Source organism: Streptomyces luteosporeus, assembly GCF_039532865.1.
In the GTDB taxonomy this organism is placed as follows: domain Bacteria; phylum Actinomycetota; class Actinomycetes; order Streptomycetales; family Streptomycetaceae; genus Streptomyces; species Streptomyces luteosporeus.
Map to the genome: position 1 here is coordinate 1 of NZ_BAAASL010000028.1, position 55,588 is coordinate 55,588.

Annotated in this window: 53 protein-coding genes and 1 riboswitch (1 of these 54 cut by a window edge); of the genes, 31 read left to right on the forward strand and 22 right to left on the reverse strand. The window is 74.2% G+C overall.

The window, feature by feature from the left end; all coding sequences use genetic code 11:
• Positions 1-530: cell division protein FtsL (gene ftsL, locus ABD361_RS27765; protein ID WP_344439277.1), on the reverse strand; the 530-nt coding region annotated here is incomplete at its 3' end.
• Positions 527-1,486 (reverse strand): 16S rRNA (cytosine(1402)-N(4))-methyltransferase RsmH, encoded by a 960-nt coding sequence (gene rsmH, locus ABD361_RS27770; protein WP_344439279.1) that lies wholly within the window; start codon positions 1,484-1,486, stop codon positions 527-529. The genes ftsL and rsmH, both read right to left, overlap by 4 nt.
• A gap of 294 nt (positions 1,487-1,780) precedes the next feature.
• Between rsmH and ABD361_RS27775 the strand changes: the two genes are divergently transcribed.
• From ABD361_RS27775 to ABD361_RS27790, 4 genes are all read left to right on the forward strand, one after another.
• On the forward strand, positions 1,781-2,338 hold the full coding sequence (locus ABD361_RS27775) for a beta-class carbonic anhydrase (protein WP_344439281.1): 558 nt from the start codon (positions 1,781-1,783) through the stop codon (positions 2,336-2,338).
• Positions 2,339-2,534: 196 nt separating this feature from the next.
• Positions 2,535-3,545 carry an AAA family ATPase gene (locus tag ABD361_RS27780; protein WP_344439283.1) on the forward strand — a complete coding sequence of 337 codons (1,011 nt, stop codon included), beginning with the start codon at positions 2,535-2,537 and terminating at the stop codon, positions 3,543-3,545.
• Positions 3,545-4,909, forward strand: a complete 1,365-nt coding sequence (locus tag ABD361_RS27785; RefSeq protein WP_344439285.1) for a DUF58 domain-containing protein — start codon at positions 3,545-3,547, stop codon at positions 4,907-4,909. The genes ABD361_RS27780 and ABD361_RS27785 overlap by 1 nt, the downstream gene beginning before the upstream one ends.
• Positions 4,906-7,266, forward strand: a complete 2,361-nt coding sequence (locus ABD361_RS27790; RefSeq protein WP_344439287.1) for a transglutaminase TgpA family protein — start codon at positions 4,906-4,908, stop codon at positions 7,264-7,266. Before ABD361_RS27785 ends, ABD361_RS27790 begins: the two co-directional genes overlap by 4 nt.
• 81 nt (positions 7,267-7,347) lie before the next feature.
• On the opposite strand, the gene ABD361_RS27795 is transcribed toward ABD361_RS27790, so the two are convergent.
• Positions 7,348-7,731 (reverse strand): DUF3040 domain-containing protein, encoded by a 384-nt coding sequence (locus ABD361_RS27795; protein ID WP_344439289.1) that lies wholly within the window; start codon positions 7,729-7,731, stop codon positions 7,348-7,350.
• 451 nt (positions 7,732-8,182) lie between these two features.
• Positions 8,183-8,938 (reverse strand): methyltransferase domain-containing protein, encoded by a 756-nt coding sequence (locus ABD361_RS27800; protein WP_344439291.1) that lies wholly within the window; start codon positions 8,936-8,938, stop codon positions 8,183-8,185.
• Positions 8,939-9,186: 248 nt separating this feature from the next.
• Between ABD361_RS27800 and ABD361_RS27805 the strand changes: the two genes are divergently transcribed.
• The 4 genes from ABD361_RS27805 to ABD361_RS27820 all read left to right on the forward strand — a co-directional run bounded on the left by ABD361_RS27805 (position 9,187) and on the right by ABD361_RS27820 (position 14,527).
• On the forward strand, positions 9,187-10,017 hold the full coding sequence (locus ABD361_RS27805) for an ATP-binding cassette domain-containing protein (protein WP_344439293.1): 831 nt from the start codon (positions 9,187-9,189) through the stop codon (positions 10,015-10,017).
• Positions 9,989-12,115 (forward strand): YhgE/Pip family protein, encoded by a 2,127-nt coding sequence (locus ABD361_RS27810; RefSeq protein ID WP_344439295.1) that lies wholly within the window; start codon positions 9,989-9,991, stop codon positions 12,113-12,115. Before ABD361_RS27805 ends, ABD361_RS27810 begins: the two co-directional genes overlap by 29 nt.
• Before the next feature lie 35 nt (positions 12,116-12,150).
• Complete coding sequence (locus ABD361_RS27815; protein ID WP_344439297.1) at positions 12,151-12,765, forward strand: TetR/AcrR family transcriptional regulator; 615 nt, start codon at positions 12,151-12,153, stop codon at positions 12,763-12,765.
• Positions 12,766-13,027: 262 nt separating this feature from the next.
• On the forward strand, positions 13,028-14,527 hold the full coding sequence (locus tag ABD361_RS27820; RefSeq protein WP_344439299.1) for a phytoene desaturase family protein: 1,500 nt from the start codon (positions 13,028-13,030) through the stop codon (positions 14,525-14,527).
• A 26-nt stretch (positions 14,528-14,553) separates the two neighbouring features.
• Here ABD361_RS27820 and ABD361_RS27825 read toward each other — a convergent pair whose 3' ends face one another.
• The 5 genes from ABD361_RS27825 to ABD361_RS27845 form a co-directional block, all read right to left on the reverse strand.
• Complete coding sequence (locus tag ABD361_RS27825) at positions 14,554-15,492, reverse strand: hypothetical protein (RefSeq protein WP_344439301.1); 939 nt, start codon at positions 15,490-15,492, stop codon at positions 14,554-14,556.
• Between the two features lie 41 nt (positions 15,493-15,533).
• Positions 15,534-16,451: a methylenetetrahydrofolate reductase [NAD(P)H] gene (metF, locus tag ABD361_RS27830; RefSeq protein ID WP_344439303.1), complete on the reverse strand. Its 918-nt coding sequence runs from the start codon at positions 16,449-16,451 to the stop codon at positions 15,534-15,536.
• A 119-nt stretch (positions 16,452-16,570) separates the two neighbouring features.
• On the reverse strand, positions 16,571-17,227 hold the full coding sequence (thiE, locus tag ABD361_RS27835; RefSeq protein WP_344439305.1) for a thiamine phosphate synthase: 657 nt from the start codon (positions 17,225-17,227) through the stop codon (positions 16,571-16,573).
• Between the two features lie 127 nt (positions 17,228-17,354).
• Positions 17,355-17,720 carry an Rv2175c family DNA-binding protein gene (locus ABD361_RS27840; RefSeq protein ID WP_344439307.1) on the reverse strand — a complete coding sequence of 122 codons (366 nt, stop codon included), beginning with the start codon at positions 17,718-17,720 and terminating at the stop codon, positions 17,355-17,357.
• 76 nt (positions 17,721-17,796) lie between these two features.
• Positions 17,797-19,047 (reverse strand): NAD(P)/FAD-dependent oxidoreductase, encoded by a 1,251-nt coding sequence (locus ABD361_RS27845; RefSeq protein WP_425583345.1) that lies wholly within the window; start codon positions 19,045-19,047, stop codon positions 17,797-17,799.
• Positions 19,048-19,178: 131 nt separating this feature from the next.
• A riboswitch (TPP riboswitch) is annotated at positions 19,179-19,290 on the forward strand.
• 57 nt (positions 19,291-19,347) lie between these two features.
• Here ABD361_RS27845 and thiO point away from each other — a divergent pair.
• The 3 genes from thiO to ABD361_RS27860 are packed head-to-tail and all read left to right on the forward strand — an operon-like array spanning position 19,348 to position 21,508.
• Complete coding sequence (thiO, locus tag ABD361_RS27850; RefSeq protein ID WP_344439309.1) at positions 19,348-20,499, forward strand: glycine oxidase ThiO; 1,152 nt, start codon at positions 19,348-19,350, stop codon at positions 20,497-20,499.
• Positions 20,496-20,705 carry a sulfur carrier protein ThiS gene (gene thiS / locus ABD361_RS27855; protein WP_344439311.1) on the forward strand — a complete coding sequence of 70 codons (210 nt, stop codon included), beginning with the start codon at positions 20,496-20,498 and terminating at the stop codon, positions 20,703-20,705. Before thiO ends, thiS begins: the two co-directional genes overlap by 4 nt.
• 5 nt (positions 20,706-20,710) lie before the next feature.
• A complete protein-coding gene (locus ABD361_RS27860) occupies positions 20,711-21,508 on the forward strand; it encodes a thiazole synthase (RefSeq protein ID WP_344439313.1) in 798 nt (265 codons plus the stop codon).
• Positions 21,509-21,514: 6 nt separating this feature from the next.
• On the opposite strand, the gene ABD361_RS27865 is transcribed toward ABD361_RS27860, so the two are convergent.
• Positions 21,515-21,985, reverse strand: coding sequence for an NUDIX domain-containing protein (locus ABD361_RS27865; protein WP_344439315.1), 471 nt, complete (start codon positions 21,983-21,985; stop codon positions 21,515-21,517).
• A gap of 72 nt (positions 21,986-22,057) precedes the next feature.
• Here ABD361_RS27865 and ABD361_RS27870 point away from each other — a divergent pair, with 72 nt between their 5' ends.
• From ABD361_RS27870 to ABD361_RS27900, 7 genes are all read left to right on the forward strand, one after another.
• A complete protein-coding gene (locus ABD361_RS27870; RefSeq protein ID WP_344439317.1) occupies positions 22,058-23,272 on the forward strand; it encodes a helix-turn-helix domain-containing protein in 1,215 nt (404 codons plus the stop codon).
• 153 nt (positions 23,273-23,425) lie between these two features.
• Positions 23,426-23,854, forward strand: a complete 429-nt coding sequence (locus ABD361_RS27875; RefSeq protein ID WP_344439440.1) for an ATP-binding protein — start codon at positions 23,426-23,428, stop codon at positions 23,852-23,854.
• A complete protein-coding gene (locus ABD361_RS27880) occupies positions 23,854-24,075 on the forward strand; it encodes a DUF7848 domain-containing protein (RefSeq protein WP_344439319.1) in 222 nt (73 codons plus the stop codon). The genes ABD361_RS27875 and ABD361_RS27880 overlap by 1 nt, the downstream gene beginning before the upstream one ends.
• Positions 24,076-24,098: 23 nt before the next feature.
• Complete coding sequence (locus tag ABD361_RS27885; RefSeq protein WP_344439321.1) at positions 24,099-24,233, forward strand: hypothetical protein; 135 nt, start codon at positions 24,099-24,101, stop codon at positions 24,231-24,233.
• A gap of 4 nt (positions 24,234-24,237) precedes the next feature.
• Entirely contained in the window at positions 24,238-24,426 is a 189-nt protein-coding gene (locus ABD361_RS27890) for a hypothetical protein (protein ID WP_344439323.1), read from the forward strand.
• Positions 24,427-24,541: 115 nt separating this feature from the next.
• On the forward strand, positions 24,542-26,527 hold the full coding sequence (gene pknB / locus ABD361_RS27895; protein ID WP_344439325.1) for a Stk1 family PASTA domain-containing Ser/Thr kinase: 1,986 nt from the start codon (positions 24,542-24,544) through the stop codon (positions 26,525-26,527).
• A 17-nt stretch (positions 26,528-26,544) separates the two neighbouring features.
• Positions 26,545-27,405, forward strand: coding sequence for a deoxyribonuclease IV (locus ABD361_RS27900; protein WP_344439442.1), 861 nt, complete (start codon positions 26,545-26,547; stop codon positions 27,403-27,405).
• Between the two features lie 15 nt (positions 27,406-27,420).
• Here ABD361_RS27900 and ABD361_RS27905 read toward each other — a convergent pair whose 3' ends face one another.
• Entirely contained in the window at positions 27,421-28,029 is a 609-nt protein-coding gene (locus tag ABD361_RS27905; RefSeq protein WP_344439327.1) for a hypothetical protein, read from the reverse strand.
• A complete protein-coding gene (locus ABD361_RS27910; RefSeq protein WP_425583346.1) occupies positions 28,022-28,801 on the reverse strand; it encodes an alpha/beta hydrolase in 780 nt (259 codons plus the stop codon). Before ABD361_RS27910 ends, ABD361_RS27905 begins: the two co-directional genes overlap by 8 nt.
• Before the next feature lie 139 nt (positions 28,802-28,940).
• On the opposite strand from ABD361_RS27910, the gene ABD361_RS27915 reads away from it, so the two are divergent.
• From ABD361_RS27915 to ABD361_RS27930, 4 genes are read left to right on the forward strand one after another with little or no spacing between them, the layout of a single operon-like run.
• On the forward strand, positions 28,941-29,705 hold the full coding sequence (locus ABD361_RS27915; RefSeq protein ID WP_344439444.1) for a lysophospholipid acyltransferase family protein: 765 nt from the start codon (positions 28,941-28,943) through the stop codon (positions 29,703-29,705).
• Between the two features lie 51 nt (positions 29,706-29,756).
• A complete protein-coding gene (gene macS, locus ABD361_RS27920) occupies positions 29,757-31,001 on the forward strand; it encodes a MacS family sensor histidine kinase (RefSeq protein ID WP_344439329.1) in 1,245 nt (414 codons plus the stop codon).
• The gene (locus ABD361_RS27925; protein WP_344439331.1) at positions 30,998-31,663 is read left to right on the forward strand and encodes a response regulator; all 666 of its coding nucleotides are present in this window, start codon (positions 30,998-31,000) and stop codon (positions 31,661-31,663) included. The genes macS and ABD361_RS27925 overlap by 4 nt, the downstream gene beginning before the upstream one ends.
• 52 nt (positions 31,664-31,715) lie before the next feature.
• Complete coding sequence (locus ABD361_RS27930; RefSeq protein ID WP_344439333.1) at positions 31,716-32,747, forward strand: 6-phosphofructokinase; 1,032 nt, start codon at positions 31,716-31,718, stop codon at positions 32,745-32,747.
• A gap of 82 nt (positions 32,748-32,829) precedes the next feature.
• On the opposite strand, the gene ABD361_RS27935 is transcribed toward ABD361_RS27930, so the two are convergent.
• Positions 32,830-33,147, reverse strand: a complete 318-nt coding sequence (locus tag ABD361_RS27935) for a hypothetical protein (protein WP_344439334.1) — start codon at positions 33,145-33,147, stop codon at positions 32,830-32,832.
• A gap of 379 nt (positions 33,148-33,526) precedes the next feature.
• Between ABD361_RS27935 and ABD361_RS27940 the strand changes: the two genes are divergently transcribed.
• From ABD361_RS27940 to ABD361_RS27955, 4 genes are all read left to right on the forward strand, one after another.
• Positions 33,527-34,651 (forward strand): carbohydrate binding domain-containing protein, encoded by a 1,125-nt coding sequence (locus tag ABD361_RS27940; RefSeq protein ID WP_344439335.1) that lies wholly within the window; start codon positions 33,527-33,529, stop codon positions 34,649-34,651.
• A 511-nt stretch (positions 34,652-35,162) separates the two neighbouring features.
• Positions 35,163-36,011 (forward strand): glycosyltransferase, encoded by an 849-nt coding sequence (locus ABD361_RS27945; protein WP_344439337.1) that lies wholly within the window; start codon positions 35,163-35,165, stop codon positions 36,009-36,011.
• A complete protein-coding gene (locus tag ABD361_RS27950) occupies positions 36,008-39,043 on the forward strand; it encodes a glycosyltransferase family 4 protein (protein WP_344439339.1) in 3,036 nt (1,011 codons plus the stop codon). Before ABD361_RS27945 ends, ABD361_RS27950 begins: the two co-directional genes overlap by 4 nt.
• 2 nt (positions 39,044-39,045) lie before the next feature.
• A complete protein-coding gene (locus ABD361_RS27955) occupies positions 39,046-41,610 on the forward strand; it encodes a glycosyltransferase (RefSeq protein WP_344439340.1) in 2,565 nt (854 codons plus the stop codon).
• Here the strand turns inward: ABD361_RS27955 and ABD361_RS27960 are convergent.
• A complete protein-coding gene (locus tag ABD361_RS27960; protein ID WP_344439341.1) occupies positions 41,574-43,493 on the reverse strand; it encodes an anthranilate synthase family protein in 1,920 nt (639 codons plus the stop codon). The two genes, ABD361_RS27955 and ABD361_RS27960, sit on opposite strands and share 37 nt — an antisense overlap.
• Before the next feature lie 334 nt (positions 43,494-43,827).
• Between ABD361_RS27960 and ABD361_RS27965 the strand changes: the two genes are divergently transcribed.
• Both ABD361_RS27965 and ABD361_RS27970 read left to right on the forward strand, forming a co-directional pair.
• The gene (locus tag ABD361_RS27965) at positions 43,828-45,177 is read left to right on the forward strand and encodes a class II 3-deoxy-7-phosphoheptulonate synthase (RefSeq protein ID WP_344439343.1); all 1,350 of its coding nucleotides are present in this window, start codon (positions 43,828-43,830) and stop codon (positions 45,175-45,177) included.
• Between the two features lie 146 nt (positions 45,178-45,323).
• Positions 45,324-45,560 carry a (2Fe-2S)-binding protein gene (locus ABD361_RS27970; RefSeq protein WP_344439344.1) on the forward strand — a complete coding sequence of 79 codons (237 nt, stop codon included), beginning with the start codon at positions 45,324-45,326 and terminating at the stop codon, positions 45,558-45,560.
• Positions 45,561-45,578: 18 nt separating this feature from the next.
• Here the strand turns inward: ABD361_RS27970 and bfr are convergent, their stop codons facing one another.
• The gene (bfr, locus tag ABD361_RS27975; protein ID WP_344439345.1) at positions 45,579-46,067 is read right to left on the reverse strand and encodes a bacterioferritin; all 489 of its coding nucleotides are present in this window, start codon (positions 46,065-46,067) and stop codon (positions 45,579-45,581) included.
• Between the two features lie 159 nt (positions 46,068-46,226).
• Here bfr and ABD361_RS27980 point away from each other — a divergent pair, with 159 nt between their 5' ends.
• Positions 46,227-46,883 (forward strand): sulfite oxidase-like oxidoreductase, encoded by a 657-nt coding sequence (locus ABD361_RS27980; protein WP_344439347.1) that lies wholly within the window; start codon positions 46,227-46,229, stop codon positions 46,881-46,883.
• Positions 46,884-46,887: 4 nt separating this feature from the next.
• Here the strand turns inward: ABD361_RS27980 and ABD361_RS27985 are convergent, their stop codons facing one another.
• The 6 genes from ABD361_RS27985 to ABD361_RS28010 form a co-directional block, all read right to left on the reverse strand.
• Positions 46,888-47,652: an endonuclease/exonuclease/phosphatase family protein gene (locus tag ABD361_RS27985; protein WP_344439349.1), complete on the reverse strand. Its 765-nt coding sequence runs from the start codon at positions 47,650-47,652 to the stop codon at positions 46,888-46,890.
• Positions 47,653-47,656: 4 nt separating this feature from the next.
• Positions 47,657-48,598 carry an ROK family glucokinase gene (locus tag ABD361_RS27990; RefSeq protein ID WP_344439351.1) on the reverse strand — a complete coding sequence of 314 codons (942 nt, stop codon included), beginning with the start codon at positions 48,596-48,598 and terminating at the stop codon, positions 47,657-47,659.
• 57 nt (positions 48,599-48,655) lie between these two features.
• Positions 48,656-49,108: a DUF5304 domain-containing protein gene (locus ABD361_RS27995; protein ID WP_344439353.1), complete on the reverse strand. Its 453-nt coding sequence runs from the start codon at positions 49,106-49,108 to the stop codon at positions 48,656-48,658.
• 56 nt (positions 49,109-49,164) lie between these two features.
• Positions 49,165-50,394, reverse strand: a complete 1,230-nt coding sequence (locus tag ABD361_RS28000) for an ArsA family ATPase (protein ID WP_344439355.1) — start codon at positions 50,392-50,394, stop codon at positions 49,165-49,167.
• A gap of 250 nt (positions 50,395-50,644) precedes the next feature.
• Positions 50,645-51,097, reverse strand: coding sequence for an SRPBCC family protein (locus tag ABD361_RS28005; protein ID WP_344439357.1), 453 nt, complete (start codon positions 51,095-51,097; stop codon positions 50,645-50,647).
• 96 nt (positions 51,098-51,193) lie between these two features.
• Positions 51,194-51,961 (reverse strand): metallophosphoesterase family protein, encoded by a 768-nt coding sequence (locus ABD361_RS28010; protein WP_344439358.1) that lies wholly within the window; start codon positions 51,959-51,961, stop codon positions 51,194-51,196.
• Between the two features lie 277 nt (positions 51,962-52,238).
• On the opposite strand from ABD361_RS28010, the gene ABD361_RS28015 reads away from it, so the two are divergent.
• Positions 52,239-54,038 (forward strand): AMP-dependent synthetase/ligase, encoded by a 1,800-nt coding sequence (locus tag ABD361_RS28015; protein ID WP_344439360.1) that lies wholly within the window; start codon positions 52,239-52,241, stop codon positions 54,036-54,038.
• Between the two features lie 30 nt (positions 54,039-54,068).
• On the opposite strand, the gene ABD361_RS28020 is transcribed toward ABD361_RS28015, so the two are convergent.
• Positions 54,069-55,211 (reverse strand): glycosyltransferase family 4 protein, encoded by a 1,143-nt coding sequence (locus ABD361_RS28020; protein ID WP_344439362.1) that lies wholly within the window; start codon positions 55,209-55,211, stop codon positions 54,069-54,071.
• A 120-nt stretch (positions 55,212-55,331) separates the two neighbouring features.
• On the opposite strand from ABD361_RS28020, the gene ABD361_RS28025 reads away from it, so the two are divergent.
• Positions 55,332-55,588, forward strand: the 5' portion of a protein-coding gene (locus tag ABD361_RS28025; protein ID WP_344439363.1) for a glycosyltransferase 87 family protein. The gene runs 982 nt beyond the window's last position; the window shows 257 of its 1,239 coding nt (coding positions 1-257); its start codon is at positions 55,332-55,334; the stop codon falls past the right edge of the window.

Genomic DNA, 55,588 nt, shown 5'->3' on the forward strand with positions numbered 1-55,588 from the left:
CGCCGCGCTGCTCGGCAGGCGGCGCGGCGGGCGCACGGCCCACGGGCGGCCGTGCTCGCGGCGGGCGCCTGCGGGGCCACGGCCGCGGGGGGCACCAGCAGCGGGTCGGGGGCGGTGGCCGGCTCGCGCGGCGGCGCGGGCGCGGTGTACGAGGCCGGGGCGGCGGGGTCCTCGGTGCCGGCGGGTGCGGGGACGCCCCGTACGGTGCCGTCCGGGCCCAGGAAGGCCGGGCTGCCGCCGGGGACCATGCCCATCTCGCGGGCGCGGCGCTCCAGGGCGTCGGGGGCGGCGAGCTGGTCGACCTCCTGCTGCAGGGCCTGCTGCTCGTCGGTGAGCTCGGTGGTCTTGCGCTGCAGCCTGCTCAGCTCGAAGGAGCCCTGGTTGAGGGAGGAGTTGAGCAGCAGCAGGGAGATCAGCCCGGAGCCCAGCAGCACCACGACCAGCAGGACGAAGGGGGTGCGCCGGGCGCCGGCGGGCCCGGCCGGCAGGACCCGCGCCAGGCGGGTGCCGCGCCGGGCGGCCGGGCTCACCGGACGTCCTCGCGGATGCGTTCGACGCCGCGCAGCCGGGCGGGGGCGGCCCGCCGGTTCTCGGCGACCTCCTCCTCGGTGGGCAGCTCGGCGCCGCGGGTGAGGAGCTTCAGGCGCGGCTGGTACTCCTCGGGCACCACCGGCAGCCCGGGCGGGGCGGTGCTCGTCGCGCCGGCCGCGAAGACCGACTTGACGATGCGGTCCTCCAGCGACTGGTACGACAGCACGACGACGCGGCCGCCGACGGCGATGGCCTCGACGGCGGCCGGGATGGCCGCCTCCACGCTGGCCAGCTCCCCGTTGACCTCGATGCGCAGGGCCTGGAAGGTGCGCTTGGCCGGGTTGCCGCCGTGCCGCTTGGCGGCCTGCGGCAGGGCGTCGCGGATGAGCTCCACGAGCCGGGCACTGTTGGTGAAGGGCTCCTTCTCGCGCTCGCGCACGATGGCGGAGACGATGCGCTTGGCCTGCTTCTCCTCGCCGTACGCGCGCAGGATGCGCACCAGCTCGCCGGGCGGGTAGCTGTTGAGGACCTCGGCGGCGCTCATGCCGGTGGTCTGGTCCATGCGCATGTCCAGGGGGGCGTCCTGGGCGTAGGCGAAGCCGCGGTCGGCCTCGTCGAGCTGCATGGAGGACACGCCGAGGTCGAACAGGACGCCCTGGACGCGGTCGATGCCCAGGCGCTCGAGCACCTCGGGCAGCTCGTGGTAGACGGCCCGCACCAGCGTGGCGCGGTCGCCGTAGGGCGCCAGGCGCTCGGCGGCCAGGGCCAGGGCCGAGGGGTCGCGGTCGAGCGCGACGAGCCGGACGTCGGGGAAGGTCTTCAGCAGCGCCTCGCTGTGCCCGCCCAGGCCCAGGGTGCAGTCGACGACGACCGCGCCGGGGGCGGCGAGGGCAGGGGCGAGCATGTCCAGACAGCGCTGGAGCATGACGGGGACGTGTCGCGCGTTGCTGCTCATGCGCCCTTCAGTCGGCTACGGCGAGCGCGGCGGCACGCACCCGCCGGGTCCCCGCCCGCTCGAAGGGGAAGAGGTGCGGCCGGGCGCCGGGGAAGGGACGCCGGGACGAACCGGAGCGGGAGGAGGCCGAGGGGTACGTACGCACCGTGCCACGTGGTGGTTCTTCGGTTCCGGGGAGCGTCGGGCCTCCCACTTCGCGCCACTTTAGTGCACTCGTCCCCCCGGTCAACCAACCGACCAGCGCGTCCCGCTCGCGGGGTGCATCGCGGCAGGACGGCGACTACCTTGATCTCCATGTCGATATCGCAGCCACCCTCGCCGTCGCCGTCCCCCGCCTCCCCGGAACGGCAGGAACCCACGGTCACCGACCGTCTGGTCGAGGCCAACGCCCGCTACGCCGAGCACTTCACCGACCCGGGCATGGACGCCCGTCCCGTCCTGAAGGTCGCGGTGGTGGCCTGCATGGACGCCCGCATCGACCTGCACGCCGCACTCGGCCTGCAGCTGGGTGACTGCCACACCATCCGCAACGCCGGCGGTGTGGTCACCGACGACATCATCCGCTCCCTCACCATCAGCCAGCGCGCGCTGGGCACCCGCTCCGTGGTGCTCATCCACCACACCGGCTGCGGCCTGCTCAACCTGACCGAGGACTTCCGCCACGAGATCGAGGCCGAGGTCGGCCAGCGGCCGGCCTGGGCGGTGGAGGCGTTCAAGGACCTCGACCAGGACGTGCGCCAGTCCATGCAGCGCGTGCGCACCTCCCCCTTCCTCCCCCACCGCGACGACGTGCGCGGCTTCGTCTTCGACGTCACGACGGGACGGCTGCGCGAGATCGACCCGCGGCCGTGAGGCCCGCGGTCGGGGCGGCGCACCCGGGCCAGTTATCCACAGGCGGTGACGGGACGCCGCGCGGGCGGACAGAATGCCGGAAGGACGCCCGGCCCGAAGGCGCGGTCGGGGCGTCCGCGCCACGGGGCTGGGCCGGGTGGAGTTCGTCGGGATGTCCGTCGGGCCCCGGCCCTTGGGACGGGCCGAGGAGGGCCGGGTGACGACCTATGACGAGCGAGCGGGCCTGAGCAGCGATCCGAGCGAGCTGACCGCGACGGCGGAGCGGGTGCGCCGGTCGGTGGAGAGCGTGATCGAGGGCAAGCCCGAGGTCGTCCGGGTCGCGCTGACCGTGCTGCTGGCCGAGGGGCACCTGCTCATCGAGGACGTGCCGGGCGTGGGCAAGACGATGCTCGCCAAGGCGCTGGCCCGGTCGGTGGACTGCTCGGTGCGCCGCATCCAGTTCACCCCCGACCTGCTGCCCTCCGACATCACCGGGGTGAGCGTCTACGACCAGCAGCGTCGCGACTTCGAGTTCAAGCCCGGCGCGATCTTCGCGCAGATCGTCATCGGCGACGAGATCAACCGGGCCTCGCCCAAGACGCAGTCCGCGCTGCTGGAGTCGATGGAGGAGCGGCAGGTCACCATCGACGGCCACACCTACGAGCTGCCCAGCCCCTTCATGGTGGTGGCCACGCAGAACCCCGTGGAGATGGAGGGCACCTACCCGCTGCCCGAGGCGCAGCGCGACCGCTTCATGGCGAGGGTCTCCATGGGCTACCCCGGCCCCGAGGCGGAGCTGCGGATGCTCGACCTGCACGGCGGCTTCTCCCCGCTGGAGGAGCTGCAGCCGGTGGCGCACGCCGACGAGGTCCTCAAGCTCGTCGACGCCGTGCGCGCGGTGCACGTCTCCGAGGCCGTGCGGCGCTACACGGTGGAGCTGGTCACCGCCACCCGGCACCACCCGGAGCTGCGCCTGGGCGCCTCGCCGCGGGCCACCTTGCACCTGCTGCGTGCGGCGAAGGCCGCGGCCGCCCTGGCCGGGCGCGACTACGCGCTGCCCGACGACGTGCGCGCGCTGGCGGTGGCGGTGCTGGCGCACCGGCTGCTGCCGACGGCGCAGGCGCAGCTCAACCGGCGCACCGCCGAGCAGATCGTCGCCGACATCCTGCGGCACACCCCGCTGCCCGACCCGTTCGGGCAGCAGCCGCCGGGCGCCCGGAGGCGGTGATGTCCGCCCTCTCCTGTCCGCCGGAGCGCACCGGCGGGCGCGGCGGGCTGCGGGCCGCCTTCGGCGGGCTGACCACCCGGGGCCGTTCCTTCCTCGCCGCGGGCCTGGCCGCCGCCGGCTGCGCGTACGTCCTGGGCCAGGCCGACCTGTTGCGGGTGGGTCTGCTGCTGGCAGTGCTGCCGGTGGTGTGCGTGGTGGTGCTGCACCTCACCCGCCACCGGGTCGCCGGCAGCCGGCAGCTGTCGCCGGCCCGCGTGCCCGCCGGCGGCGAGGCCCGGGTCGACCTGCGCGTCACCAACGTCTCCCGGCTGCCCACCGGCCTGCTGATGCTGCAGGACCGCCTGCCCTACGTGCTCGGGCCGCGCCCGCGTTTCGTCCTGGACCGCATGGAGCCGGGCGCCCGGCGCGAGGTGTCCTACCGGATCCGCGCCGACCTGCGCGGCCGCTACCCGCTGGGGCCGCTGCAGCTGCGCCTGACCGACCCGTTCGGCATGTGCGAGCTCACCCGCGGCTTCAGCGCCCACGACACGCTGACGGTGGTGCCGCGCACCGAGCCGCTGCCGCCCCTGCGGCTGGGCGGCGAGGCCGCCGGTCACGGCGACGGCAGCCTGCGCTCGCTGGCCCTGGCCGGCGAGGACGACGTCATCCCCCGCGGCTACCGGCACGGCGACGACCTGCGCCGGGTGCACTGGCGCTCCACCGCCCGCCACGGCGAGCTCATGGTCCGCCGGGAGGAACAGCCGCAGCGGGCGCACGCCACCGTGCTGCTCGACACCCGGGCGATCGCCTACGCGGGCGCCGGCCCCGACGCGCCGTTCGAGTGGGCGGTCTCCGCCGCCGCCTCCGCGGCCCTGCACCTGCTGGAGCGCGGCCTCGCCGTCCGGCTGCTGACGGACACCGGCGCGAGCGTGCCCGGCCCGGACGGCTTCGGCGGCCCCACCGGCCCCGGCCCGCAGGGGGCCGACGCGGCCGGCCTGCTGCTCGACACGCTCGCCGTCGTCGACCACTCCGAGGAGGACGGCCTGTCCGCCGCCTACGACGCACTGCGCACGGGCGGCGGGGCGGGCCTGCTCGTGGCCTTCCTCGGCGCCCTCGACGACGAGCAGGCCGCGGTGGCCGCGCGGATGCGGCAGCGCGCCGGCACGGCCGTGGCCTTCGTCCTCGACAGCGTCTCCCGGCCCGTCCCCGCCCCCGGGCGCCCCGGGGGCCGGCCGGCCGCGGACCGCCTGGACGTCCTGCGCGCCGCGGGCTGGACGGCGCTGGCCGTCGGCCCCGGCACCCCGCTGGCCGCACTGTGGCGGCTGGCGGCCTCCCCCGAGGCACGCACAGCGGCAGCGGGCGGCGCGGCGAGGGGGCGGGCATGAGCGGGCGGACGCGACTGGCGATCTGCGGGCTGCTGGCCACCCTCGCCGCCTCCTGCGCCATGCTGCCCCTGGTCGAGCGGCCCGTGTGGGTCGTCCAGGCCGCCGTGCTGCTGGCCCTGCAGACCGCCGTCGGCGCCGCGACCCGCCGGGTGCCGCTCGCCCGCTGGCTGACGCTCGCGCTGCAGGCCGCGAGCACCGTGCTGCTGCTCACCCTCGTCTTCGCCCGCTCCCGGGCCGTCGCCGGGGTGCTGCCCGGCCCCGACGCCCTGGCCGGGCTCGGCGAGCTGCTGCACCAGGGCGCACAGGACGTGGGCCGCTACGCCATCCCGGCCCCGGCCACGCCCGGCATCCGGCTGCTGCTCGTGGGCGGGGTCCTGGCCGTCGGACTGGTGGTGGACGCGCTCGCGGTCACCTTCCGCAGCGCGGCCCCGGCCGGGCTGCCCCTCCTCGCGCTGTACTCGATCGGGGCCGGGCTGGCCAAGGGCCACACCGGCTGGCTGTGGTTCCTCGCCGCGGCGGGCGGCTACCTGCTGCTCCTGCTGGCCGAGGGCCGCGACCGCCTCGCCCGCTGGGGGCGGGTCTTCCCCGCCGGCACCCGGCCACCGGGCGCCTCCGGCGGCCCGGCCGCGACGGCCGGCGGGCCCGCCCTGGCCCCGGTGCGCACCGGGCGGCGCATCGCCGCGCTCTCGCTCGGCATCGCCCTCGCCCTGCCCGCCGCGCTGCCCTCCATCGGCGGCGGGCTGCTCGGGGCCCGCGGCCAGGGCGAGGGCGACGGGCCGGGCGGCGGCACCATCTCCGCCGTCAATCCGCTGGTGTCCCTGCAGAACAGCCTCAACCAGCCGGAGAACCGCGAAGTGCTGCGCTACCGCAGCACCTCCCAGTCCGTGCAGGACCTCTACCTGCGCATCGTCGCCCTCGACCGGTTCGACGGCGCGTCATGGCGCGCCTCCGAGCGCCGCATCACCGACGTGCCCAGCCCCCTGCCGACGCCCGCCGGGCTGTCGCCGGCCACCCGCGTCACCCCGGTCGGCACCTCCGTCGCGGCCGCCTCCGGCTACGGCCAGAACTATCTGCCCATGCCGTATCCGGCCGCACAGGTCACGGCACCGGGCAAGTGGCGCTACGAGCCCGCCGGGCGCACGCTGGTCGGCGACCACGGCCAGACCACGCGCGGCGTGCGCTACCAAGTCACCAGCCTGCACGTGGAACCGACGGCCGCTCAGCTCGCCGCCGCCCCCGCACCGCCCGAGGACCTGCTGCGCGAGTACACCAAGGTGCCCTCGTCCGTGCCCGCGGTCGTCGCGCAGACGGCCCGCGAGGTGACCGCCGGCGCCGCGAACGCCTACGAGCAGGCCGTCCGGTTGCAGGACTGGTTCGCGGTCAGCGGGGGTTTCCGCTACGACACCGAAGCGGCCGCGGGCGGCGGCACCGACGCCATCGCCCGCTTCCTGCGCGACCGGCAGGGCTTCTGCGTCCACTTCTCCTTCTCCATGGCCGCCATGGCCCGGACGCTGGGCATCCCGGCGCGGGTGGCCGTCGGCTTCACCCCCGGCACCCCGCAGTCCGACGGCTCGGTGTCGGTGGGCACCAAGGACGCCCACGCCTGGCCCGAGCTGTACTTCGAGGGGGCCGGGTGGACGCGCTTCGAGCCGACCCCGAGCCGGGGGACGACACCGGACTACAGCGTGGCGCAGCAGGCCCCCGTGCCCGACCCGGGCGCCCCGCAGCCGGCTCCGCGCCCGCGCTCGGTGCCGTCCGGGGTGCCGGCGGCCCCGCAGGGCTGCCCGCCCGAGCTGAAGAAGCTCGACGGCTGCACGGCCCCCGCGCAGCAGGCGGCGGGCGGCGCTTCCGACGCCGGCCCCGGGCCGCTGACCGTGGTCGCGGTGGTCCTGGCGGCCCTGGCCGCCCTGCTGCTGCCGGCGCTGCCGCTGCTGTGGCGGGTGACGGTGAGGGGCCGGCGGCTGGCCGGAAGGGCTCCCGAGCCCACGCTGGCCGCCTGGCGCGAACTCACGGACTCCGCGTGGGACTACGGAGCGCTCGTCCACGATGACGCACTGACACCACGGATGGCCGTGGACCACCTCGTTCGCACCGCGGGCCTGGCCGGCGCGCCCGCCGAGGCGGCGGGGCGCGTGGCGGTGGCGGTGGAGCAGGTGCTGTACGCGCCGCCGGGGCGCGCCGGCGCCCCGGACGGCACGGCCGTCACGGCCGATGTCGCCGTGGTGCGCGGGGCCCGGCGGGCGGCGGGGCGGCGCCGGGCCCGCATACGGGCCGTGCTGGCGCCGCGGTCCGCGGTGCGGCTGCTGTGGGCGGCGCGGGCCCGCTGGGCCCGGGCCACGGCGCGGCTGCGCCGCTGAGGCGCGCCCCTACGGGGGGCGCTGCGTACGCCGCGGGGCCGGCGACGACGATGTCGTCCCGGCCCCGCGAGCGCAGAAGTGTCAGTGGCCCTGCTCGTCGCGCCGGCGCTGCCAGCGCTGCTCGATGCGGTCCATCATGCCGCGGCGGCGCGGCATGTGGAGGCCGCCGCCCCGCTGGGGAGCCGCGCCGGGTCGCGGCGCCTTGCGCCAGCCCGTGACCGCCAGCACCGCGCAGCCGAGCATGACGAGGAAGCCGACGACGCTGATCCAGATGATCTGGGCGACCATTCCGGCCATGAGGAGCGCGATGCCCACCAGAAAACCCGCGACCGCCTGGTAGACCCGTCGCCGGGTGTACGTACGCAGGCCGCTGCCCTCGAGCGCTGTCGCGAACTTGGGATCTTCGGCGTACAGCGCTCGCTCCATCTGCTCGAGCATGCGCTGCTCGTGCTCCGAGAGCGGCACGGAGTCCTCCTACTCGTCGGTCGCGGGGGGCGACCGGGGTGCGACCCTTTCAGGATAGGCAGGGAATCGCCCCCGTGAAACCCGCCCCTGTGCGCCAATTCGGCCACCGGACCCGGTGTGCGAACGATGCCGTCGGGACGTACATTCCCTGCCCGCCGACCCGCCATGCCGGACGGTGTCCCTCGATCATACGGGGCGGACGCCCTGATCGGGCGGGCCGTGCACCGGCCGCGGGCAGCGGCCGGAACCAGCGGCGGACCTTCGCCATGCGGCACCACGGGCCCCGTCAGGGGCGCGGGGAACTGCGCGATCGGCCACCGACGGCCCGCAGCCGACGAACCACCCGGGGCCCGGGCGCAGCACAGCACTCCGTCTGCGGGCGCGTTGTGGTTTGTCGCGCCCGCGCGGCGGAGCCGCAGATCGACACTGCCCCGCGCCCCTGACGGGGCGCCTAGCCGCGTTCCGCCAGGACGTGCAGCTGCGTGGCCACGGAGTGGAACGCCGGCAGCTCGGCCGCGGCGGCCTCCAGCTGCAGCAGGGCGTCCATCGCGCCCGGCTCGGCGTCGACGAGCACGCCCGGCACGAGGTCGGCGAAGACCCGCACGCCGTGCACGGCGGAGACCTCCAGCCCGGCGCCGGTGACGTACGCCGAGAGCTGCTCGGCGGTGAAGCGGTGGGAGAGCGGGTCGCCGGCGCCCCACAGGCCGGCGGGGTCGGTGAGGGCCGTCCGCGCCTCGGTGAAGTGCCCGGCGAGCGCGCGGGCGAGGACGGCGCCGCCGAGGCCGGCGGCGAGCAGGCTCAGGGTGCCGGAGGGGCGCAGGGCGGCGACGGCGTTGCGGACGGACTCGGCCGGGTCCTCGACGTACTCCAGGACGCCGTGGCACAGCACCACGTCGAAGCCGTCGCGCTCGACGACGTCGAACAGGCCGTGGGCGTCGCCCTGGACGCCGCGCACCAGGTCGGCGACGCCGGCCTCGGCGGCCCGGCGCTCCAGCGCGAACAGGGCGTTGGGGCTGGGGTCGACGACGGTGACGCGGTGGCCGAGCCGGGCGAGCGGGACCGCGAACTTCCCGGAGCCGCCACCGGTGTCGAGGACCTCCAGGGCCTGCCGGCCGGTGGCCTCGACCCGGCGGCCGAGGGCGTCGCGCAGGACGTCCCAGACCACGGCGGTACGCAGGGATGCCCGGGGGCGCAGGGGGTCGGACACGGCGGATGACTCCTCGGCGGTGACGGCGGTGACAGCAGTGACGGCAAAAAGGCGGTGACGGCTGTGCGCTGATCGGCGTGTGGTGATCGGGGCCAGCCTACTGGGGCCGCCGTCCGGCCGCCGCCGACCGGCTCCGACCTGCGCGAACTCCCCGGAGCGGACCCCGGGTTGAGGCCCGCGCGCCGCGTCCGCCATACTTTTTGCACTGACTGGTCAGTTCAGGGTTCACCGAGCGCATCGGAGGGCGCATGAGCAGCGGCACCGCACCGGACGGAACCACGGGCACCGCGGCGGCGATCGCGGCCCGCGGCCTGGGCGTCAAGGGCCCGCGCGGCTGGGTCTTCCGGTCCGTGGACATCAGCGCGCCACCGGGCTCGCTCGTCGCGGTCGCCGGCCCCTCCGGCTCGGGCCGCACCTGTCTTCTGCTCACCCTCACCGGACGTATGCGCCCCGGTGCCGGAAGCGCCGAGGTCGCGGGGCTGCCGCTGCCGCGCCGGATGGCGGCCGTGCGGCGGGTGAGCGCGCTCGCGCACGTACCGGGCGTCGCCGAGCTCGACGCCTCGCTCACCGTGGCCGAGCACCTGCGGGAGGGCGCCCTGCTGCAGCAGCGCTTCGGCGGTTCGCTGCGCGGCCTGCTGCGACCGCGCGCCGGGCGCGCCGCGGCGGCGGCCCGTACCGACGCAGCCCTGGCTGCGGCCGGGCTGGACGTCGAGGCCCTGCCCAAGGGCGCCCGGACCGTCGTGCGCGACCTGGGCCGGCTCCAGGCGCTGCGGCTCTCGCTCGCCGTGGCGCTGCTCGGCGGACCGCGGCTGCTCGCCGTGGACGACACCGACCTCAAACTCTCCCCCGCCGAACGGCAGGCCGCCTGGGCACTGCTGCGCTCGCTCGCCGCGCGGGGCGACATGACGGTGCTCGCCGTGTGCTCCGAGGCGCCCGAGGGCGCCGTCGTGGTGCGCACCGATACCAGCGGCACCGATGCCGCCGACACCGATCCCGCCGGCACCGAGCCGGACACCCCCGATGCCGACTCCACGACGAAGGGAGGGGCGGATGCGCTCGCCGAAGCTGGCCGCCCTTGAGCTGAAACGATTCGGCCGGGGCCGGCTGCCGCGGGCCGCGCTGGTGGCGCTCCTGCTGCTGCCGCTGCTCTACGGCGCCCTGTACCTGTGGTCGTTCTGGGACCCCTACGGCCGGCTGGACAAGGTGCCCGTCGCGCTCGTCAACGAGGACCGCGGCACGACGGTGGACGGCAAGCGCCTCGCGGCGGGCGACACCATCGTCCAAGGGCTGCGCGAGAGCCGGACGTTCCAGTGGCACGAGACGGATGCGGCGCGGGCCCGCGACGGGCTGGACAAGGGCCGGTACTACCTCTCGCTGACCATTCCGGCCGGCTTCAGCGAGAAGCTCGCCTCCAGCTCCGGCGACCGGCCCGTCACCGGCGCCCTGCAGGTGCGCACCAACGACGCCAACAACTACATCGTCGGCCAGATATCCCGTTCCGTCTTCTCCGAGGTCCGCGCGGCGGCCTCCCGCAAGACCTCGCGCTCCTTCTACGACAAGATCTTCGTCTCGTTCTCCTCCATCCACGGCAAGACCGTCCAGGCGGCGCAGGGCGCCGACCAGCTGGGGGAGGGCATCGACAAGGCGGGCAAGGGCGCCGGCGACCTGAAGAACGGCCTGACCGAGGCCCGCCGCGGCAGCGGCAGCCTTCAGGACGGCGTGGGCAAACTGCAGGACGGCGCCGGCACCCTGGACACCGCCTCCGGCGAACTCGCCGCCGGCGCCGGGAAGGTGGCCGCCGGCACCCAGCAGCTCGCCGACAAGGTCAACCGCGCGGCCCGCGAGGGCGGCGCGTTCGTCAAGGACAACGCCGAGGAGATCGGGCGGACCGCCCGCCTGGTGGCCACCGCCGCCGGCACCCTGCGCGAGCACCTGTCCGACCTGCCCTCCCCCGCCACGGCGGCCGCCCTGGCCCGGGCCGCGGCGGACAGCGCGGACGCCCTGTCCGCCGCGTACGACAAGAGCTGCACGAGCGCCCCGGCCGACTTCTGCCCCGCCCTGCAGAAGGCCGTGACGGCCGCCCGCCGCTCGGCGGACGCGGCCGAGCGCCTGCACACCCTCGTACAGAACAAGAACGGCGAACTCGGCGCGCTCTCCGGCAAGCTGGAGACCCTGCGCACCTATGCCGGGCGCCTGGCCGACGAGGCCCCGCGCCTGGGGCAGGACATCGACAGTGCCGTCGCCAAGGTCAACGCCCTCAACGACGGCGCCCAGCGCCTGGCCGACGGGGCCGGCCGCATCCACCAGGGTGCCGGCCGCCTGCACAGCGGGCTGGGCGACGCCAAGGACGGCGCGGCCCGCCTCGACGGCGGCATCGGCAAGCTGCGCGACGGCGCGGACACGCTCGAAGGCGGCATGGTCAAGCTCTCGGACGGCTCGGCCAAGCTCGCGGACGGACTGCACGACGGCGCATCGAAGATCCCCGACTACGGGCCGAAGGACCGCGACGCGCGCACCGACGTGATGGCCGACCCGGTCCGGCTGGCCTCCCAGGCCCTGCACAAGGCCCCCAACTACGGCACCGGCTTCGCCCCGTACTTCATCCCGCTGTCCCTGTGGGTCGGTGCGATGGTCGCCTACATGCTCATCCCGCCGCTGAACCGGCGGGCGCTGGCCACCGGGGCGCCCGGCTGGCGGATCGCGCTCGCCGGCTGGCTGCCGGTCGTGGGCGTCGGCATCCTGCAGGCCGGAGCTCTGCTGGCCGTCCTGCACTGGGCGGTGGGCCTGCAGATGGCGAACGCGGCCGGCACGGCCGCCTTCCTCGCACTCGTCGCCGCCTGCTTCGCCGCGATCGTGCAGTGGCTGGGGGCCCGCTTCGGGCCGGCCGGGCGCATCCTCGTCCTGGCCCTGCTCATGCTGCAGCTGACCTCGGCGGGCGGCACCTACCCGGTGCAGACCAGCCCCGGCTTCTTCAACGCCCTGCATCCCTTCCTGCCGATGAGTTACGTCGTCGACGCGCTGCGGCACCTGATCACCGGCGGCCCGTCGGCGCCGGTGTGGCAGGCGTGCGGCGTCCTGGCGGCGTTCACCGCCGGTGCGCTGGCGCTGACGGCATGGGCGGCGCGCGGCAAACAGGTCTGGTCCGTGGACCGGCTGCACCCGGAGCTGAGTCTGTGAGCGCGCAGGCGGTCGGTCCGGGGAGAATCACCCGCATGGAAAGCAGCGGTACGCGCCGGCAGAACACCCGGCGCCGGCTCTTCGAGGCAGCGGTCACCCTCATCGCGGAACAGGGCTTCTCCTCCACCACGGTGGACGAGATCGCCGAGCGCGCCGGCGTCGCGAAGGGCACGGTCTACTACAACTTCGCCAGCAAGACCGTCCTCTTCGAGGAGCTGCTGCGGCACGGCATCGAGCTGCTGACCGACTCCCTGCAGGCCGCCGCCGACGACGCGGCCGGGCGCGGCGGCAGCCGCGTGGACGCGCTCGACGCGATGATCCGCGCGGGCCTGAACTTCATCACCCGCTATCCGGCGCTGATGCAGCTGTACGTGGCGGAGCTGTGGCGCACCAACCGGGCCTGGCAGTCGACGCTGATGCAGGTGCGGCGCAAGGCGATCGCGGTCATCGAGTCGGTGCTGCGGGACGCGGTCGCGGGCGGCGAGCTGAGCGAGGAGATCGACGTCCCGCTGACGGCCTCGGCGCTGTTCGGCATGGTGCTGGTGGCGGCGCTGGACTGGCAGTCGTTCCAGCCGGAGCGGTCGATCGACGAGGTGCACTCGGCCCTCTCGCGCCTGTTGCAGGGCCGGGTCAGCGGCGCACGGCCGTAGCGGTGCGGGCCGATCCCCCTCGGCCCGCACCGCCACGGCTCTCCCCCGTGTTCCCCCGCGTTCCCCCTGGTCTCCCCCGTCGCGTCGAGGGCCGCCGGGGCCGTTCCGCCGCCCCGTGCCGGCGGGCGCCGGCCCCGGCGGTTCCCTTTCCGCGGGCTCCACTCTCGCGCACCGGCCGGGGCCGGCCCATCCGCGCACGTACTCATCCGCGGGCCTGAGTACGGGTACTCAGACGCCTCCGGCCTGCGGATAGAGTCGGCGCATGGCACGGATTGTGGTGATCGGCGCCGGGATGGGCGCGATGGCCGCCGCCGCCCGGCTCGCCGTCGCGGGTCACCGGGTGGCGGTGTACGAGCGGTCGGGTACGTACGGCGGCGGCCTGGGACGCCTGGCGCGGGACGGGTTCGTCTTCGACACGGGGCCGGGGCTGCTGCACCTGCCGGCCGTCTACCGGGACCTGTTCGTCAAGACGGGCAAGGAGTCCCTGGAGCAGAGCCTGGAGATGGTCCAGGTCGACCCGGCCGCCCGGCACGTCTTCGCCGACGGCACCTCCTTCGCCCTGCCGGACGCCTCCCGTGCCGGTGTCGTGGCCGCCCTGGACGCCGCCGTCGGCGCCGGGGCCGGCGAGCGCTGGAGCGAGCTGATGGTCCGTGCCCGCGAGGTGTGGGACGCCACGCGCCGGCCGCTGCTGGAGGAGCCGCTGCGGCCCGAGCGCGTCGGGCCCCTGGGGCAGGACCCCTATCCGGCGCCGCGCCGGCGCGGGCTGCTGCGGCGCGCTGCGCCCGCCACGCTGGCGCAGGTGGGCGCGCGGGAGTTGAAGGATCCCCGCCTGGTGGCGCTGCTGGAGGGCCACGCCCTGGCCCACGGCCTGGATCCGCGCACCGCGCCCGCGAGCGCGACCGTGCTGCCGTACATGGAGCAGACCTTCGGCACCTGGTACGTGCGCGGTGGGCTGCGCGGCCTGGCGGAGGCCCTGTACGAGCGGTGCCGGGCGCGGCGCGTGGAGTTCTTCTTCGGTGCCGAGGCCGTGGACGTGGTGGAGAAGGACGGCAGGGCGGCCGGGGTGCGCCTGGCCGGCGGTGAGGTCATTGAGGCGGACGCGGTCGTCGCGGGCGTGGCGCCCGAGCGGCTCGCGGCGCTCGCCCCGGGCGCCGGCCAGCCGGCGGGGCCGGTGGCGGCGGGCCGGTTCAGCGTGTTCCTGGCCCTGCGCGGCGCGCGGCCTGCGGGTACGGCGCACCGCACGGTGGTGCACGCCCCGGACCGGGCCGCGGAGCTGGAGGGCGTCTTCGGCGCGCGCGGCGGGACCGCCCACCTGCCGACGGTGACCGTGCTGCGCCCCGACGACGCGGGCACCCGCCCGGACGACGGCCACGAAGCGGTGACGCTGACCGCGACGGTGGCCCCGCAGGGCCGCGGCGTGGACTGGACGGACGCGGCGACGGCCGCCGCGTGGGCCCAGCGGATGATCGAGGCCGCCGGGGCGGCGGTCGAGGATCTGGGCGAGCGGGTGCTGTGGCGCGAGGTGCGCACCCCCGCGGACACCGAGCGCGGGACGGGCGCCGCGGGCGGCGGGGTGCCCGCGCCCGTACTGGCCGGTGCGCAAGGCGCGTTCCTGCGGCCGGGCACGGCGACGCCGCTGCCCGGGCTGTACCGGGTGGGCGGGTTCGCCCATCCCGGCGGCGGGCTCGCGCACGCCGGGATGTCGGGGGCCCTGGCGGCCGGGCTGATCGTGGAGGGCGCCGGCTTCCGCGGCTCGCAGTGAGGCCCGGCGGCCGGTAGGTCAGCAGGTCAGTAGCGGTAGGGCTGTTCGTCGTGGCCCTGCCCCTGGCCGGGCAGGTGCTGCGGCGGGTAGGGCGGCTGCTGGCCGGCCTGCGGGGCCGCGTCGGTGTCGCGCTGCTGCGGCACCCACACGCCGCCGGGCGGGGTGTCCATGTCGTAGCGCTGCCCCCCGTAGGGGCCCTGGCCGTAGGCGCCCTGGCCGTAGCCGCCGGAGCCGTAGCCCTGCTGCGGGTACGGCTGCTGCTGGCCGTAGGCGTCGTACTGGTCGTAGGCCGGGGCGCGGTTGCCGATGTAGGGGTCGGAGTACGAGGCGTACTGGCCCTGCCCATAGTCGAACTGGCCGGCCGGGACGCCGTCGTGGGCAGGGGTCTCCGCGGCGGGCTGCCGGCCGTAGTCGTAGCCGCCCTGGCCGGTGGCCGGGTAGCCCGTCGGGTGGGGCTGCTCGGCGGTCGGCTGCTGGGGCACGCCCGCGTCCAGGACCGGGTCGAGCAGCGCGGTGGCCTCGGCGGCCGGGGGCTCCTGGACGGCGGTGAGGGCACCGGGGCCGCCGGCCGGCAGGGTGACGTCGGGGGCGGCTGCGGCCGGCGCGGGGGCGGCTGCGCCGCGGCGCTCGCCCTTGCGGCGCCGCCCGGCGCGGGCCGCCGCGCGGCCGCCGGGGGCCGGGGCGGCGGGGGGCGGGGCGTCGGGCGCGTCCCCGCGGCGCAGGGCCCAGCCCATGGTGAAGCCGCGGCGGAAGGAGAGCGTGACGAAGGTCTGGCCCACGGCGAAGGCGATCGCGCCCACGACGATGACGGCCACGGACGGGAAGACCACGCCCGCGACCACCCCGAGGAATCCGGTGAAGGCGAGCAGCCGCCAGCGCAGGCGTGCCTTGTACTGCAGCAGCACCTCGGCCAGCAGCCAGAGCGCGACAACACCGAACGCGATGTAGAGGACCGTCCAGCCCATTAACGCCCCTCTCGTTCGGCCCGCCGCTCGCCGGCCGGCCTTTAGGACCGCTGGTGCAGTCCCAGATTCTCGTAGATTTCCAACGTCGCCGTGGAGTGGTTCAGGGTAATGAAGTGCAACCCGGGAATCTCCTCGGCCATCAACCGGGCACACAACCGGGTCGCGTACTCGATCCCGACCGAGCGTACAGCGGCCGCGTCGCCTTGCACCGCGAGGATCCGCTCGGCGAGGTCCGAGGGGAACGTCGCGTTGCTGAGCTGTGCGAATCGTTCGATCTGGCGGACGTTGGTGACCGGCATGATCTCCGGGATGATCGGGGTGTCGCAGCCGGCGGCGGCCACCCGGTCGCGCAGCCTGAGGTAGTCCTCGGCGTGGAAGAACATCTGGGTGATGGCGAAATCGGCACCGGCCCGGCATTTGGCCACGAAATGCCGGACGTCCGTCTCCCAGTCGGTGGAGCGCGGGTGCATCTCGGGGAAGGCGGCCACGCCCACGCAGAAGTCGCCCGACTCCTTGATCAGCCGCACCAGCTCGGCGGCGTAGCGCACGCCCTGGGGGTGGCGCACCCACTCGCCCATGGGGTCGCCGGGCGGATCGCCGCGCAGGGCGAGCATGTTGCGGATGCCCACGTCCGCGTACTGCCCGATGACGTTGCGCAGCTCGGCGACCGAGTGGTTGACGGCCGTCAGGTGGGCGACGGGGGTGAGGGTGGTGTCGGTGGCGATGCGCTCGGTGGCCCGGACGGTGCCCTCGCGCGAGGAGCCGCCGGCGCCGTAGGTCACGGAGACGAAGGTGGGTGCCACCGCTTCGATGCGCCGGATGGCGTTCCACAGCGTCCGCTCGCCCTTTTCCGAGCGGGGCGCGGCGAACTCGAAGGAGTACGAACGCTCGCCCGAGGCGAGCAGCTCACGGATGGTGGGCGCGTGGTCCGTCCTGGTGGACGCTGTGCCAAGGGCCATACCGGCAAGTTAACCCGCGCTACGACCCGGCCCCAACCGTGTTCGGCCTTATGTCCGATTCGCCGTTGGTGATCCGTCAATCGTCCCAGTACGTGGACAGGCCGCGTACCGGGAACCGGTCACAGGTCGTAGGCGCGGATGCGCCGAGCGAGGTCGGCGGCGGCCGCACCCGGGTCGTCCGCCTCGGTGATCGCCCGCACCACGACGACCCGCCGGGCGCCGGCGTCGAGCACCTGCTCCAGGTTGCCCGCGTCGATGCCGCCGATGGCGAACCAGGGCCGCTCGCTCCCCAGCGCCGCCGCATGGCGGACCAGGGACAGGCCCGGGGCATGGCGGCCGGGCTTGGTCGGGGTGGGCCAGCAGGGGCCGGTGCAGAAGTAGTCCACGCCGGGCTCGGCCACGGCCGCCTCGACCTCGGCCTCGGCGTGCGTGGAGCGGCCGATCAGCACGTCGGGCCCCAGGATCGCCCGGGCCGCGGGCACCGGCAGGTCGCCCTGGCCCAGGTGCAGGATGTCCGAGCCGGCCGCGTGCGCGACGTCGGCGCGGTCGTTGACGGCCAGCAGCCGGCCGTGCCGGCGCGCCGCCTCGGCGAAGACGGCGATGTGCTCCAGCTCCTCGCCGGCCTCCATGCCCTTGTCGCGCAGCTGGATCGCGTCCACCCCACAGGAGAGGACGGCGTCGAGGAACTCCGGCAGGTCGCCCTGGCGCTTGCGGGCGTCCGTGCACAGGTACAGCCGGGCGTTGGCGAGCCGCTCGCGTGCTGCGGCGAGGGACATGGGCGGTGGCTCCCCCCGGTCGGCGGCAGTACGGGCCCGGGGCGCGCTGCCCCGGGCCCGTACGCCGGACGGTGTCAGTGGTTCTGGTGATGCAGGTCGTACTGCTCGGGCTGGTGGTGCGGGTGGCTCAGACGGCCAGCGCCTGGGCCCGGCGCTTGACCTCCGTGCCGCGATTCTCCCGCAGCGCGTCGGCCGGGGTGCCGGGCAGGGTCGGGTCGGGGGTGAAGAGCCACTCCAGCATCTCCTCGTCGCTGAAGCCGTCGTCCCGCAGCAGCGTCAAGGTCCCGGCGAGGCCCTTGACCACCTTGCCCTCGCCGATGAAGGCGGCGGGCACCATGAGCACTCGGTTCTCGCCCCGGCGGACGGCGATCAGCTGGCCCTCCTTGACCAGCTGCCGCACGCGCGTCACCTCGACACCGAGCTTCTCGGCGATGTCGGGGAGGTTGAGCCAGGCAGGAACGAGAGCATCGATCTTCGTGTCAATCTCGGTCACAGGGACAAGCCTGCCATCCGGGACTGACAGCCGGTAGCCGGGTTGACCCGAGCCGGGGCCGCAAGTCGCCCGCAGGTCACTCCACCGGACGCCCGGCGGGGGTCAGCACGGCCGCCTTCAGGGGCACGGTGGCGTCCTGCGCCTTGTGCCGGTCCAGGGCGGCGCCCTGCTCGACGAGCTTGCGGCCCTGGGCCAGGTCACGCGGCCGCCCCACGGCCAGCAGCGCCACCAGGACGTCCCCGCGCAGCCAGCACGCCGTCCAGGCCGCGCCCTGCGGATCGCCGCGCCACAGCAGCTCGTCACCGGGCGCCCGGTGCCCGGCGTACTGCACGAAGCGCCCGAACTGCTCGGACCAGAAGTAGGGCACCGGGTCGTAGACCGGGCTCTCCTCGGGGCCGTGGACGATGTTCGCGGCCACCGTGCGCGGGCCCTGCAGGGCGTTGTCCCAGTGGTGCACCATCAGCCGCTCGCCGTAGCGGGCGGAGGGGAAGGAGGCGCAGTCGCCGACCGCGTACACCCCGGGCAGCGAGGTGCGCAGCCGCTCGTCGGCGCGCACCGAGCGGTCCTCGGCGAGCTCGACGCCCGAGCCGGCCAGCCAGCCCGTGGCCGGCCGGGCGCCGATGCCCACGACCACCGCGTCGGCGGGCAGCCGGGTGCCGTCGGCCAGGACGACCGCGCCGGCCTCCACGGCCGTCACCGGCGTCCCGGTCAGCAGCCGCACGCCGCTCTCCTCGTACCAGGCGGCCATGGGCGCCGCGACCTCCGGCGGCAGCGCCCCCGGCAGCACCTGGCCGGCGGCCTCCACCACCGTCACCTCGCAGCCCGCCTCGCGGGCGGCCGTGGCGAACTCCGCGCCGATCCAGCCCGCCCCCACCGCGACGAAGCGGCGCCGCTCGGTCAGCAGCGGGCGCAGCAGCGCCGCGTCGTCGAAGGTGCGCAGGACGTGCACGCCCGGCACGTCCTCGCTGCCGGGCAGGGCCACCGCCTCGGCGCCGGTGGCGATGACCAGGATGTCGTAGGGCACCTCTCCCGCCGGGGTGAGCACCGTGCGCTCCCCGGCGCGCAGCCCGGTGGCCCCGGTGCCCAGGCGCACGTCGATGCCGAGCGAGCCGAAGTCCACGGCGAAGGCGGAGTCCTCGGCGGTGCCCAGCAGCACGGCCTTGGACAGCGGGGGGCGGTCGTAGGGCGGGTGGGGCTCGGCGCCCAGCAGCGTGATGCTGCCGGTCCAGCCCTGTTCGCGCAGGGCCACGGCGGTCTGCACGCCCGCCATGCCCGCTCCGACGATGACGACGCGGCGGTCACCGGAAGTGTTCGTCTGCTCGCTCACCCGATCAACTGTAGGCCCGCGGGCCACGCGCGCCGGAGCACCCGTCGGCGAGACCTCTGACACAGCGTCACCCCCGCCGGGCGCGCCGCCGCCTTCCGGGCGGCCCGCGGCCCGTACTAGGGTGGCAGGCTGCAAGCACTCGCGGGAGCCCGGCGCACCGGGCTGAGAGGGAGGCTGGACGGCCTCCGACCGTACGAACCTGATCCGGGTCATGCCGGCGAAGGGAGGGGCTGGACGCCCATGCACGCTGCGAACGGCACGTCCGACACGTCCTGTCATTCCGACACGTCGTGTCATGACGTGTCCTGTGACGTCCTGGTCATCGGCGGCGGAATCATCGGCCTGGTCACGGCCTGGCGCGCCGCACAGCGCGGCCTCGCCACCGCCGTGGCCGACCCGGAGCCCGGCGGCGGCGCGGCACGCGTGGCCGCCGGCATGCTCGCCGCCGTCACCGAACTGCACTACGGCGAGGAGAGGCTGCTCGCCCTCAACCTCGCGTCCGCCCGCCGCTTCCCGGCCTTCACCGCGGAACTGCACGAGGCCACCGGCCTCGACACCGGCTACCGCGCCTGCGGCACCCTCGCCGTCGCGCTCGACGCCGACGACCGGGCCCACCTGAAGGAACTGCACGCCCTCCAGCAGCGCTGCGGCCTGGACTCCCAGTGGCTGTCCGGGCGCGAGTGCCGCCGGCTGGAGCCCATGCTCGCCCCCTCCGTCCAGGGCGGCCTGCGGGTCGACGGCGACCACCAGACCGACCCCCGGCGCCTGGCCGGCGCCCTGCTCGTCGCCTGCGAGCGGGCCGGGGTGACCTTCCACCGCTCCCCCGCCGTCCGGGCCCTGCTCGCCCGCGGCCGGGCCGCCGGCGCCGAGCTCGCCGACGGCACCCGCATCGCCGCCGAGCGGACCGTGCTGGCCGCCGGCAGCCACAGCGGCCGCCTCGCCGGCCTGCCCGAGGAGGTCCTGCCCCCCGTACGGCCCGTCAAGGGCCAGGTGCTGCGGCTGCGCATACCCGGCCCGTACCGGCCGTTCCTCTCCCGCACCGTACGGGCCGTGGTGCGCGGCGGCCACGTCTACCTCGTCCCGCGCGAGAACGGCGAGCTCGTCGTCGGCGCCACCACCGAGGAACAGGGCTGGGACACCACCGTCACCGCCGGCGGCGTCTACGAACTGCTGCGCGACGCCCACGAACTGGTGCCCGGCATCACCGAACTGCCCCTGGTGGAGACCCTCGCCGGGCTGCGCCCCGGCTCCCCCGACAACGCCCCGCTGCTCGGCCCCACCGCCCTGCCCGGCCTGCACCTCGCCACCGGCCACCACCGCAACGGCGTCCTGCTCACCCCCGTCACCGGCGACGTCATGGCCGAGGTCCTCACCGAGGGACGGCTGCCCGCGGAAGCCCGCCCCTTCTCCCCCCTCCGCTTCACCCCCGCACTCCAGGAGCAGCCCGCATGACCACCCACGTCATCAGCGTCAACGGCGAGCGCCGGGCCGTCCCGGCCGGCACCACCCTCGACGGCCTGGTGGCCACCCTCACCGCGGCGCACAGCGGCGTCGCCGCCGCCGTCAACGAGACCGTCGTGCCGCGCGGCCAGTGGCCGCGGACCACCCTCGGCGAGGGCGACCGCGTCGAGGTCCTCACCGCGGTCCAGGGAGGCTGACCCCCATGGCGGACGACCTGCTCACCATCGCCGACACCACCTTCACCTCCCGCCTCATCATGGGCACCGGCGGCGCCCCCAGCCTGGAGGTCCTCGAACGCGCCCTCCTCGCCTCCGGCACCGAACTGACCACCGTCGCCATGCGCCGCCTCGACGCCACCGTCCGCGGCTCGGTCCTCTCCGTCCTGGAGAAGCACGACATCCGCGTCCTGCCCAACACCGCCGGCTGCTTCACCGCCGGCGAGGCCGTCCTCACCGCCCGCCTCGCCCGCGAGGCCCTGGGCACCGACTGGGTCAAACTGGAGGTCATCGCCGACGAGCGCACCCTCCTGCCCGACCCCATCGAACTCCTGGACGCCGCCGAGATCCTCGTCGACGACGGCTTCACCGTGCTGCCCTACACCAACGACGACCCCGTCCTCGCCCGCAAACTGGAGGACGTCGGCTGCGCCGCGATCATGCCCCTGGGCGCCCCCATCGGCTCCGGCCTGGGCATCCGCAACCCCCACAACTTCCAGCTGATCACCGAACGCGCCACGGTCCCGGTGATCCTCGACGCAGGAGCCGGCACGGCCTCCGACGCCGCCCTGGCCATGGAGCTCGGCTGCGCCGCAGTGATGCTCGCCTCGGCGGTCACCCGCGCCCAGGAACCCGTCCTGATGGCGGAAGCGATGCGCCACGCGGTCGAGGCCGGCCGCCTCGCCCACCGCGCAGGCCGCATCCCCCGCCGCCACTTCGCCGAGGCCTCCTCCCCGACGGAGGGCCTGGCAACCCTGGACCCGGAACGTCCGGCGTTCGCGTGAGGCGCCTCAGACGGGCTGCCCGTGTTCGAGGTACAGGGGGTGAGCCTGCGCTCGTGCCTTGATCGCACGCCCGACCCTGCGGGCGAGGCGGGGAATCAGCAGCTCGTCCAGGGCGTCGGTGGGGTGGAACTCGGCGGCCAGCAGTTCATCGGGGGCAAGCTTGATCGCCCTCACCTCCTCGGCGCCGAGCCGGCCACCGTCGAAGACGTACAGCACCTTGTCGCCTTCGGCGTCGCTCGGAGCCCAGTCGACGACGAGGAGGGAGCCGATCGACGGCGAGATGCCGAGCTCCTCGCCCACTTCGCGCCGGCACGCGCTCAGGGGTGATTCCCCCGCCTCGACGTACCCGCCGGGGATCTCCCACTTCGGCTTGTACGACGGACGGACCAGCAGCACGTGGCCCTGCTCGTCGAAGAACAGGGCGCCTGCCGCCATGCGCGGGCGTGCCATGCGTCGTTCGTGCTCGTTCTCGGTCATGACCCGAGCCTACGGAGACGGGCCGGTCAGGCTGTGCCACGAGGTAGCCAGGGGAGGGCAACGATGCGAGGCATGACCGATCACCTCACGTTCGGGCAGCGCGTGCGGTTCTACCGTGAACGACGAGAGCTGAACCGGCAGGAGCTCGCCGAATTGCTGGGCCGGTCGCAGGACTGGCTCTACCGGGTCGAGACGGACAGGCTCCCGGTCAACAGCATCCGGACCCGGACGGATCTCGCCGACGTCCTGCGCGTGCACTTGGAGGACCTGCAGGGATCCCCGGCCCTGCTGGAGGATCACGCGAACGACCAAGGCAGCGTGCCGGCAATCCGGGCCGCTCTCATGCAGTCTCGGCGGTTGTCCGGCAACCTTTTCGACCGCCGGGAGGTCCCCCGCCTGGAGCGGATCCAAGTAGAGGTCGACCGCGCGTGGACGCTCTACCAGGGTTCCGAGTACGCCCGGCTCGGCGAAGTCCTGCCCGGCCTGCTGGCCGACACGAGGCTGGCGCTGCACAGCCATCGCACAGGCCGTGAGCAGGGGAAGGCCCGGCGAGGCTTCGCCCTGGCCCTCCACGTGACGGCCGTCTACCTGCGAAAGCTCGGCGAAACCAATCTGGCGTGGACGGCGATCGACCAGGGCGACATGGCCGCGAGCGAACTCGGCGATCCCGTGGTGACACTCGCGGTGCGGCGCGGCGTCGCACACGTCCAGCTGGGTGCCGGCCTCGCGGAGGAAGCCGTGCGCGTCACTCAGGACGCAGCAAACGATGTCAGTGCTGCCTGGTGGCGCTCGTCGCCCGAGGCCGTGTCCGTGTACGGGACGCTGTTCCTCGGCGGGGCCATAGCAGCAGCCCGCTCGGGAGACCGCGCCTTGTCCAGCGAGATGCTGCGTCGTGCTCAGGAAGCCGCCGATCGGCTGGGGGCCGACAGAAACGACATGTGGACGTCGTTCGGCCCGGCCAACGTCGAGATCCACCGGCTGGCGACGGCCTTGGAGTTCGAGAAGGTCGACGAGGCACTGGCATTGGTTACCCGGCCGCAGGCCGGGCGACTGGCCGCGGGCCTGCCCGTCGAGCGCCAGGCCCGCTTCCGTCTGGACATGGCACGGACGTACGGCGAAGCCCACCGGCTCGACGACGCGCTCACCCATCTGAAGCGCGCGTTCAGGACCGCGCCCGAGCAGATCCGCGCGCACGGCTTCGCGCGTGATCTGGCCCGCCGCCTGGCCAAGCAGACACGTCGTCGCGATGTCCATGAGCTGGCCGTGCGGCTGGGAGCCATGAAGTAGGGCTCGGATCCAGGGCTTTCGAGACCTCGGAAAAAATTTCCGGGTTTCCGTCTGCACGCCCTCTACGTTCGCTCGCGTCACCTACCCGTGTTCTCGAAGGATGGTCGGGACGTGAGCAGTCCGAGCCCAGTGGTCAGTAGACGCACAGCGGACGTGAGGCGTGTACGGCGATGGAAGCGTCACCCGAGATCGGTCGCCCTGGCACGTGCCGAATTGCGTGCGGCCCTGAGGGACTGGGGCCTCGCGGAAATCGAGGATTCCGCGGTGCTGGTGCTGTCCGAGCTGGTGAGCAACGCGGTCCGGTGGGCTCGGGCCCCGGTCGGCCGAGAGATCGAGACGTCCTTCTGCCGCGGGGCCGGTGGCGTCCGTATCGCTGTGGACGACGCGGACGAGACACGGCCGCGGCTGCGCCCCGGAGACGGGACGGGCGGCCGGGGCCTCGCCCTGGTGGAAGAGCTGTCCTCTCGCTGGGGCGTGCAGAGCCGCCGGGGTGTCGGCAAGTCGGTCTGGGCGGTGGTGACGGTCCCGGGCGGCACATGGATGGCTCCCTGGGACGGCCACAACAGGCGGGAGTCACTCTGATGGACAGCTGGAAGTCCCTTCGCGAACGCTGGCGCCTGGTGCCGGAGGCCTTGAAGCCGCGGAGCTACCGGACGAAGTGCGTGACCTGCGGAGAAGTGTCGGCGGATGAGGCGACCTCCGCGATGTCGGAGTTGTGGGCTCTGCATCATTTCGAGCACAACCCCGGGCATGCCGGATACCACCACGTCACGGCCTACTACACGACAGCCCAGAAGTGTTGATGACCAGGAAGGAGCACGGGACCATGGGAAAGAAGAACGAGGACGACTGGGACCCGCAGGAGAACCAGGACACCGCCACCGACCCCGACACCCGCGTGTCCCAGAACGGCGACGTCTGGTCGTCCGCTGCGGACGACGAGGAGCGCGAGAGGAAGTAGCCCCGTGATCCACGGCGAGCACCTGGCGAAGGACCTGCGGCGTGATCACGGCTTCGTCCACATCGGCCGCACCAGGGACGGCCAAGCCGTGATCATGCGCAAGGGGAACCGCTGGACCGTCGTCCCCCTGCGGCTGCTGACTCCGGAAGCCGTGGAGACGATCAAGGCTCAGGCGGAGCTCGGCCCCGCCTGAGCCGTGGCGCCGGGGCCCCCGAAGACCCTGCTCCTGTCACTGTTCGGCTGCAGAAAGGGCGTGCGGGCCGAAGGCCCTGCAGGGGGGCGCGGCTCGGCTCGTAGACTCGTGTGCCGTGGATACGACCCTGCCGGACCCCCTCGTCGACCAGCTGCTCGACGGCCGCTACCGCGTCGAGGCGCGTGTCGCCGTGGGCGGCATGGCCACGGTGTACCGCGCCCTGGACACCCGGCTGGACCGTGTGCTGGCCCTGAAGGTCATGCACCCTTCCCTCGCCGCCGACGGGGCGTTCGTGGAGCGCTTCATCCGGGAGGCCCGGGCCGTGGCGCGGCTCGACCATCCCAATGTGGTGGGGGTCTTCGACCAGGGCACCGACGGCCGGTACGTCTACCTGGCCATGGAGTACGTCGCCGGCTGCACCCTGCGCGACGTCCTGCGCGAGCGCGGCGCCCTGCGTCCGCGGGCCGCGCTCGACGTGGCCGAGCCGGTGCTCGCGGCGCTGGGCGCCGCGCACCGGGCCGGGCTGGTGCACCGGGACATGAAGCCGGAGAACGTGCTGATCGGCGACGACGGCCGGGTCAAGGTCGCCGACTTCGGCCTGGTGCGGACGGTGGACACCAACACCTCCAGCAGCACCGGTTCCGTGCTGGGCACCGTCTCCTACCTCGCCCCGGAGCAGATCGAGCACGGCACGGCCGACACCCGTGCCGACGTCTACGCCTGCGGCGTGGTGCTGTACGAGATGCTCACCGGCGCCAAGCCGCACACCGGCGGCACGCCCGCGCAGATCCTCTACCAGCACCTGCACGAGGACGTGCCCGCGCCGTCGCAGGCCGTGCCGGGCCTCGCGCCCGGGCTGGACGCGCTGGTCGCCGCGGCGACCGCGCGGGACGCGGAGCTGCGGCCGGTCGACGCCGCGGCCCTGCTGGCGCAGGTCCGGCAGGTGCGGGCGGGTCTGGACGACGCGCAGCTCGACCTGGTGCCGCCGGGTGCCCGGACGCCCGAGCAGGGCACGGGCCCGCAGCCGGCCGGTTCCGAGGACCGTACGAGCGTGATCCCGCGCCCCGTGCCGGCGGAGGAGGCCACGAGCGTGATCCCGCGCGTCGTGCCGGCCGACACCGGCATCAACCGGACGACCCGCATCGAGCTGCCGGTCACGCCGCCCCCCGCACCGCCCGCGGAGCCGCCCGTCCCCGCGCGTGCGCGGCCCGGCCGCCCGCGGCTGTGGCTGCTGGCGGCGGCCGGTGCGCTGCTGGCGATCCTGGCCGGGACCGGCATCTGGTACATCAACTCCGGCCAGTTCACCGCCGTACCCGCCGTGCTGGACATGACCCAGGCCAAGGCCGAGCAGGAGCTGGACAAGGCCGGCCTGGAGATCAGCGTGAAGCAGGCGTTCAGCGACACCGTCGAGCGTGGGCACGTCATCGCCACCGACCCCAGGCCGGGCCAGAAGATCCGCAACACCGGCAAGGTGACGGTGACCGTCTCCCGCGGGCCGCAGAAGGCCGAGGTGCCGAACGTCGCGGGGATGACCTTCGACCAGGCCAAGAAGAGGATCGAGGACCAGGGCCTGGCGGTCGGCGACGTCACCAAGCAGTTCAGCAACGAGACCCCGAAGGACTCGGTGCTCTCCACCGACCCCGCGCCGGGTACGCAGCTGCGGCCGGAGTCGCAGGTGGCGCTCGTGGTCAGCAAGGGACGCCAGATCTCCGTGCCGGACGTCACCGGGCTGTCCGTCGCGGACGCCACCGCCCGGCTGCGGGACGCGGGCCTGGCGGTGAAGGTGGCGGACGAGCAGGTCTTCTCCGACAAGCCCAAGGGCGCCGTGGCCCAGCAGACGCCGGGCAAGGGGCAGACCGCCGGCGAGGGCGACGAGATCACGGTGACGGTCTCCAAGGGCAAGGAGATGGTGATCGTCCCGGACGTCACGGGCCGCAGCGAGGCCGAGGCCAGGAAGATCCTGCAGGGCGCCGGTTTCCAGGTGCAGGTCGACCGCCCGTTCTTCTTCCCGCGCGACTCCGTCGAGGCCCAGTCGGTGCGCCCCGGCGACCAGGCGGCCAAGGGCGACACGATCGTGATCCGGATGAAGGGCGGCCTGTGAGCGCCGTGACGCGTCAGTTGCGCAATCCCGTCGGCGGCCACATCCCCGTGGCCGGCGGGCTGGCCAGGACGGGCCTGCCGTACGCCCGCGAGATGGGCGCCGAGGCCGTGCAGGTCTTCGTCGCCAATCCGCGCGGCTGGGCGACGCCGCCGGGCAGCCCCGCCCAGGATGAGGCGTTCCGCGCCGCGTGCGCGGCCGAGGAGCTGCCCGTCTACGTCCACGCCCCCTACCTGATCAACTTCGGTTCGCACACCGAGGCCACCGTCGAGCGGTCGGTCGCGTCCCTGCGCCACTCGCTGCGCCGGGGCCGGGAGATCGGTGCGCTGGGCGTGGTGGTGCACACCGGTTCGGCGACCGGCGGCCGAGGCCGGCAGGCGGCGCTGGCCCAGGTGCACGAGCGGCTGCTGCCGCTGCTGGCGGAGCTCACCCACGACGACGATCCGCGGCTGCTGCTGGAGCCGACGGCCGGCCAGGGGGCGTCGCTGTGTTCCCTGGTGGCCGACCTCGGTCCGTACTTCGAGGCGCTGGAGCACCACCCGAAGCTGGGCGTGTGCCTGGACACCTGCCACCTCTTCGCGGCCGGCCACGACCTCGCCGGGCCGGGCGGGGTGAAGGCCATGCTGGACGAGCTGGTGTCCGTGGTGGGCGAGGGCCGGCTGGGGCTGATCCACGCCAACGACTCCAAGGACGTCGTCGGTGCCCACAAGGACCGGCACGCCAACATCGGCGCCGGGCACATCGGCGCGGAGCCCTTCGGGGAGCTCTTCGCGCACCCGGAGACGGCGGGCGTGCCGCTGACGATCGAGACGCCGGGCGGCAAGGAGGGGCACGCCGCGGACGTGGCCCGGCTCAAGGCCCTGCGGGACGAGCGGGTCTGAGCTCCCGGACGACGCCTAGACGACGGCTCCGCGGCCCGGGTCGTCGTCCTCGTCGTCGCCGTCCTTCATGCGCAGCACGAGCGTGGCGAAGCCGCCGAGGAAGCCGCCGACGCCCAGCGTGGTGATCCACCAGGTGAGCTCCTGGCGCAGCAGCACCATCACGAGCAGCAGCAACGGGCCGCCGAGCACCGCGATCCAGGCGAAGCGGGAGGTGGTGTCGCCGGTCGGCAGCGGGGGCGGCTCCGGGGGGACGAAGTGGCCCTCGTCGTCCGCGTCGCCCGCCTTCTGTGCCGGATCCGCCGGGCTCCAGTCCCGCGGGCCCGGCGAGGCGGCGGCGCGCACGGTGGGGCCGCTGTCGGTGGGCGGGGCGGCCGGGGCGGCGGGGGTGGTGCCGGGGTCCTCCGGGGAGCGGTCCGCCGTGGGGCCGGCCTCCTCCGTACGCTCCGCCGTGCGGTGGCCGGAACCGGTCGTGGTCGGCTCGTCGTCGCCGCCGGTCGCGGGCCACAGGCCCTTCTCGGGGTCGGGCTGCTCGCCGTAGGCGGCGACGAGCTCGGCCCAGGCGCGGTCCTCGTCGAGGGGGTCGCGGCTGTCGTCGCGGTCGCGGCCCGCGTCGGGCTCAGCCATGAGCGGCCGCCCCGGGCAGCTCGGCGGCCGTGGTGAGCCGGCCGATGAACGCGTACGTCTCCTCGAAGATCTGCGGTGCGTCGTGGTCGAGGGTGGCCACGTGGTAGCTGTTCTCCAGCAGCCGCTCGGTGACGTCGAGGGAGGAGACGCGGGCCAGGATGCGCGCGGAGTCGGCCGGCGGCACCACGTGGTCCTGGGGGCTGTGCATCAGCAGCAACGGCTGGGTCACCTGGGGCAGTTCGCGGTCGAGCTGCTGCAGGAAGCGGCGGAAGGAGTACGCGGCGTGCAGCGGAACCCGGTCGTAGCCGGTCTCGGTCACGCCGGGCTTGGCTATGTCGCTGGCGATGCCCTTGGTCGTGGGCATCAGGTGGCGCACCACCGGCAGGGCGCGGGCCGCCAGGCCGTGCACCTTGTTGGCCGGGTTGACCAGCGCGATGCCGGAGATCGCGTCGCCGTGGTGGGCCGCCAGCCGCAGGGTGAGCGCGCCGCCCATCGACAGGCCGCACACGAAGACCTGCGTGCAGCGCTCCCGCAGCCGCCACAGCTCGCGGTCGACCTCGGCGTACCAGTCCTGCCAGCCCGTGATCGCCATGTCCTGCCAGCGCGTGCCGTGCCCGGGAAGCAGCGGCAGGGACACCGTCAGGCCCCGCTCCGCGAGATAATCGGCCCAGGGCCGGACGGACTGCGGGGAACCGGTGAAGCCGTGACACACAAGGACGCCGACCTCTCCGCCCTCATGGCGGAACGGCTCGGCTCCGGGGAGGAGCAGCACCGGGATCTCCGATCGAAGCAACGGGACAACGGACACGAGGGGCTTTGAGCCCTCAGCCTACGCGGAGCGCCGCACGGGGGGTAGGCAGGTTAAGGTCTCCTCGTCACACACAGGAGGTTCTCGGTTGTTCTACGGCGCTATGAAGCTGTCCATCGGCGGGTCGCTGAAGCTTGCCTTCCGGCCGTGGGTGGAGGGGCTGGAGAACGTACCGGCCGAGGGGCCCGCGATCCTCGCGAGCAACCATCTGTCCTTCTCGGATTCCTTCTTCCTTCCCGCGGTGCTGGACCGCAAGATCACGTTCATCGCCAAGCAGGAGTACTTCACCTCCCCCGGGGTCAAGGGCAAGCTGACGGCGGCGTTCTTCAAGGGCGTCGGCCAGCTGCCCGTGGACCGCTCGGGTGCGCGCGGGGCCGGCGAGGCCGCGATCAAGAGCGGCATCGAGGTGCTGGAGCGCGGTGAGCTCTTCGGCATCTACCCGGAGGGCACCCGTTCCCCCGACGGCCGTCTCTACCGCGGCAAGCCCGGCGGTCTGGCCCGGGTGGCCCTGGCCACGGGCGCCCCGGTGATCCCGGTGGCGATGATCGACACGGAGAAGGTGCAGCCGCCGGGGAAGGTCCTGCCGAAGATGATCCGGCCGGGCATCCGCATCGGCAAGCCGCTGGACTTCAGCCGCTACCACGGCATGGACGGCGACCGCTTCATCCTCCGCTCGGTGACCGACGAGGTCATGTACGAGATCATGAAGCTGTCCGGCCAGGAGTACGTGGACATCTACGCGACCGCCGCCAAGCGGCAGATCGCGGAGGAGGCCAAGCGCAAGGCCGAGGAGGAGAAGGCGGCGAAGGCCGCCGGCCTCGACAAGGACAGCACGAAGGACAGTACGAAGGACAGCGGCGAGCAGTAGGCCGCGGACGGCCGGCACGGCACGGCGGCCGCCCGGCAGGGGGGTCGTTTCATGTCACGGGGCACCGCAGGGCGCCCGCGCGTCGTACGGATGTCGGTGGAGCTGCCGCTGTGGCGCGCGCTGACCGGCTACCGCATCCTGGGCCTGGCCTACGCGCTCGGGCTGTTCGCCCTGAACCGCCACGAGTACGCCCATCCCCTCGGGGCCGCGCTCTACATGGGCGTACTGACCGTGTGGACGGCGCTGACCTGGAACAGGGTCACCTCCGCGGAGCGCTGCACCAGGCCCTTCCTCGTCACCGACCTGGCCGTCGCGCTGACGGGCATCCTGCTCACCCCGCTGCTGGACACCGCCGAGCGCATCGACGCAGGCGCGGCCACCCTGCCGTCCATCTGGACCTGCGGGCCGGTACTGGGCCTGGCCATCAAGGGCGGCTGGCGCTGGGCGGCGGCCGGCTCGACGCTCGTCGCGGTCGTCAACCTCGTCGAGCGCGGCAGCCCGGCCCGGGACACCGTGCACAACGTCGTCCTGGTGTGGGTCGCCTCCATCGCCATCGGCTACATCGTCGAGGTCGCCCGGGCCAGTGAGCGCACCCTGGCCCGCGCCCTGCAGATCGAGGCCGCCACCCGCGAGCGGGAGCGGCTGGCCCGCGACATCCACGACGGCGTCCTGCAGGTGCTGGCCATGGTCCAGCGGCGCGGCGCGCAGATCGGCGGCGAGGCGGCGGAGCTCGGCCGGATGGCCGGCGAGCAGGAGATCGCCCTGCGCACCCTGATCGCCGGCGGCCTGGTGCCCCCGCAGCGCTCGGCCGCCCAGCTCGCCGAGGACGCCGCCCTCGTACGGACCGTGGCCGCCGGCACCGCCCCGGGCCCCGCGCCCGCGCCCCCGGCCGGCCCCTGCGACGTACGGGCGCTGCTCGCGCCGCACGCCTCGGGCCGCATCACCGTCTCCGCGCCCGGCACCCCGGTGCTGCTGGAGGCGGCCGCGGCCGCCGAGCTGGCCGCCGCCGTCGGCGCCGCCCTGGACAACGTCGCCAAGCACGCCGGCGAGGACGCCCACGCCTGGATCCTGCTGGAGGACGAACCGGACGAGGTGATCGTCACCGTGCGCGACGACGGCCCCGGCATCCCCGAGGGCCGCCTGGCCGACGCCGAGCGCGAGGGGCGGATGGGCGTGGCGCTGTCCATCCGCGGCCGGCTGCGCGACCTCGGCGGCACGGCCGAACTCATCTCCGTGCCCGGCCAGGGCACGGAAGTCGAACTGAAGGTTCCCCGGGGGAGCGAGAACGAGGCATGAGCACAGAGGCAATCAAGGTGATGGTCGTCGACGACCACCCCATGTGGCGCGACGCGGTCGCCCGCGACCTGGCCGCCGCCGGCCACGAGATCGTGGCCACCGCCGGCGACGGCCCGCAGGCCGTGCGCCGGGCGAAGGCCACCGCCCCGGACGTGCTGGTGCTCGACCTGAACCTGCCCGGCCTGCCCGGCGTCGCCGTCTGCAAGGAGCTCGTCGGCGAGCTGCCCGGGCTGCGCGTGCTGGTGCTCTCCGCCAGCGGCGAGCACGCCGACGTCCTGGAGGCCGTGAAGTCCGGGGCCACCGGCTACCTGCTGAAGTCCGCCAGCACCCAGGAGCTGCTGGACGCCGTGGCCCGCACCGCCGCGGGCGACCCCGTCTTCACCCCGGGCCTGGCCGGCCTCGTCCTCGGCGAGTACCGCCGGCTGGCCGCCGCCCCGGCCCCCGCCGCCGACGAGCCCGGCACGCCCCGGCTGACCGACCGGGAGACCGAGGTGCTGCGCCTGGTCGCCAAGGGCCTGTCGTACAAGCAGATCGCCGAACGGCTGGTTATTTCCCACCGGACGGTGCAGAACCATGTGCAGAACACCTTGGGCAAGCTCCAGCTGCACAACCGCGTGGAGCTCGTCCGCTACGCGATAGAGCGAGGCCTCGACGACGCCTGAGCGCCCTGCGTGCCCCCGGGTGTCGTCCCCGGCGAAGGGGAGGGTGTCCGGCATGCGGATCGGAGTGCTCACAGGAGGCGGCGACTGCCCCGGACTCAACGCGGTCATCCGCGCGGTCGTCCGCAGGGGCGTCCAGGACTACGGCTACGACTTCATCGGCTTCAGGGACGGCTGGCGCGGGCCGCTGACCGGCGCCGCCGTCCCGCTCGGCATCCCCGCCGTCCGCGGCATCCTGCCGCGCGGCGGCACGATCCTCGGCTCCTCGCGCACCAACCCGTTCAAGGAGCCCGACGGGGCGCGCCGCATCACCGGCACCCTCGCCGAGCAGGCGGTGGACGCCCTGATCGCCATCGGCGGCGAGGACACCCTCGGCGTGGCGGCCCGGCTGCACGACGAGTACGGCGTGCGCTGCGTCGGCGTGCCCAAGACCATCGACAACGACCTGTCCGCCACGGACTACACCTTCGGCTTCGACACCGCCGTCAACATCGCCACCGAGGCCATCGACCGGCTGCACACCACGGCCGAGTCGCACATGCGCGTCCTGGTCGTCGAGGTGATGGGCCGGCACGCCGGCTGGATCGCCCTGCACTCCGGCCTGGCCGGCGGCGCGAACGTCATCCTCGTCCCCGAGCAGCGCTTCGACGTCGACGAGGTCTGCGGCTGGGTCACCTCCCGCTTCCGCGCCAGCTACGCACCGATCGTGGTGGTCGCCGAGGGCGCGATGCCGCACGACGGCGACCTCGTCCTCAAGGACGCGGCCGCCCTCGACTCCTTCGGCCACGTCCGCCTGTCGGGCGTCGGCGAGTGGCTGGCCAAGGAGATCGAACGCCGCACGGGCAAGGAGGCCCGCACCACGGTCCTGGGCCACGTCCAACGCGGCGGCACGCCCAGCGCGTTCGACCGCTGGCTGGCGACGCGCTTCGGCCTGCACGCGATCACGGCGGTACGGGACGGCGCCTTCGGGCAGATGGTGGCGCTGCGGGGCACGGACGTGGTGCGGGTGCCCCTGGCGGAGGCGACGGCGCGGCTGAAGACGGTGCCGCTGGAGGTCTACGAGGAGGCGAAGGTCTTCTTCGGCTGAGAGGCGTTCACTCACACGAGGGACGGCAAGCACGGGCGAAGGCCCCGCCCGGGGTGCGGGCGGGGCCTTCGGCGGTGCGGGATCAGGAGCTCACGAGGTCCGCGATGACCAGGGCCGTGACGGTGCCGCGGAAGGCCCAGCCGGGGTTCTTCGCGGGGTCGGGGTGGTTACGGCGCCAGAGCGTCAGCCGGACCTGACCGTCCTCGTCCGTGTCCTCGCTATGGACGATCTCCAGGCCCACCTGGTCGAGCGCCATCGGCGTCCAGCTCGGGTTGCCGTTCTCCAGCACCTCGAGCGAGTACGACTGGAGCGCCACGTTGAAGACGGGCCTCCCCTTCTCATCCTGGCGGATCTTGCCGGGGATCGTGAATCCCTGCTTGGCGGTGTAGGAATTCGCCATGGGAGCGCGATCCACCTCGAACTTGACGCGCTTGAATGCGATGGCCATCGTTTCCCCCCTCATTCGGGTCGGACGTGCTGACGACGTCATTGCTAGCACGGATTCCCGGGGGCCTGTCACATCGGGGAAACACCCACGGGCTGGTTTCCGGACGCCTGCCCCATTCACGATGTCGCTGGTGAAGTGCCCTTGACGAGCAATCCGGTAATCGCTATTCGCCCGCAAGGGATTACGGAGATCCATTCCCGCCGGCATTCGACCGAAGGCTGGCTTGATGCATTCGGCATGTAACGAAACGATCGGTTTCGGTTTGCGTTCTTCGGGGCGCTCATGGGTAACGTCTCCTCCTGTCCGGGTCATTCGAGAGGAAGGCAGAAAAATGGCACTCACCATCAGGCAGGGCTTTGTGCCGCACACCCTGCAGCCCGGCGGAAAGGGCACGTTCACCATCGATGTGGCCTCGGATGTCGTCATCAGTGGCCAGAAGGAATGGATAGCCGTGACGTTCCCGGACGGCGTCACGTTCCCGGAAGGGGGCGTGGTCCGGTACATCGCCGACGGAACGAAGATCAACGACGTGCTCGAGTCCACCTGGGACCCCCACAGCCGGCAACTGCGTTTCCAGAGCGAGTTACACCTGAACGACGGCACTCCGCGGCAGAACGGCTTCTACTCGATCGACGTGCAGGCCCGTCCCGACGCGGCGCCGGGCCTGCGCAAGCTGGCGAACGCCATCGAGATCGCCGGCGTGAAGGCCGACGTGGAGTTCGAAATCGTCTCGCCCCGGCCCGCCGAGAACCTGATCAAGAACGGCGGTTTCGGCGACGTTCCCTTCAAGCCCGACGGGAAGTGGACGCCCAACCAGGGCGTGCTCTACGCGCGGAAGGCTTCCGCCCTCGACTGGTGGAGCGTGGGCACGTACCAGGGCAAGGGCGTATGGGCCCCGTCCCGGACGGGCGCCCCCGGCGAGCTCGTCGACGTGATCAACGGTGACGCGGACGGCCATTTCCCGGAGGACAAGGAGCGCCCGTTCGTCGCCGGCGAGAACATCGTCGACGTCAACGGCGCCAATACCTGCGGCTACATCGAGCAGGCCGTCACGGTGACCGCCGGCACGTGGTACGAGCTGTCGTTCCACACCGGATACCACCTGGTGAAGGACGACCCCACCGCGCCCACGTACCTGCACGCCGACGTGCGGTACGGGGAGGCGGGCGCCGAGACCGTCCTGGTCGAGGAGGACTACGTGCAGTACTACACCGGAAGGAACGGCATCTCCTCCCAGGACCCCGGCAGGAAGCTCAACAAGCCGGGCTGGCGAAAGCGCCGGCTGCGCTTCCTGGTTCCGGACGGCGTCGGCCAGGTGACGGTGCGATTCGCCAACCCCGGGCCTTCGGGATTCAACCCCGAACTGTTCGCGAACCCCGGTGGCAGCAACGGAATGCTCGTCGCCCACGTGGGCCTGGTGCCTTCCGCTCCCGACCCGTACGCCGCTCGTCGGTGAAAACCCGAGCCGGTGGCCCGCCACGCGTGCGGTGGGCCGCCGGCTCCGCCGTTCCCGGCAACTGTGGACATGCCGGCTCCTTTCAACTGGAGGGCAGCGCGGCGGGCCAGTCTTGTGGTGCGTCGAGGCACCGTCAAACCGGCCCTCGGCGAATCATCGTTTTCGAGCCTCGCCCCGCTGCCGGTCCCCCCTGCTGAAGGCCCACTTGACAGCGGATCGGAGGGGAGGATATTCCGCGCGGGATTTCTGGCGGTGACACGACCGACCGCGCCGCGCCCCGGCCCACCGCGGGTCATGGCGACCGGAAAACACCGACTCCGGTTTGTGTGCGGCGATACGGCCCTGGGAATGTCTGCTCGTACCGGGCGGCGAGAGGAAGCATGTGCTCCGCCACCTGCGCATCAATGGATCGTTCAGCAGCCATTTGCTCGTCCACGGTTTGCTGGAAGCGTCGGCCAGTGCGTGTCCGATGCCCCGCAGCCCGCGCCCCTCGCAAAAGGAGCTTTCTGCAGTGGAACGTCCCCGCACGGCAGGTGAAGGCCAGGACGCCCGCGTCCCGTTACCGGCCGCCGGATCCGCCCCGGCCGCCACCGCCACCGCCGTCGACCTCGAACTCGTCATCCCCGCCTACAACGAGGAGAACCGGCTCGCCCCCACCGTCACGGCCCTGGCCGAGCATGTGCGCGGCATGCCGCTGACGGCCGCGCTGCGCGTCATCGACAACGGCAGCAGCGACCGCACCGCCGAATGCGTCGACCGCCTCGCCGCGTCCGGCATTCCCATCACTGTGACCGGCTGCTCCCGCCGTGGCAAGGGTGCTGCCGTGGCCCGCGGAATGGTGACCACGAACGCCCGGTGGGTGGGATTCTGCGACGCCGACCTCGCCACACCCGCCGCTGCCGTCGACGACGCGGTCCGTCTCCTGCGCGACGGCTGGCAGGTCGTCGTCGGCTCCCGGCGCTGCGCCGGGGCGCGGATCCCCGTGCGGCAGCCGGCCCTGCGCCGGCTGGGCGGGGCCGGGTTCCGGCTGGCGACGCGGCGGTTCTCCGGACCGGTCAAGGACACCCAGTGCGGCTTCAAGTTCTTCGAGGCCACAGCCGCGCGCCGCATCTTCTCCTCCGTGACCACCAGCGGCTTCGCCTTCGACCTCGAGGTGATCGCGCGGGCCCGGGCCCTCGGGCTGAGCCTGACCGAGTTCCCGGTCGTCTGGAGCGACCGGGAAGGCTCCAGCTTCCGGCCGTTCGCCGACGGCCGCCGCGTGGCCGGGGAGCTGTGGCGGCTGCACCGCACCCTGCACCGCCGGCCGCCCCGCCTCGTACGCCGCGCCCCCACCGCCCGTACGGCGAAGGAGGCGGGATGAACGCGGGCACGACCCCCCTCATCGCCCTGCACGACGCCTTCCCCGCCGTCGCCGACTGGCGCGGTCGCCACGTCGTGGTGTGCAACTGGCGCGACGGCCGCCACCCCCGGGCCGGCGGCGCCGAGCTGTACTGCGAGGAGGTCGCCCGGCACCTGACCGGGGCGGGCGTCCGCGTCACCTACCTGACCGCCCGTCCCCGCGGCTCCGCCCGCCGCGAGGCCACCGGCCTCGGCACCGTCGTGCGCGGTGGCGGCCGGTTCACCGTCTACCCGTTCGTCCTGCTGTGGCTGCTGCTGCACCGCCGCTCCGTGGCCGCCGTCATCGACTCCCAGAACGGCATCCCCTTCTTCACCCCCCTCGCGCTGCGCCGCCGCACCCCCGTGGCCCTGCTCGTCCACCACGTGCACCAGGGCCAGTTCGCCCTGTGGTTCCCCCGGCCCGTCGCCGCGCTGGGCCGCTGGCTGGAGAGCCGGGGCAGTGCCCTGGTGTACGGGCGGCGCGCGGTGTGCGCCGTCTCGCCGTCCACCCGGGCCGACATCCGCCGGCGGCTCGGCCTGCGCGGCCCGGTGCACCTGGCCCCGGCCGGCCTCGAACCCCCGCCGCCCGCGCCGGGGCCGCGGCGGCGGGCCGCGACACCGCGCATCGTCTGCGTCGGCCGGCTCGTCCCCCAGAAGCGGGTCGACCGGCTGGTGCGCGCGATGCCCGCGCTGCGCCGCGAACTGCCGGGCGCCGAGCTGCACATCGTCGGCGACGGCGAGGCCGGCGAGGAGCTGCGGGCGCTCGTGGCCGAGCTCGCGGCCGGCGACTTCGTCGTCCTGCACGGCCGCGTCCCGCCCGGGCAGCGCGACGCTCTCGTCGCCTCCGCCTGGATCACCGCCACCGCCTCGCTCGCCGAGGGCTGGGGACTGTCGGTGGTCGAGGCCGCGGCCGCCGGGGTGCCCGCGCTGGCGTACGACGTGCCCGGGCTGCGCGACACCATCCGCCCCGGCGTCACCGGCTGGCTCCTGAGCACCGACGACGACCTGGCGGCCGGCCTGGCCAAGGCGCTGCGCACCGTCGAGGCGCCGCAGGACGCCGCCCGCTGGGAGGCGGAGTGCCGCGGGTGGGCGGCCCGTTTCGGCTGGGCCGCCACCGCCGGCCACCTGCTGGCCGCCCTGAGCGCCGAGGTCGGCCGGCTCGGCCGGCCGCGCCGGGGCGCACTGCGCCGCCGGGCCGCCGAGCGGCGCACCGTCACCGACGCGTGCACCCTGGTCACCGCCCCCGCAGCCGTCCTCGAACGCGCCGACCTGGCCTCGCTGCGCACCACCGACCTCGTCGACCTCACCGGCCCCCGCCCGGGCCTGCTGCTGGTCGGCGCCGACGAGCACGACGCGGCGGCGGTCCTGGCCCGCATCGGCGTGGACCCCGCGGACCCGGGCGTGTCCGTACGCCTGGCGCGGCACACCGACGCCCTCGGCTGGCAGGCCCACCCCCCTGCCCGGGCGCGGCGGCATGAGACGGGCCGCCGCCGCGCCGACCGAGCCGCCGGCCCCGGCGTCCTCCTCGCGCTCCTCGCCCTCTTCGCCCTCGCCTCGGCCCTGAGGCTGGCCTGCGTGTCCCGCTCCTACGACGTGTTCGTCGACGAGCTGTACTACACGGCCATCGGCCGCAACCTCGCCGACGGCCAAGGGCCGGTCTTCGACGGGCGGTTCTTCGCCCTCCACCCGCCCGCCCTGTTCGCCGTGCTCGCCGCGTTCCTGCGCATCACCGGCGACGTCTCCGGCGACCTGCTGCAGCAGGTGCTCGACCTGCGGCCCGTCGTGGCCGTCACCGGGGCCGTGGGCGTCGTGGCCGTCACCGCGCTGCTGCGCCGTACGGTCCGCGGCCCGCTGGCGGTCGCCGCCGGGCTGTTCCTCGCCCTCGACCCCTTCCTCAACCGCTTCGACAGCCGCGTCATGCTCGAGGCCCAGGCCACCGCCGCCGCGGCGCTCGGCATGCTCGTCCTGGCCCGCACCCCCGCCACCGCCCGCGGCCGCGCCGCCGCGGGCACCGGCGCGGGGCTGCTGTTCGCCCTTGCGATCACCACCAAGGAGCCGTACGCGCTGGGCACGTTCGTGCCCGTCGCCGCCCTGGGCCTGGCCGCCCGTGGCGCGGTGCGGCGGATGCGGCTGACGGCGGCCGCCGTCGCCCTCGCCGGCTACACGGCGTACGTGGTGACGACGGCGGCCACCGGGAACTGGCCCGCCTGGTGGGCGCAGAAGACCGACGGCATCGCCCGGGCGCTCGGTCTCAAACAGATCAGCGGCTTCAACAGCACCGACGGCACCGTCTCGTTCGCCGACCGGCTGCTGGTCCAGCTCGGCCACTTCGCCGTGCCCTACGCCCTGATCGCCCTCGGCACCGCGGCCGTCGCCGCACTGCTGTGGTGCCGGGTCCGGCGGCCGGGGCTGTTCGCCGGCGATCCGGGGCGCACGCTGATCACGGCGTGGGCGGCGTGCACCCTGCTGCACCTGATGTACGCGGTGGCCGTCGGCACCCTTGAGGAGCAGATGTTCTACCCCCTCGTGGTGACCAGCACCGCGGCCCTCGCGCTCGCCCTCGACCTCGTCCTGCCCTCCGGGCGCGCGGCCCGCCGCGCCGCGAGTCGTACGCTCGCCGCCCTCGCGGCCCTCGCCCTCGCCGTCGACGCCGTGGTGTGGGTGCGCGTGCACACCCGGCACGACGACGCCCTGCGGCGCACCCTGGCCTGGTCCCGTACGCACCTGCCGCGCGGCAGCGTGGTCGCGGCCACCGACGAGGGCACCTCCTTCGTCCTGCCCGGCGCCCGGCTGGCCGACTGGCGCACCCCCGCGGACCTCGCCGGCGCACGCGCGGACTACCTCGTGCTCTCCACCGAGCTGGCGCAGCAGGGCTACGCCCGGATCGGCTCCCGTCTGCGCGCCGTGGTCGAGCGCGAGGCCCCGCTCGTCCACAGCGAAGCCGGCACCACCACGGGGGCGCTGCGCGTGTACGACGTACGGGCGCTGGCCGCCGGCCACCGGGCGGCGGGGTGACGATGGAGACGAGCACCGCCCCCGCCCTCGTGCCCGCGGGCCCGGCCCCCGCCCCCGCCGGCCGCGTTCCCGGAGCCCTGCTGCTGACCGCCGCCACCGTCGCGGTGGGCCTGGGCAACTACGGACTCTCCCTCCTCCTCGTCCGCCTCCTCGCCCCGTCCGACTTCACCGTCTACTCCGCCGTCTCCTCGGTGCTGCTGAGCGTGGGCACCCTGGCCGGCGCCACCGTGCCCTGGGTGCTGGCCCGGGAAGTGGCGGCCTGCGCGCCCGGCGGTGCGCGGCGCCGGCGGGCGGTGCGCTCGTGCCTGTGGCTCGCACTCGGCCTGTCCCTCGCGACCGCCGTCGTGGCCTGCGCGGCCGTCGCCCCGTACGCCGGGCCGGGACCGGTCGCCGCACTGGCGGCCGCCTGCCTGACGATCTGGCTCAACTCCGTCGGCGCCGGCTACCTGCAGGGGCGCGAGCACTTCGCCCGGCTGGGCGCGCTGCGGGTCGGCGAGGTGGCGGTGCGGATCGTCGTCACCGTGGCGACCGTCGCCGCCGGGTGGGGGGCCGCAGGGGCGCTCGGCGCCTTCGCGGCGGGCGCGGCGGTCACCACCGCGGCGGGGCTCGCCGCCCTGCGCCGGGACCTGGCGGCGGAGGAGGCCGAGGAGGCCGCGGAGGCCGAGGAGGCGGGGAGCCGTAGCGGCCTGTGGCGGCACGCGGCCCGCATCGGCGGCATCCAGCTGCTGGTGTGCGTGCTGTTCACGTCCGACGTGGTCGTCGCCGCCTCGGTGCGCGGCGGCTCCGCCGACCTGGCGCCGTACCAGGCGCTGCTGGTCCTCGCCCGCGTGCCGCTGTTCCTGGCGACCGCGCTGGCCACCGTGGTCTTCCCCCGGCTGGCCGCGGCAGGCCCCGGCGCGGGCGGCGAGGGCTTCCGTACGGCGCTGCGGCAGCACTGGATCGCCGGCGGTGCCCTCACGGTGACGATCGCGACCTGCCCCGGCGCGGTCGCCGGGCTGGTGCTGCCCGAGCAGTACACGGCCTCCCTCGCGCTGCTGCCCCCGCTCGCCCTCGCCGGATTCGCGAGCGCGACCGTCGTGCTGGTGACGGTCGTCTTCCAGGCGTGGGGCCCGGCCCGGCCGGTCGTGGTGCCGCTCGCCGTGGCCTGCCTGCTGGGAGGCGCCGGGTACGCCGTCGCCTCCGCCAGCCCGCCGGCGCTGGCGTGGAGCGCGGCGGCCGTCACCTCCGCGGTGGCCGTGGTGACACTGGGCCGCGCCCGGCGCCGCGTGCCCGGCACCGGGCCGCTCGCCGGGGCGCTCGGCCCGCTCGCGGCGGGCGCCCCGGCCTGCTGCGCGCTGCTCGCGCTGCGGCCGTACCCGGCCCTGTGGACGGGCGCGGCGCTCACCGTGCTGGCCGGTGCCGCCGCGGCCGTACGCTCCCGGCCCCGCCGCCCGGGCCCGTACCGCGTGCTCCACCTGGGCTTCGAGGACCCCCGGCGGCCCGGCGCGGGCGGCGGCTCGGTCCGCACTCACGAGGTCAACCGGCGGCTGGCCGCCCGCGGCGCCGAGGTGACCGTCGTCGTCGCCCCCTGGCCCGGCGCCACCGCGACCGTGCGCGACGGCGTCCGCTACGTGCCGCTGCCCGCGCACCTCGGCCCGCTCGCCCGCAGCCGGTTCACCTCCCAGATCGCGTACTTCGCGGTCGTCGTCACCCGGCTGCCCTGGCTGGTGCGCCGGCACGACCCGGACATCGTGGTCGAGGACTTCGCCGCCCCCTTCTCGTCCGTGTGCGTGCCGTACCTGACCCGCAGGCCGGTCGTCGGAGTGGTGCAGTGGCTCTTTGCGTCCGAGAAGGCCCGCGAGTTCCACCTGCCGTTCGGCGCCGTCGAGCGGCGCGGGCTCGCCTCGCACACCACCCTGCTCGCCGTCGGCGACGACCTCGGCGAGGAGCTGCGCGGGCGCAACCCGGCAGCGCGCGTGCAGGTCATCCCCAACGGCGTCGACGCGGCGGCGTTCACCGCCTCCGCCGCCCGGCGCGGCGACCACGTCCTGTACCTCGGCCGGCTGGAGACGACCTCCAAGGGCCTGGACCTGCTCCTGCGCGCCTACGCCCTGGCCGCCCCGCACACCTCCGCCGACCTGCACATCGCCGGTGACGGCCCGGACGCCCGCACCGCGCGCGCCCTGGCCGCCGACCTGGGCATGGCCGACCGCGTCCACTGGCTGGGCCGCGTCGAGGGCCCCGCCCGCTTCGACCTGCTGGCCGGAGCCCGCCTGGTGTGCGTACCGAGCCGGTACGAGACCTTCGGCATGGTCGCCGCCGAGGCCCTGGCCACCGGCACCCCGGTCCTGGCCTTCGACATCCCGCGCCTGCGCGACCTGGTCACCGACACCGTGGGCGTCCGCGTACCCCCCGGCGACCTCGACGCCTACGCGGCCACCCTGACCGCGCTCACCCGCGACCCGGCCCGCTGCGCGGCCCTGGGCGCCCAGGGCCCGCCCACGGTGGCCCACCTGGACTGGGACCGCATAGCCGCAGCCCAATGGGCGGCCTACAAGCGGGTGTCGGGGGCCGTCGGGGAGAGGTGAGGACTCAGCAGCTCCGCGACGATCTCCGCGCCGTTGAGCGTGAGGACCGACTCCGGGTGGAACTGGACGCCCGCGAAGCCGTTGCCCCGCAGGGCGTGGATCTCGCCCGTGGCCGGGTCGGCGGACAGCTCGGCGCCGTCGGCGGTCGTGCCGCGGGCCACGTAGGTGTTGTAGAAGCCCACCGTCTCCTGCCTTCCGAAGAAGTCGATGCGTTCCTGGGCGCCCTGGAAGGGGATGTGCTTGCGCACGATCCGCAGGCCCAGTTCCGCCGCGATGAGCTCGTGGCCCAGGCACACGCCGAGCAGGCCGTGGGGGTGGGTGGCGAGGAGGTCGGCGGTGAGGGTGCGCAGGAGGCGCATCTTGGGGTCGGTGGCGTCGGAGGGGTTGCCGGGGCCGGGGCCGAGGACCACCGGGCCCTCGTGGTGCAGGGCGGCGTCGTGGAGGCCGGGTTCGTCGTAGCGGCGGACGGTGACGGTGAGGCCGGCGGTGCGCAGGAGATGGGCCAGCATCGCCGTGAAGGTGTCCTCGGCGTCGACGACGAGCGCATGTCCGCCGGGTGCGGCGGCGGAGGGGGTGGTGTGCATCCGCAGCCAGAAGGGGGCGAGGTCGGCGCGGCGGGCGTCCAGTGCCGCGCGTACGCGGGGGTCGTCGGCGAGGTGTACGGGCGGGGCCGCCGCGGGGCGTACGGGGCCGGGCCGGACGCCGAGTGCGGTGAGGACGGCCGCGGCCTTGGCGTGGGTCTCGGCGACCTCGCCGTGCGGGTCGGAGTGGCGTACGAGGGTGGCGCCGACGCCGACGTGGAGCCGGCCGCGGCGGTCGATGTCGGCGGTGCGGATGAGGATGGGCGAGTCGAGGGTCTGGGCGCCACCGGTGTCGCGGCCGATGAGGGCGAGGGCGCCGGCGTAGTAGCCGCGGCCGCGGGGTTCGTGGCGTTCGATGACGCGGCAGGCGTTCTGGAGGGGGGAGCCGGTGACGGTGGCGGCGAACAGGGTCTCGCGCAGCACGTCGCGCACGTCGAGCGAGGAGCGGCCGCGCAGCTCGTACTCGGTGTGGGCGAGGTGGGCCATCTCCTTGAGCCGCGGCCCGACGACGACGCCGCCCATGTCGCCGACGGTGCACATCATCTTGAGTTCCTCGTCGACGACCATCGACAGCTCCTCCACCTCCTTGCGGTCGTGGAGGAAGGCGAGGAGGTCCTCGGGGGTGGGGCCGCCGGCCGGGTAGCGGTAGGTGCCGCTGATGGGGTTCATGACGACCGTGCCGCCGGACATCCGTACGTGGACCTCGGGGCTGGCGCCCACGAGGGTGCGGTCGGGGGTGTGCACCAGGTGCGTCCAGTACGCGCCGCGCTCGCCGGCGAGCAGGCGGCGGAAGAGGGCGAGGGCGTCGGCGGCGTGGAAGCCGTGGATCTCGCCCTCGAAGGTGCGCCGGACGACGAAGTTGGCGCCCTCGCCGGTGCCGATCTCGTCCTCGATCACCCGCCGGACGATTGCGGCGTACTCCTCGTCGCCGACGTCGAAGGCCCCGCCCTCGACGGTCACCCGGTGGGCGGGCAGGGCGGCGAGGACCTCCTCCAGCGGGAGCTCGTGCGTCTCGTGGGGCGTGAGGACGAGCAGGGGCATGCCGTCGTCGCGGGCGGCGAAGCCGCGCTCGCGGATCTGCCGGAAGGGGACGAGGGCCAGGGCGTCGTGGGCCGGTGCGCCGCCGGCGGGGGCCCCGGTGGGCAGGGGGATGTCGGCGAGGCGGCCGGCCTCGGTGACGGGGCCGAGGAGGAGTTCGACGGTGCCGGTGTCCCGGCCCAGGGTGCGGCGGTGGAGCAGGGCGAAGGGCGGGCAGGCGGGGTCGGTCAGCCGGGCGATGAGGTCGGCGGTCGTGGTGGTCATGGGGGTTCCTTCCGGGTCGGAGAGGAACGGCCCTCGTGGCCGGCGTCCGGTCCGTGGACGCCGAAGGCCGCCCCTCGGGGCGGCCTTCGCAGTCGTCGTCGCGTACGCGCGATCAGTGGGCCGCCTAAGGAGCGGTCCACCACCAGAAGCGATTCCGGTCTGCGTGTACGTACATGTCCGGCACGGTACCCCACGGGCGGGGCCGCCGTCCCGGTTTTCGGTGCGCGCGGGGGACGCGGGTGCGGTCCGGAACCGGTACGTACGCGTCTCGTTTTCCGTCTCACACTGCGGTCCGGAGCCGGGAGCGCCGTGGCGACCCCGTAATGTTGAGGGCGTGACCGTGAACGCTGACATCCACGCCGGTGGCAACACCTGGCGCTCTCTGCCCGCGGCGCAGCAGCCTGACTGGCCGGACCAAGAGGCTCTGCGCGATGTGATCGCCGAGCTCGAGTCCTATCCGCCCCTCGTCTTCGCCGGCGAGTGCGACCAGCTGCGCGAGCGTCTGGGAGCCGTTGCGCGAGGTGAGGCGTTCCTGCTCCAGGGCGGCGACTGTGCCGAGGCCTTCGACGCCGTCGGCGCGGACCAGATCCGCAACAAGCTCAAGACCCTGCTCCAGATGGGCGCGGTGCTGACCTACGCCGGGCAGGTGCCCGTCGTGAAGGTGGGCCGGATCGCCGGCCAGTACAGCAAGCCGCGCTCGAAGCCGACGGAGACCCGCGACGGGGTGACCCTGCCGACGTACCGCGGCGACTCCGTCAACGGCTTCGCGTTCACCCCCGAGGCCCGTACGCCGGACCCGCAGCGGCTCAAGCGCATGTACCAGGCGTCGGCCTCGACGCTGAACCTGGTGCGCGCCTTCACCACCGGCGGCTACGCCGACCTGCGGCAGGTGCACGCCTGGAACCAGGACTTCGTGCGCTCCTCGCCGTCCGGTCAGCGCTACGAGCAGGTGGCGCGGGAGATCGACCGGGCGATGAACTTCATGAACGCCTGCGGGGTGGTCCCGGAGGAGTTCAGGACGGTCGAGTTCTACGCCTCGCACGAGGCGCTGATCCTCGACTACGAGTCGGCGCTGACCCGGGTGGACTCGCGCACCGGCCGGCTCTACGACGTCTCGGGCCACATGGTGTGGATCGGTGAGCGCACCCGCCAGCTGGACGGGGCGCACATCGAGTTCGCCTCGAAGATCCGCAACCCGATCGGTGTGAAGCTCGGCCCGTCCACGACGCCGGAGGACGCGCTCGCGCTGATCGACCGGCTGGACCCCGAGCGGGAGCCGGGCCGGCTGACCTTCATCACCCGCATGGGCGCGGACAAGATCCGCGACAAGCTGCCCACGCTGGTGGAGAAGGTCACGGCGTCCGGTGCCGCGGTGGCCTGGGTCTGCGACCCGATGCACGGCAACACCTTCGAGGCGGCCTCGGGCCACAAGACCCGGCGCTTCGACGACGTGCTGGACGAGGTCAAGGGCTTCTTCGAGGTGCACAAGGGCCTGGGCACCCACCCGGGCGGCATCCACATGGAGCTGACCGGCGACGACGTCACCGAGTGCGTGGGCGGCGGCGACGAGATCTTCGTCGACGACCTGCACCAGCGCTACGAGACGGCGTGCGACCCGCGTCTGAACCGCAGCCAGTCGCTGGACCTGGCGTTCCTGGTGGCGGAGATGTACCGGGACCAGTGAGGGCGTAAGGAAACGCCGTGGGGCGCGGATCACGTGATCCGCGCCCCACGGCGTTTCCGTGCATTGTCTTTCGGCCACCCCGCCGGGTAAGGTAAGGGTTACCTTATTGATCAATCGGTCGGAACGACCGGCGAGGCGGTGACCGCGTGTACGTCTGCTCGTGCTTCGGCATCACGGAGCAGCAGGTGCGCGACCACGCGGACCGGGGCGCCTGCACGCCCCGCCAGATCGCCTCGGCCTGCAAGGCCGGCACCGACTGCGGCAGCTGCGTGCGCCGCATCCAGGCCCTGCTCGGCCGCGGCGCCTGCCCGCGCCGCGAGCTCGCCGACAGCGGCGAGGGCGACGTCCTGGCCGCGGAGCCCGCCCTGGCGCGGGCCGCCTGAGCGGCCCCGACGGGAGCGCTACGCGCTGCCGCCGTTCTCCTGCTCGATGTACTGGGCGAGGTACAGCGGCTCCCCCAGCTTCTCGATCAGCTCCAGCTGGGTGTCGAGGTAGTCGATGTGGTCCTCCTCGTCGGCGAGGATCGACTCGAAGATGTTGGCCGAGGTGATGTCGCCCTTGGCCCGCATGACCTCCACCCCGCGCCGCAGCCGGTCGATGGCCTCGACCTCCACCTGCCGGTCGGCCTGGAACATCTCGGTGATCGTCTGACCGATCCGGACGTGGAAGAGCCGCTGGTAGTTGGGCAGCGCCTCCAGGAAGATGATCCGGTCGGTGAGGGTCTCGGCGTGCCGCATCTCGTCGAAGGACTCGGCGCGCGTATGCGAGGCGATCTTGGTCCAGCCGTGGTGCTCCTGCAGCTTGGCGTGCAGGAAGTACTGGTTGATGGCGGTCAGCTCCGCCGTCAGCTGCTCGTTGAGGAACTCGATGACCTCGGGGTCGCCCTGCATCGCCAAGGCTCCTTCCCAGCGGTGATGATCCAGTGGATTGCGCGCATCCTCGCACCGGTGCCGGAGGTCGTCCAGTAAGTGCACACTTATCCGGGTCGTCCGGTTATGCCTGATCACCCTTGGTCATCAGCACCCGTCGCCGTCTGACACCATTGAGCCATGGGGCCCTCTAAAAACACCGAAAGCCGCAAAGGGGAGCGCCCCCAGCTGCCGCTGGGCGGTGCCCCCACGCTGCCTCCGGGGCAGCGCCTCCAGCGCGGCTGGCCGGTGACGCACTACGGGCCGGTGCCGAAGTTCCGGCCCGAGCGCTGGGAGTTCCGCGTCTTCGGTGCGACCGCCGACGGCGGCAAGCACTGCTGGACGCACGAGGAGTTCACCGCCCTGCCGTACAGCACGGTGGTGGGCGACCTGCACTGCGTGACGAAGTACAGCATGCTCGGCGCCGAGTGGGGCGGTGTGAGCGCGCGGACGATCCTGGAGCTCGCCCCGCCCGCGCCCGAGGCCACCCATGTGATGGTGTGGGCCGAGTACGGCTTCAGCTCCAACCTGCGCATGGCGGACTTCGCGGCCGAACGGACCATTTTCGCCACGCACAAGGACGGCGAGCTGCTGACCGCCGAGCACGGCTTCCCGGTACGCCTGGTCGTCCCCCACCTCTACGCCTGGAAGGGCCCCAAATGGGTGCGGGGCGTGGAGTACATGACCGCCGACCGGCGGGGCTTCTGGGAGGAACGCGGGTACCACAACATCGGTGACCCGTGGCGCGAGCAGCGCTACTCCTACCAGGAGGAACCGGGCGACGGCCCCGAGCTCTGAAGCCTTACGAGGAGGCCGGCACCCGCAGGGCCGCCAGCACCGGCAGGTGGTCCGTCGCGGCCCTGAGGTCCGCCTCGGTGACGCCTGCCAGCCCCATGGGCACCCCGCACCCCAGCACTTCCACGCCGGGCGTCGCGAAGAGCGCGTCGATGCGCTTGGGGGGATCGCCCAGGCGCGTGGTGTTCTCCCGCCCCCACGGGCGCACCGCCCAGCCGTCCTGCAGGTGCTCCGCCAGCAGGGCGAACGTCCGGCCGTCGGGACGGTCGTTGAGGTCGCCGGCGACGACCGCGTGGGGCACGCCGAGGCCGGCGAGCCGCTCCAGCACCAGCCGGCCCTGCGCGTACCGCTCGCCCGCGTCGATGCTCAGGTGGCAGCTGACGACCCCCAGCCGGGCCGCGGGCCCGAAGCGCAGCACGGCCGTGGCCAGCCCGCGCTGGTGCAGCCCCGGGGTGCGCGGCAGCAGGACGTCCTCGGTGCGCTCGGCGTGCGCGCGCAGCGAGGTCAGGAGCATCGGTCCGGAGGCGGTGCCGCCGCCGGTGACGTACACCAGCCCCGCCTGCCGCGCGAGGCGGGCGGCGGCCTTGCGCCAGCGGAAGAAGCGCGGCGCCTCCTGCACGCAGACGACGTCGGGCGCGCAGGCCCGGATCACCCGGGCGAGCGCTCCGACGTCGTCGCGCAGGGAGCGCACGTTGTAGCTCAGCACGCGCACGACCGCCGAGCCGTCCGGCTCGGTGCGGGAGGCCGGCAGGTCCGGCAGCGTGCCGAGCACGGGCTCAGCCCTGGCGGGCCAGGTCCGCCGCGCCCACCAGGCCCGCCTTGCCGCCGAGCTGCGCGGCGAGCACCTGGGCGTGCGGGCGCCACTGGCTGCCGACGAGCCAGCGCTTGAAGGACTTGCGGATCGGGTCGAGGACGAGGTCGCCCTCGTCGGAGACGCCGCCGCCGACGATGAACGCCGAGGGGTCGAAGAGCGAGGCCAGGTCGGCGAGGCCGGCGCCGGCCCAGCGGGCGAGCTCGCGGAAGGAGTCGATCGCCACCGGGTCGCCCTGGCGGGCGGCGTCGGAGATGTGCTTGCCCTGGATGCCCTCCGGGGTGCCGTCGCCCAGGGAGAGCAGGACGGTGGCGTTCTCCGGGGTGGCCTGGGCGCGCTGGCGGGCGTAGCGCACGAGGGCGCGGCCGGAGGCGTACTGCTCCCAGCAGCCCTGGCTGCCGCAGCCGCACAGCAGGCCGTCCGGCACGACGCGGATGTGGCCGAACTCGGCGGCCACGCCGAAGCGGCCGCGGCGCAGCTTGTTGCCGATGATGATGCCGCCGCCCAGGCCCGTGCCCAGGGTGATGCAGATGACGTCGTCGTGGCCCTGGCCGGCACCGAAGCGGTACTCGCCCCAGGCCGCGGCGTTGGCGTCGTTCTCGACGACGACCGGCAGGCCGACGCGCTGCTCGACCTTGTCCTTCAGGGCCTCGTGGCGCCAGTTGATGTTCGGGGCGAACAGGACGGTGGCCCGCTTGTCGTCCACGTAGCCGGCGGCGCCGATGCCGACGGCCTCGACCTCGAAGCCCTCGCTGACCGTGCGCACCGCGTCCGCGATGGCGTCGATGACTCCCTCGGGAGTCTCCGGGGTCGGCACCTTGCACGTCGCCAGGATCGTGCCCTCTTCGTCGACCACACCGGCCGCGATCTTGGTACCGCCGATGTCGACGCCGATGGTGAGTCCCATGTGTCCCTCAGTTTTTCGCTCGATCCCCGCCGTGACCCACCGTACCCGAGCAGCGGATCAGTCGAGGTCGATGCGGTGGTTCTCGCCCGGGGAGGGGCCATCGTCCCCGCCGGCGCGGGGGGCCGGGGGCTCGCCGCGCGTCCAGCGGGCCTCCTGGCGGTGGACGGCCGCGCGGTAGGCGGCCAGCAGCTCGGAGCCGGCGCCGGCGAGGTGGTCGAAGACCTCCGGGTTGCGCTCGATGACCGGCTCGACGACGGAGCGGGCGCGGTCGACGAAGTGCCGCACGGCGACCTGGGCGGTGGGGCCGCCCAGGGGCAGCTGGATGGCGGCGACCTTCTCGGCCACCGCGTCGACGAGTCTGCGCAGCTCCTCGGCCGCGCTGCCGGGCTCCTGCGGGCCGCCGCGGCCGTGGCGGGCCCGCTCGGCGGCGAGGTCCTCGGCGCAGGCCCGCTCCCAGGCGTCGGGGTCGGGCTCCCGGCCGGGGCCGGGGCGCTCGGTGGGATCGCTCATGACGGACTCCTGCACGCGGTATTTCCTCCGACGTTACCCGACCGACGCCCGGGCGTTCAGGACGTCCTCGGCCAGAGATCGGGATCGGGCACGAAGCGCACGCACAGCTCGCCGTCGCGCAGGGCGGCGCCCGAGACGCTGCACCGGCGCAGGGCGGAGGGCAGTGGCAGCACGCGGCGGAACGGGCCGACGGACAGGACGAGTTCGTCACCGCGCCGCACCAGGCCCAGCTCCTCGCGGCGGGCGCCGGGCAGGGGCAGGTGCCAGGTCAGCATGCCGTCGGTGGCCAGGCGGTCCGCCACCCGCCAGGGCTCGGCGGGCTCGCGGCCGTCCGGCGGCAGGGTGGCGCGGTCGGCGAGCAGGGCCAGGTCGCCGGCCCCGCGCGGGGAACGCCCGAGGTGGGGCAGCTCGCGGACGGTGACGCCGTCGGCGAGGAACTCCTCGCACAGATCCTTGTGGGCGCCCTGCTGCTCGGCGGCCAGGCCCGCGAGCCAGGGGTCGGCGGAGCCGTCCGGCAGCAGGCGGTTGGCCACCAGGGAGTCGATGCGGCAGCCGTGCAGGGCCAGGCCGGCCCGGGCGGTGCGCAGCGCCTCGGTGGCCACGGCGCCGGGTTCGGCGACGAGCCGTACGGTCGTGCCCGGCGCCTCGATCACCTGCCGTACGGCGGCGAGCTCCTGCTGCCACTGGGCGGCGGTCTCGTACAGCCGCTGGGCGGGCATGGGGACGCGGGCCAGCTGGGCGAGGACGGGGCGCAGGGCGCGGGCGGCCTGGCGCTCGGGGGGCAGCAGGCGGTCGAGGTAGCGGCCGAGCTGCTCGGGCAGGGCGAGCAGGGCGACGGCCTCGTGGACGGGCGGCATGTCGACGACGAGCGTCTGCCAGCGGTCCGCGTCGGCGTGGGCGGCCCGCAGCGCGGCCAGCAGCGACAGCTGGCCGGCGCCGGGCAGTTCGGTGAGCTCCTCGGGGTCCAGCGGGCTGGCGCCCAGCAGGTCGAACACGGACGCGCCGCGCTGCTGCAGGTCGCCGGCCAGGGTGCGGAAGTGCTCGCCGGGGGCGATGCGGGCGGCCCACAGGCCGGGGGCCGCCTCGGTGGGCGGGGCCCACGGCGCACGGCCCCGGGCCCCGCTCTCGGGGGTCAGCGGCGTGCCGAGGACGGCGTCCGGGGTGGGCCCCCGGTCGCTGGTGAGCAGCAGCACGCGGCGTCCGGTGCGGGCGGCGGCCAGTGCGGTGGCCGCCGCCACGGTGGTGCGGCCCGCGCCTCCGGGACCGGTGACGAGGACCGTGCGCACGGTGGAGCCTTCCGGTGGTTCGGTTCTATGTGGTGCGGTGCCAGGGCCTGTCCGGCGGATCATGCAGCGCCCCGTAAGGGGCGCGGGGAACTGCGCGATCGGCCACCGACGGCCCGCAGCCGACGCACCTCCCGCGGTCCGGGCGAAGCCCGGCACTTCGTCTGCGGGCGCATCGTGGCTTGTCGCGCAGTTCCCCGCGCCCCTTACGGGGCGCCGTGGCACCGCGTGACGAAGATCCGCCGGACACGTCCTAGGAAGCGGCCGTGCCGGTCTCGACGCGCTTCTTCAGGCCGTCCAGGGCGCGGTCGATGATGACCTTCTCCGCCTTGCGCTTGATCATGCCGAGCATGGGGATCTTGACGTCGACGGTGAGGGTGTAGGTCACCTTGGTGTGCTTGCCGCCCGCGGCGGGCTCCAGGCTGTAGGAGCCGTCGAGCTGGCGCAGCATCTGCGACTTCACCAGGGACCACTGGACGACGTTCGGGCTCGGCCAGCTGTAGGCCAGGGTGTGGTCGTCCTTGATGGCGCCGGCGTCCAGGACCAGGCGCACCTTGGCGGCGCGGTCCTGCTCGTCCCGCTCGAGCACCTCGGCCTGCTTGACCTCGCCCGTCCACTCCGGGTAGCGGTCGAAGTCGGCGATGACCGACATGACCTCGGCGGGGGTCGCCTCGATCGTGATATCCGAGCTGGTGTGTTCCGCCATCTGCGTGGCTCCTCCGTACCGGTGCGCGGCGTCGGCTTGCCGGATGGGATTCCCGGCGATCGTTGTCTGCCGGTGAAGGCTACCTCCCGCTGCGCGTCACCACTCCAGCACCCACGGTGTGCTCGTGGACGCGAAGTGGCCGACATTGACGCACTCGGTCGCGCCGACGCGCATGCGCCGGGCGAGCGGCTGGTGGACGTGGCCGAAGAGGGCGTAGCGCGGGCGCACGGCGCGGATGGTCTCCAGCAGGGCGGCGCTGCCGCGCTCGAAGCGGCGGGCGACGGTGTCGTAGCACAGCTCCGGCACGTCGGGCGGGATGTGCGAGCAGAGCACGTCGACCTCGCCGAGGGCGGCGAGCTTGGCGGCGTAGGTCTCCTCGTCGATCTCGTAGGGGGTGCGCATGGGCGAGGGCAGGCCGCCGCCGACGAAGCCGAAGACCAGCCCGCCGATCTCCACGCGCTCGCCGTCGAGCACGGTGGTGCCGGGGCGGGCGTACTCGGGCCACAGGGGCGGCACGTCGACGTTGCCGTAGGTGGCGTAGGTGGGGGTGGGGAAGGCGGCGAACAGCTGGGCGTACTGCTTGCGCACGGCCTGCTCGACGACGGCCTTCCGGTCGCCGCCCACGGCCTCCCACAGACCGCGGGAGAGGGCGCGGGCCTCCTCGAAGCGGCGGGCGGTGCGCAGCGCGACGATGCGGTCGGCGGCCTCGACGCCGAACAGCTCGGGGAAGATGCCGCGCGAGTGGTCGGCGTAGTCGAGGAAGAGGACGAGATCGCCGAGGCAGATCAGGGCGTCCGCGCCGTCGCCGGCGCGCGCCAGTCCCTCGGCGTTTCCGTGCACGTCGCTGACCACGTGGACTCGCATGCCGCTCACCCTAGGGTGCGGGCGGCTGCCACAGGAAGGGCCCCGACCTGCGGTTACTTCCCGGTTACCCGGCGGAGGGGCTAGGGTGCGGGGAGCGGTCCGGTGGCATGTGACGCACGGAACATCTGGGCGCGACCCTCTATTCGAAAGACGTACTGGTGGGTAACGTCCGGGCAGTCCACGCTGTCCAGCACCCCCTGCCTGATCAATGGACCGCAGCCGACGCAGCGCCCCTCGACGACGCGGCGGCGCCGGCGCCCGACGAGGAGCAGCAGTCTTGCGCGAGTTCAGCCTTCCGGCCCTGTACGAGGTCCCCGCCGACGGCAACCTGACGGATCTCATCCGCCGGAACGCCTCCGTGCACCCCGATGTCGCGGTCGTGGGGCGCAAGGTCGGCAGCCGCTGGGAGGACGTCACCGCCGCCGCCTTCCTCGCCGAGGTGCGCTCCGCCGCCAAGGGCCTGATGGCCTCCGGCATCAAGCCCGGCGACCGCATCGGCCTGCTCTCGCGCACCCGCTACGAGTGGGCCCTGCTGGACTTCGCCATCTGGAGCGCCGGCGCCGTCACCGTCCCGGTCTACGAGACCAGCTCCCCCGAGCAGATCCAGTGGATCCTCGGCGACTCCGGCGCCGTGGCCTGCCTGGTGGAGACCGAGGCCCACGAGGAGGCCGTCGACTCGGTGCGCGACCGGCTGCCCGACCTCGCCCACGTGTGGCGGATCGAGGGCGGCGACGCGATCGAGCAGCTGGCCGCGGCCGGCGCGGCGATCAGTGACGAGGAGGTCGACGAGCGCAGCGCGCTGGCCACCGCCGACTCCCCCGCCACCATCGTCTACACCTCCGGCACCACCGGCCGCCCCAAGGGCTGCGTGCTCAGCCACCGGGCCTTCTTCGCCGAGTGCGGCAACGCCGTCGAGCGGCTCAAGCCGCTGTTCGACACCGGCGACTCCTCCGTGCTGCTCTTCCTGCCCGCCGCGCACGTCTTCGGCCGGCTGGTCGAGGTCGCCTCCGTCCTCGCGCCCATCAAGCTCGGCCTCGTCAGCGACATCCGCAACCTCACCGAGGACCTGCAGGGCTTCCGCCCCACCCTCGTGCTCGGCGTGCCCCGGGTCTTCGAGAAGGTCTACAACGGCGCCCGCGCCAAGGCCCAGGCCGACGGCAAGGGGGCGATCTTCGACAAGGCCGCAGAGACCGCCATCGCCTACAGCCGCGCCCTGGACACCCCGGCCGGCCCCTCCTTCGGGCTGCGGATCAAGCACAAGGTCTTCGACAAGCTCGTCTACTCCAAGCTGCGCGCGGTCCTCGGCGGCCGCGCCACGCACGCCATCTCCGGCGGCGCCCCCCTCGGCGAGCGGCTCGGCCACTTCTACCGCGGCATCGGCTTCACCGTGCTGGAGGGCTACGGCCTGACCGAGTCCTGCGCGGCCACCGCCTTCAACCCCTGGGACAGGCCCCGCATCGGCACCGTCGGCCAGCCGCTGCCCGGCTCGGTGATCCGCATCGCCGACGACGGCGAGGTGCTGCTGCACGGCGAGCACCTGTTCACCGGCTACTGGAACAACGAGACCGCCACCGCCGACGCGATGTCCGACGGCTGGTTCCACACCGGCGACCTCGGCACCCTCGACGAGGACGGCTTCCTGCGCATCACCGGCCGCAAGAAGGAGATCATCGTCACCGCCGGCGGCAAGAACGTGGCGCCCGCGGTCATCGAGGACCGCATCCGGGCCCACGCGCTCGTCGCCGAATGCATGGTCGTCGGCGACGGCCGCCCCTTCGTCGGCGCCCTCGTCACCCTCGACGAGGACTTCCTGCCCCGCTGGCTGGAGCGCCACGGCAAGCCCGCCGGCCTGACCCCGGCCGAACTCGCCGACGACCCCGAGCTGCTGGCGGACGTGCAGAAGGCCGTGGACGACGGCAACGCGGCCGTCTCCAAGGCCGAGTCGGTGCGCAAGTTCCGCATCCTGCCGGGGCAGTTCACGGAGGCCTCCGGCCATGTGACGCCGTCGCTGAAGCTCAAGCGCAACGTCGTGGCGAAGGACTTCGCGGACGAGATCGAGGCCATCTACCACGGCTAGCCCCCGGGGGCCGGGCCCCCGGGGACATCCCTACAGCAACTCCTTCAGGCGCTCCGCCAGCAGGTCCCAGCGCCAGCGCTCCTCGACCCACTCGCGGCCCCGGCGCCCCATGCGCTCGCGCAGAGCGGGGTCGCGCAGCAGGGTGACGATGCGCTCGGCCGCCCGGGCCGGGGAGCCGCCGGGCACCACATAGCCCGTCTCGCCCTCCAGGACGGCGTCCGGGGCGCCGCCCGAGTCGCCCGCCACCACCGGCAGGCCCGTCGCCGACGCCTCCAGGTAGACGATGCCCAGGCCCTCGACGTCCAGCCCGCCCCTGCGCGTACGGCAGGGCATCGCGAAGACGTCGCCGGCGCCGTAGTGGGCCGGCAGCTCCTCCCACGGCACGGCGCCCGTGAAGCGGACCGCGTCCGCCACGCCTCGCTCGGCGGCCAGCTTGCGCAGGTCGCCCTCGTACGGCCCGCCGCCGACGATCAGCAGCACCGTGTCCGGCACCGCCGCCAGGATCCGCGGCATCGCCTCGATCAGGGTGTCCTGTCCCTTGCGCGGCACCAGCCGCGAGACGCACACGACCACCGGCCGGTTCGCGAGGCCGAGCCGGGCGCGGACCTCGGCGCCGCCCGAGCCGGGGTGGAAGGTCTTCTCGTCCACGCCCGGCGGCAGTTGCACCATGCGGGCCGCGGCCTCGTCCGTCAGGGCGGCGGCGATGCGCGAGCGCGTGTACTCGCCCAGGTAGGTCAGGGTGTCGGTGCCCTCGCCGATCCGGCGCAGCAGCTGCCGGGAGCCCGGCAGCTGCGCCCAGCCCGCCTCGTGCCCGTGCGTGGTGCCCACGATCCGCCGCGCGCCCGCGCGGCGCAGGGCGGGGGCCATCAGCCCCAGCGGGGCCGCGGCCCCGAACCACACGGAGCTGCAGCCGTGTTCCCGCAGCAGCTCGCACGCGCGCCGGGTCGCCCCCGGGGTCGGCAGCAGCATCGTGGTGCGGTCCCGGACGACCGGGAACGGCTGCTCGGCATCGAAGCGCGCCGTGGCCGCGCGGCCCTCGTGGCCGTGCTTCCAGGTCGAGGCGTAGACGACGATGCCCGCGGGGTCCAGGCGCAGCGCCATGTTGTGCAGGAACGCCTGGATGCCGCCGGGGCGTGGCGGGAAGTCGTTGGTGACGATCAGGGTCTTGTGCATCGCCGCCGACAGTACCGGGTGCATTGGGGGGTGAACCGCGCCACGTCCCGCCACGTCGTCGCGCGGTGGCGCCCCGGAACGGCATCATTCCCTTCAGTGGCGGTGCGACGGAGGTGAGTGATGGTGGCGGGCACTGGTCTGCGGCTCTCGATCGCGGTGTGGGCCGTCACCCGGGCCGTACTGCTGATGTGCGTCTTCCGCGTCTGGGACATGCCCGGCTCGGACGTCTCCGTCGACATCGAGGTGATCTATCAGGGCTGGTACGGGGTGCTGAGCACCGGCATCTACCCGTACGACGACGTCACCTGGCAGTACCCGCCCGCCGCCGCGCTCGCGGTCCTCTCCCCCGCGCTGCTGCCCTTCCTCGGCTACGCGCC

What these genes read in the sequence shown, in the direction of transcription:
- rsmH (WP_344439279.1), bottom strand. Translation starts at nt 1,486, where the DNA reads ATGAGCAGCAACGCGCGACACGTCCCCGTCATGCTCCAGCGCTGTCTG.
- ABD361_RS27775 (WP_344439281.1), top strand. Translation starts at nt 1,781, where the DNA reads ATGTCGATATCGCAGCCACCCTCGCCGTCGCCGTCCCCCGCCTCCCCG.
- ABD361_RS27785 (WP_344439285.1), top strand. Translation starts at nt 3,545, where the DNA reads ATGTCCGCCCTCTCCTGTCCGCCGGAGCGCACCGGCGGGCGCGGCGGG.
- ABD361_RS27790 (WP_344439287.1), top strand. Translation starts at nt 4,906, where the DNA reads ATGAGCGGGCGGACGCGACTGGCGATCTGCGGGCTGCTGGCCACCCTC.
- ABD361_RS27805 (WP_344439293.1), top strand. Translation starts at nt 9,187, where the DNA reads ATGAGCAGCGGCACCGCACCGGACGGAACCACGGGCACCGCGGCGGCG.
- ABD361_RS27810 (WP_344439295.1), top strand. Translation starts at nt 9,989, where the DNA reads ATGCGCTCGCCGAAGCTGGCCGCCCTTGAGCTGAAACGATTCGGCCGG.
- ABD361_RS27815 (WP_344439297.1), top strand. Translation starts at nt 12,151, where the DNA reads ATGGAAAGCAGCGGTACGCGCCGGCAGAACACCCGGCGCCGGCTCTTC.
- ABD361_RS27820 (WP_344439299.1), top strand. Translation starts at nt 13,028, where the DNA reads ATGGCACGGATTGTGGTGATCGGCGCCGGGATGGGCGCGATGGCCGCC.
- ABD361_RS27825 (WP_344439301.1), bottom strand. Translation starts at nt 15,492, where the DNA reads ATGGGCTGGACGGTCCTCTACATCGCGTTCGGTGTTGTCGCGCTCTGG.
- metF (WP_344439303.1), bottom strand. Translation starts at nt 16,451, where the DNA reads ATGGCCCTTGGCACAGCGTCCACCAGGACGGACCACGCGCCCACCATC.
- thiE (WP_344439305.1), bottom strand. Translation starts at nt 17,227, where the DNA reads ATGTCCCTCGCCGCAGCACGCGAGCGGCTCGCCAACGCCCGGCTGTAC.
- thiS (WP_344439311.1), top strand. Translation starts at nt 20,496, where the DNA reads ATGACCACCCACGTCATCAGCGTCAACGGCGAGCGCCGGGCCGTCCCG.
- ABD361_RS27860 (WP_344439313.1), top strand. Translation starts at nt 20,711, where the DNA reads ATGGCGGACGACCTGCTCACCATCGCCGACACCACCTTCACCTCCCGC.
- ABD361_RS27865 (WP_344439315.1), bottom strand. Translation starts at nt 21,985, where the DNA reads ATGACCGAGAACGAGCACGAACGACGCATGGCACGCCCGCGCATGGCG.
- ABD361_RS27870 (WP_344439317.1), top strand. Translation starts at nt 22,058, where the DNA reads ATGACCGATCACCTCACGTTCGGGCAGCGCGTGCGGTTCTACCGTGAA.
- ABD361_RS27880 (WP_344439319.1), top strand. Translation starts at nt 23,854, where the DNA reads ATGGACAGCTGGAAGTCCCTTCGCGAACGCTGGCGCCTGGTGCCGGAG.
- ABD361_RS27885 (WP_344439321.1), top strand. Translation starts at nt 24,099, where the DNA reads ATGGGAAAGAAGAACGAGGACGACTGGGACCCGCAGGAGAACCAGGAC.
- ABD361_RS27905 (WP_344439327.1), bottom strand. Translation starts at nt 28,029, where the DNA reads ATGGCTGAGCCCGACGCGGGCCGCGACCGCGACGACAGCCGCGACCCC.
- ABD361_RS27915 (WP_344439444.1), top strand. Translation starts at nt 28,941, where the DNA reads ATGAAGCTGTCCATCGGCGGGTCGCTGAAGCTTGCCTTCCGGCCGTGG.
- macS (WP_344439329.1), top strand. Translation starts at nt 29,757, where the DNA reads ATGTCACGGGGCACCGCAGGGCGCCCGCGCGTCGTACGGATGTCGGTG.
- ABD361_RS27925 (WP_344439331.1), top strand. Translation starts at nt 30,998, where the DNA reads ATGAGCACAGAGGCAATCAAGGTGATGGTCGTCGACGACCACCCCATG.
- ABD361_RS27930 (WP_344439333.1), top strand. Translation starts at nt 31,716, where the DNA reads ATGCGGATCGGAGTGCTCACAGGAGGCGGCGACTGCCCCGGACTCAAC.
- ABD361_RS27935 (WP_344439334.1), bottom strand. Translation starts at nt 33,147, where the DNA reads ATGGCGAATTCCTACACCGCCAAGCAGGGATTCACGATCCCCGGCAAG.
- ABD361_RS27940 (WP_344439335.1), top strand. Translation starts at nt 33,527, where the DNA reads ATGGCACTCACCATCAGGCAGGGCTTTGTGCCGCACACCCTGCAGCCC.
- ABD361_RS27950 (WP_344439339.1), top strand. Translation starts at nt 36,008, where the DNA reads ATGAACGCGGGCACGACCCCCCTCATCGCCCTGCACGACGCCTTCCCC.
- ABD361_RS27955 (WP_344439340.1), top strand. Translation starts at nt 39,046, where the DNA reads ATGGAGACGAGCACCGCCCCCGCCCTCGTGCCCGCGGGCCCGGCCCCC.
- ABD361_RS27960 (WP_344439341.1), bottom strand. Translation starts at nt 43,493, where the DNA reads ATGACCACCACGACCGCCGACCTCATCGCCCGGCTGACCGACCCCGCC.
- bfr (WP_344439345.1), bottom strand. Translation starts at nt 46,067, where the DNA reads ATGCAGGGCGACCCCGAGGTCATCGAGTTCCTCAACGAGCAGCTGACG.
- ABD361_RS27980 (WP_344439347.1), top strand. Translation starts at nt 46,227, where the DNA reads ATGGGGCCCTCTAAAAACACCGAAAGCCGCAAAGGGGAGCGCCCCCAG.
- ABD361_RS27990 (WP_344439351.1), bottom strand. Translation starts at nt 48,598, where the DNA reads ATGGGACTCACCATCGGCGTCGACATCGGCGGTACCAAGATCGCGGCC.
- ABD361_RS27995 (WP_344439353.1), bottom strand. Translation starts at nt 49,108, where the DNA reads ATGAGCGATCCCACCGAGCGCCCCGGCCCCGGCCGGGAGCCCGACCCC.
- ABD361_RS28005 (WP_344439357.1), bottom strand. Translation starts at nt 51,097, where the DNA reads ATGGCGGAACACACCAGCTCGGATATCACGATCGAGGCGACCCCCGCC.
- ABD361_RS28010 (WP_344439358.1), bottom strand. Translation starts at nt 51,961, where the DNA reads ATGCGAGTCCACGTGGTCAGCGACGTGCACGGAAACGCCGAGGGACTG.
- ABD361_RS28020 (WP_344439362.1), bottom strand. Translation starts at nt 55,211, where the DNA reads ATGCACAAGACCCTGATCGTCACCAACGACTTCCCGCCACGCCCCGGC.